Origin of the sequence: Hymenobacter gummosus (assembly GCF_003970915.1) — a bacterium.
GTDB classification, from domain to species: Bacteria; Bacteroidota; Bacteroidia; order Cytophagales; family Hymenobacteraceae; genus Solirubrum; species Solirubrum gummosum.
In genome coordinates, this window is record NZ_RXOF01000010.1 from 57,672 (window position 1) to 115,342 (window position 57,671).

Here is a 57,671-nt window from a genome sequence, read left to right on the forward strand (position 1 = left end):
CCGTAGCGCCTGAGGTGTTTGGGCGCGGGCGGCTCCTGGATGCCGTACTCGCGGATGGGCAGAAAGGCCACTTTGGGGTAGCTCCACTGCTTACCGTCCTTCGACTCCAGGTAGAGGCCGACTTCGTGGTTGTACACGCCCATGTCGCGGGCCAGCAGGTGGAAGCGGCCGTGCTGCTGCCACACGAAGGCGTCCTCAAACTGCTTGTTCTGCTGGTTGTCGCCGAGACGCGAGAAGTCGATGACGGGGTTGCCGGCGTACTTCACGTAGGGGCCTTCCAGCCGCTCGGCCACGGCCAGGCCGTACTTGCGGTTGCCGCGCACCACGGGGTCCTTGCTGGTCTGGTACTCCTGGGTGTTCCACGATTTGTAGTACAGCCAGTACTGCCCGCTGGGGTGCTTCACGAAGGCTGGGTTGGTGGTGCAGTGGTCGTCCCAGGCGCCTTCGGGGCCGGGTAGCAGCAGGGGCTGCTCGGGGCGGGTCCAGGGGCCTTCGAGCCGGTCGGCCAGGGCCAGGCCGATGCGCTTGGTGTCGGTTTTGCCATTCGAGGTGCCCATAAAGAACAGCGCGTACCGGCCGTCGACGAGCTGAATGTGCGGGTTGTGGCAGGTGGTAGCGTCCCAGTAGCCGGGGCCGCGGGGGGTCAGCACGGTTTCCTGGTACTCGTAGGGGCCTTCGGGGCGGTCGGCCACGGCCCGGCAGATTTCGCAGCCGTTGAGCCAGCCGCCCATACCCTTGCTCTTGGGCCAGCGCGAGAAGAACAGGTGCACGCGTCCGTCGGGCCCGTAGATGGGGCTGTTGCACCACACGTAGTAGTCCTCCAGCTCCAGCTGCCGCCCCAGGGGCCGCAGGTGCTTGCTGAACCGGGCCAGGCTGTCTTTGGGCAGCAGCAGGGAGGGTTTTTCGTCCCGGACGAAGCCGGCCCAGGCCCGCGCAAACGGTGCCAGGGCCAGGCCGGCGAGGAAAGTGCGGCGGTTCATGGAATCAATGAGTCTGATAGCACCCATGTCTGTCATCCTGAGCAACGCGAAGGACCTTCCTCCCACTCCGCACCGCCGTTAAGTCCAGGCGCGGGCGTTCTGATGGAGGGCGGCGGTGCTGTTGCCGTTCAGTTCGATTAGCGTCTGCACGTTGGCATCAGCGGCGGTGCGGGGTTCGAGGAAGGTCCTTCGGCTGCGCCTCAGGATGACGTTCTTTTTCGATGACGTTCTTTTTTGCTCGATTACCGGCCCTACTGCACCTTCTCCACCCGGGTGCTGGTGGGCGTCAGGGTCACCGGGCCGAGCAGGCCGGAGGGACGCGGCTCCCACTTGGCGGCGGTGAACAGGCCCTTTTCGTCGCGGTTTTCCTTGAGCTTGGCGGCTACGTTCACGTTGTAGAACCGCTTCCACTCCACCCCGCGCTTATCCATATCAATGATGCGGTTGGCCATGCCGTTGCTGACCTGCACGGTGAGCGTGTTCGAGGCTTTGAGCTGCTCCCGGGGAATGAACACCTGGTAGCTCGGCCCGATGAGCGTGCCCAGGTCCTGCCCGTTGAGCTGCACCCGGGCACTTTCGCCCACCCGGCCCAGATCGAGCAGCCAGCCATCGGCCGCGCCGCCGGGTGCGGCGAAGGTGGTGGTGTAGCGGGCCGTGCCGGAAAACTTGCGCGCCGCCTCGCCGAATGTGGTCCACGAAGCCAGCTCCCGGGTGTCGACTTTGGCCGGCAGTTCCGGCCCGCCCGTCAGAAACTGCACGCTCCAGCTGCCCTGGAGCGGCTGCGGGGCGCCGGCCGGGCGCTGGTAGGCGTAGGCTGGCCCGCTGATGGCCGCTTCGTTGGTTTCGAGGATGCAGGCCTCACCGGGGGCCAGCTGCAGGTACACCTCGGGCTGGCCGGCGGCGCCCGGGCGGGTGGCGGCCAGGCCCAGCTTTTCGGTCATGGGGTTGTACTGGGCCACCGATTTAGCGGCCGTGCGCAGCGGCACCCAGCCCATCAGCGGCTTGTCACCCCAGTTCGTCACGAAGTAGTAATGCCCCTTGGCGTGGCGCCGCCGCACAAACTCCAGGCCCTGATCCACCAGCGTCTCGCGCTGCACGCCGGCGGCCGTGAGCAGCCCGTCCACGTCGGCCCCGACGAGCACGCGCCCCTTCCCTACCGCCGCCTGCTGCCCGCCGCCGGGTCCGGCGCTGAGCTTGAGCTGGCCGATGAGCTTTTTAAAGGCCGCGCGGCGCGTATCGAGGGCGCCGAGGCCGGGCACGTCCTGGGGCAGCTGGCCCTGGAAGACGACGGTGGCCCCGCCCTTGGCCAGCTTCAGGAGCTGCTGCAGCGTGGGCAGGGGCATGAGGCGGGCAGCAGGCACCAGCACGGTCTGGTAGCTGGTGCCGGCGCTGGTTTGCAGGCCCCGGCCGGCGTTTTTCACGCCCAGCAGCTGCAGGTCACTGATGAAGTCGAAGCCGTAGCCGCGCTTGAGCAACGTCTCGCCCGTTTCGCCCACCGGCAGGCCCTTGAAGCCGTGCGTGATGCCGTCGTAGTGCTGCAGCAGGAGCTTGGCGCGGTCGGGCTCGGCGGTGGCGGGCAGCTTGGCCCGCTGGGCGTAGGAGTCGTAGATGGGCAGGTACAGCAGCACGTCGTGGGCGGGCTGGCCGGCCTGCAAAAAGCTCTGGCAGCGGGCGGCGTAGCGGTTCAGCTGCCCGAAATCGGGCCAGAAGGAGTTGTTGGGGTTGAAATGCACGGCGGCGTAAAACAGCCAGCCGGGCCAGGCGGCGCGCTGGGGCGAGTAGTTGGTGCCGTGGTAGAAGACGTGGTTGACCCCGCCGAGCAGCATGCGGTCGACGGCCTTTTTCACGTCGCCGAGGGAAGACAGGAAATGGTCGTTTTCCCAGGTGGCGGTTTCGGCCGAAGTCAGCGGCTTGCCCGTGACGTGGGCGGCCGAAGAGGCGAATTTCAGGCGCAGCAAATCCTCTCCTTCCGTCTCGGGAATGTCGGTGGCCGCGTAGAGGTCGAGGATGTTGGCCGGGGAGCCGTGGGCCTGGTTGCGGATGAGCGCGTCGTGCTTCTGGGCCCAGGCGTGCCAGGTGCGGGTGTAGTTTTCCAGCAGCAACTCCGAAATGGTTTCGCGGTAGTCGCTGAGCACGCGCTGATTCTCGTCGTCGGCGGCTTTGCCCAGCAGGGCCGGCAGGTGCTGGCGCAGGTCGTAGCCGCGGCGCCGCTGAAACTCCTGGAAGAGCTGCGGCGTCCAGTTGCCCTCGCCCTGGGCGTCGTCCACCTCGTAGGAGTCGTTGAAAAACGCCCGCAGCGGCTTGATGTCGCGCCCCTTAAAGGCCTCGTCGAAGTAGCGCAGGTAGTTGTCGGTGGCCCCGCGGGAGAAGTGGTCGATAACGTCGCCCTCCCCGCCGGGGCCGGCGCGCTCCACCTGCTTGCCGTGCCAGCCCTGGAAGATGGCGTAGAGCGTCCAGCCCGCGCCGGCCGGGGCCGTCCAGCTCAGCTTGCCATCGGGGCCCACCTTGCCGGTGAGGTCCAGCGTCTGGCCCTGGTCGGAATAGGCCATCAACGTCTGCAGCGGCAAGGGCACCTCGAAGCGCACCTGGTCGAAGGCGTGCAGCTGCAGGTCGGGGTTGCGGGCCACCGGCTGTTGCATCGTTTTCACGTCCATGGGCAGGCCCACGGCCCGCATCATCGGCTTCTGGGTGTAGCCGACGGGCTCGGTCAGCACTTCGCCGCCCTTCACGGCGTACGTGCGGTAGGCGAGGTACTTGCAGGCGTCTTCCGGCTTCACCCAGGGCCCGCCGAAGGGCCAGCCGGAAGCCTGCGCCATATCCACGCCCAAACCCAGGCGGCCGGCCTCGGTGAAGGTGTGGGTGAGCATGTCCAGCCACTGGGGCGAGAGGAAGTTGATAAATTCCTTTTCCGCCCCTTTCACCCCGTAAATCGTGGTGATTTCGACGCCGCCCAGCCCGGCCTGCTGGTACTCGGTGAGCAGGCGCGAGAGGTCCTGGCGGTTGACGGCGCTGCCTTGCCACCACCAGCGCGTCCAGGGCTTGTGCTGCTGGGTAATATCGGGCCACTTCGGTGCCTGGGCCTGGGCGGGCGCCTGGGCCAGGGCCGCCAGGAGTAACGGAAGGAGTCGTTTCATGTGGGAAGGCGGATAGGGCGGAAAGCTCCCCTCCTTGTTGAACCGAAGGTCGGTGTAGCCAAGGAGGGGATGCGGCAGCTTTAGCTGACGCCGGGGTGGCTGCGGCGGCCGCGCCGTTTGGGTTGTCTAGGGAGTTTTTTGACTACTGAGGGCACAGTGGATGCGCGGAGTCTTTCTGCTGCCGTCGTTCAATGTCAGCAACGCCGGTCAACCACCCCAGCGGCGAGTAAACTCGCCGCGTCCCCTCCTCATCTGAGGAGGGGAATTTCAGTTCTTGGCCGTCGTGGTGGCTTTTACCGGGGCGGCGTCCTGCAGCTTGTAGAGCTCGGTGCCAGCCAGTAGGAAGCAGCCCAGACCGTAGTCCTCGAAGTCGGGCTTGCTGGTGTAGCTGACGGGCTGCCCGTCCTTGGGCTCCTTGCCGGTGCCCTGCACGTAGCCCAGAAAGCCGTCCTTGTGCACGCACTCCTTGGCCATGGCGTTCCAGGCTTTGGCAATGATGGGGCGGTACTTCTGCGCGTCGAGCAGGCCGTGGTTGAGGCCCCAGGCCATACCGTACACGAACAAGGCGGTGCCGGTCAGCTCCTTGCCGCCGTAGTTGGTGGGGTCGTGCAGGCTCACGTTCCAGTAGCCGTCCTGCCGCTGCAGCGGCGGCAGGGCCTGCATCATGCGCAAATACATCTGCTCGTATTCCTCGCGGTGCGGGGCGCCGGGGGGCATGATTTCGAGGGTACGCACCATAGCCGCCACCACCCAGCCGTTGCCGCGGCTCCAGTAGCAGTCCTCGCCGTTGGGCTCCTTATAGGGCGGCACGAAGTCCTTGTCGCGCCACCACAGGCCGTCCTGGGGGTTATAGAGGCCGTTGCCGCCGTGCCGGGTCTTGGCGTAGTTGTAGAGGCGGTACATCTTGCCGTAGTAGGCCGTGTCCTGGGTCATGGCCCCCAGCCGGGCGTACACCGGCATGGCCATCTGCAGCGCGTCAATCCACCACCAGTCGTCCACCTGCGGGCTCTGCACCATCCTATCGATGCTGGCCTTGATGTCGCGCAGGCGCTCGGGCTGGGGGTCAATTTGGTAGAGGGCCAGGTAGGTCTGGCCGGCGCACTGGTTGTCGGCGTTGCGGGTTTCCACGCCGCGGTTCAGGCCCCACTGGTGCTTCTGGCCCCAGTCCACGGCGTAGTCGTAGTAGCGCGGCTGCTTATCGACGCTGTACAGCGCCAGCAGGCCTTCGTAGTACACGGCGCGCGTCCAGATGTGGCTGGGCCGGGTTTTGTTGGTGACGATTTCCTTACCCGTATCCGGCCACTTGCGCATGAAGTAGTCGTTGGCGCGGGTCATGGTTTTGAGCAGGGCCTTTTTCTTGGGCAGCTCCTGGGCCGTCAGCGGCAGCGTGAGCAGCGCGGCCAGGCCAGCAGTGAGAATGGGTCTGAGCATATGGGCGGGAATCGTGAGGTTCGGGTTGGGCAGTTGAGTAGGATGCGCGCTAGCCTATCAGGTCGTCATGTCGAGCTTGTCGAGACATCTCGCGTGCTGATGCCCGCAAACATTATCAGGTCAAGTAACGCGAGTCATTGGGGTCCGGCAAGAATGCGCTGAGCGAGAAGGTTACTTGTGGAAGTCAGCACGCGAGATGTCTCGACAAGCTCGACATGACGGGCTATCAGGCTTTGCACGACGTTCTTTTTCGGCGGCCTCAGGAAGCCGGCTTGGCAATTTCCACGGCGTACACCTGGCTTTCCCCATCGAAGTTGGCGCGGAAAATCAGCCACTTGCCGTCGGGGGAGTAGTGCACGTTGGGCTCCAGGTGGTAGTTGTGCCGGGCCAGGTTCACCAGCTTTTCGGCTTTGAACCGGTCGCCCTCGGGCCGGAACAGGTAAATCCACTGCCCGTTGGGCGAGTGGGCCACCGAGGTGGGGTAGCCCCCGTCGCCGGCGAAGGTCTTGGCATCGGGGGCCGAGGTGTAGTGCACCGACCACTCGTCGCGCGTCAGCTCGTACTTGCGCTCCTTGCCCGATTTCAGGTCGGTGCCCGTCACGAAGAAGGTGGCCCCGCGCGGCAGCTGGTGGTCAAACCAGATGGTACGGCCGTCGGCGGCAAACCACTCGTGGCCGGCAATTTCGCGCTCCATCGTGCGCTTGTGCACCAGCTGCACCTTTTTGGTTTTGGTATCGATGGTCCAGATGCGGTCCACCAGCTCCCAGGGCCCCTCGTGGCAGAACATGAGCAGGCGCGCATCGGTCGGCGAAAACTGCACGTGGTTCAGCCAGGCCGTGTCGGTGAAGAGCTTGGTGAGCTGCCCGCCCTCGGCGGCGACGGTAAACAGGGTGCGCGGCAGCCTGGCCTCGTAGATGCGGCGGAAGTAGTCCTTTTTCTCCGGGTACTGCCGCGAAATTTCCTTTTCCGCGTCGCTGCTCCAGGCCCCGCCCAGCTGGGTTTCGTCGGCGTTCAGCGTGGTGATATTGGCCCGAAAATCGGCCGGAAACACGAACACCAGCCGCGTGCGGCGCGAGTCCACGTGGGTGGCGTACACCGAGTCGCCGGTCTGGTAAAACACCTCCCGCCGCTTCGGAGCCACGATTTCGCCGCCCACCTTCTGGAAGTAGCGCGTGAGCGGCTGCACCTGCCGGGTCTGCAGGTTCAGCATGCGCAGCTGCTTGCCCCGGGCATCGGAGTGGTAGTACACCATCCAGTCGCCGTCCTGGCCCTTCACGAAGGGCCGGTTGTGGAAGTAGAAGCTCTGGTTCGAGCCGTCCAGGGGCGAGAGGCGGCGCACGCGGTGGCCGGTATCCGCGTCGAGCCACTCATCGGCGGGCATGGGCGACTGGCTGCCGGTGGCCAGCTTCGTCTGGGCCTGGGCGGCGCCGGGGCCGAGCAGCAGGCCGCCCAGCAGAGCGGGCAGCAGCCTTCGGATGCGGGGGTTGGGGTTCATGGCGGGTGGGATTAGGGAGGCGGAAAGGGCGGTGTGGTTGGCGGCAGGTCAGGGGGCGGCGGCCGATGCGGGCGGCAGGTAGCGGGCCAGCTCGCGCAGGGCCAGCACGCGGTAGCGGTGCCGGTGCAGGTAGCGCAGGTAGTCCTCGAACACGGCCGGCGGGGTACTCACCCAGTCGTGGGCCGTGTCGGGTACGCCGTGGAAGGTCAGCACCACCACGCGGCCGCCGGTGGCCTGGCGCAGGGCCTGGTACACGGCGGCTGTATCGGGGCCGGGCGTGAAGCTGGGCACCAGCAGCGGCTCGTCGGCGCTGGGGTCGTAGGCGCGGGCGTTGGGGCCCTTGCCGGTGCGGGCCAGGCGGTAGCCGCGCTGCCGCAGCACGGGCAGCGCGGCCGGGTGCGTGGCGTAGGCGGGGTAGGCGAAAGTGACGGGCCGCCGGATGCCGTACTGCCGGCAGCGGGCCTCGATGGAGTCCAGCTCGGCGGCCAGCTCCGCGGGCGTCATCCGGCTCACGTGCCGGTGCGTGAGCGTGTGGCTGCCAATTTCAAAGCCCTGCCGATCGAGCCCGCGCATCTGCGCCCAGCTCAGGTACTTCGACTTATCGGCGAAGGGCGGCTCCCGGAACTCGCACACGAAAAACGTGGCCCCGAAGCCGTACTGCTTCAGCCTCGGGGCCACGTAGGTGGCGTGGCTCACGGAGGCGTCGTCGAAGGTGAGGACCACCACCCGCTCGGGCACGGCGCGCCGCGGCCCGGGCGCCGGGGCCCCGGCGGTCAGCAGCCCCAGGAGCTGCCCGAGCAGAACGGTACGTAGTGCCACCATAAGCGCGTGCCGCGAAGTCAGACGGTTGCTCCAATAACGCGGGCGGCGCGACCCAAACCCTCCTGTACTGTTCCGGTTCTGGCCGCCGGTTCTGCCCTGCCTCTTCTCCGCCCGCACGCCCCGGCAGCCGCCCCGCCCACCGGCCCGGGGCACTTTGGCAGGTTTTTAGATAGCTTGGCCGCATGAAATATCCTCTGCTGCTGCTCAGCGCCGGCCTTTCGCTGGCCTTCTCCCCGGCCCAGGCCCAATCCTCGCCCCGCGCCCTCGACGCCCGCAACGGCTTCCTCGACGCCAAATTCGGTATGCCGGCCAGCGAGCTGGAAGGCGTGCGGCTGACGAGCACCGTGGGCGCCAAGCAGGTGTACGAGCGGGTGGGCAAGCTGCCCACGCTGGGCGGCAACAAGCTCAGCCGCGTGCACTACACGTTCTACAACAACCAGCTGTGCTCCATCATGCTGAACGTGGCCGGCAAGAGCAACAACGACGGCGTGCTGCGCACCCTGCAGCAGGCCTACGGCACCGGCACGGCCGAGGGCCGCACCCGCACCTGGGAAGGCCGCACCGTGAGCCTGGTGTTCGGCACGATGGGCCAGGACCAGGCCAACGGCGTGGTGTCGGTATCCAATAAAGCCCTGGTGAAGCAGATGCAGACGCGCGGCGCCGTGGGCCAGCCCCAGCGCAGCGTGCTCAGCTCCGAAGGTCAGTAACGGCCCCTTGCGCGGCCCCGTAAATCACCACAGCCCCGGTCTGCGCCTTGCAGGCCGGGGCTGTTTGCGTAAGCTCCTGTTGGCAGCACGTCATGCCGCGCCGCTTCTCCTCTCCCCCCGCTAATCCCGTGTTCATGAATCTTTCCCCCGCCACTCCTCCGGCCCCGGCCATGTCCGCGCTCAGTCAGTTTTCCCTCGACGGTAAAGTCATCGTCATTACCGGCGCCACCGGCGTGCTGGGTGAGGCCCTGTCGTTGGCCGTGGCCGAAGCCGGGGCCAAAGTGGCCATCCTCGGCCGCGACGCCGGGCGGGCCCGGGCCCGGGTGGCCGCCATCGAAGCCCTCGGTGGCGAGGCCCTGCCCCTGCTGGCCGACGTGCTCGACCAGGCGCAGGTGCAGGCCGCCTGCGACGAAATCATCCGCACCTGGGGTGCCATCGACGGGCTAGTGAACGGGGCGGGCGGCAACCTGCCCGGCGCCGTCGTCGGCCCCGACCAGGACTTGTTTGATTTCAACCTCGACCACACCCGGCAGGTGGTCGATTTGAACCTGTTCGGCACGGTCATCCCCACCAACATTTTCGGGCGCGTGATGGCCGAGCAGGGCAAGGGCAGCATCGTCAACATTTCGAGCCTGACGGCGCAGCGGCCCCTGACGCGGGTGCTGGGCTACACCATGGCCAAGAAAGCCGTGGAAGCCTACACCCAGTGGATGGCCGTGGAGCTGGGCCTGCGCTACGGCGGCGCCCTGCGCATGAACGCCATTGCCCCGGGCGTGTTCCTCACCGAGCAAAACCGCAGCCTGCTCGTGGACGCCGACGGCGCCCCCACGGCCCGGGCCCGGCAGTTTATTGCCGGCACGCCCTACCGGCGCTTCGGCCAGCCCGAGGAGCTGACCGGCACGCTTATCTACCTGCTCAGCGACGCCTCCCGCTTCGTCAGCGGCGAGACGATTCTGGTCGACGGCGGCTTCAACGCCTACAGCGGGGTGTAGGCGCTGTTCAGCCCCAACGGCAACCGGCTGCTCATTTCCGGCGAGGTTGGTCTGCCCATGCGGCATAAACGACGGGCCGCAACGGAAATAATTTCAGAGCACCAGCCAGAATTCTTTCCAAACGGCGGAAATAATTCTGGCTCACCATCCCAAATTATTTCCACTCAATGGTAATAATTCGGGTTCATTGGTCGGAATTGTTTCCAGATACCCTGTAGCACGGCACAGGAGAGTGGAACGCCCCTGACGACTACTTTCGGCCCGAAGACTTTTCTCCTACTCTAAACGCCGCCCCACCCTCCCCGCTACACGTCAGGCTCCCCTCCTTTCCGAAGGGGCGGCCGGGGGATGAGGCGCACCGCACACACAATGCCCATTATCCAAAGCTGGCGCTGGTACGGCCCCAATGACCCCGTCAGCCTCACCGACATCCGCCAGGCCGGCGCCACCGACGTAGTAACGGCCCTGCACCACGTCCCGAACGGCCAGGTCTGGACCGTAGCCGACATTCAGCAGCGCCAGCAGGAAGTGGCCGCCGCCGGCCTCACCTGGAGCGTGGTGGAGAGCGTGCCGGTGCACGAGCAGATCAAGACCCGCACCGGTGCTTTCCAGCAGCACATCGAGAATTACAAGGAGTCGTTGCGCAACCTGGCCGCCTGCGGCATCCGCACCGTCACCTACAACTTCATGCCCGTGCTCGACTGGACGCGCACCGACCTGGCCTATGAAGTGGAGGACGGCTCCAAGGCCCTGCGCTTCGAGCGGGCCGCCTTCGTGGCCTTTGATGCGCTGCTGCTCCGCCGCCCCGGCGCCTGCGAGGAGTATTCGGCCGAGGAGCTGGCCACCGCCGAAGCCCGCCTGGCCGGCATGAGCGAGGCGGAGCAACAGCTGCTGGTGCGCAACCTCATTGCCGGCCTGCCCGGCTCGGAGGAAAGCTTCACCCTGGAGCAGTTTCAGCAGGCCCTCGACACCTACCAGGGCATCGACGCCGAGCAGCTGCGCCGGCACCTCATCCTGTTCCTGCAGGAAATCGTGCCCGTGGCCGAAGAAGTGGGCGTGGTGCTGGCCATCCACCCCGACGACCCGCCCTACCCCATCCTGGGGCTGCCGCGCGTGGTGAGCACCGCCGCCGACGTGCAGGCCCTCTGCGACGCGGTACCCTCGCTCAGCAACGGCCTCTGCTTCTGCACCGGCTCCTTCGGCGTACGCGCCGACAATGACCTGCCCGCCATGGTGCGCCAGTTTGCCGACCGCATCCATTTCATCCATTTGCGCAGCACCCAGCGCAACGCGGCGGGCGACTTTTACGAGGCCAACCACCTGGAAGGCGACGTGGATATGTACGCGGTGATGCGCGAGCTGGTGCTGACCATGCAGCGCCGCCAGCAGAGCCTGCCCATGCGCCCCGACCACGGCCACCAGATGCTCGACGACCTCAAGAAAAAAACCAACCCCGGCTACTCCGCCATCGGCCGCCTGCGCGGGCTGGCCGAGCTGCGCGGGCTGGAGCTGGGCATCACCCGCAGCCTTTCCTAACCCTGGCCGCGCCGGCACCGGGTCCGGGCGGCTCCGCTCCCGTGCTTTTCCCGCTGATGCGCTGCTTCCCCTTCCTTTCGCCGCTCTGCTGCCTCGCGCCTCTGGCCCGGGTGGCGGGGCGGCGCTTTGTTGCCGGCCTGCTCGGTTTGCTGCTGCCGCTGCTGCCGGCGGCCGCCCAGCGCCTGAGCCAGACTCTCAACTCGGGCTGGCAGTTCAGCCGAGCAGATGCGGCCGCCGACTTCGCCACGGCCCGGCCGCCCGCCGGCGGCTGGACGCCGGTGAGCCTGCCCCACACCTGGAACGCCCACGACGTGCTCGACGACGCGCCGGGCTACTACCGCGGCCTGGGCTGGTACCGCCGCCCGCTGGTGCTGCCCGCCGAGTGGCAGCGGCGGCCGGTGTACCTGTACTTCGAGGGGGCCAACCAGCAGGCCGAAGTGTACGTGAACGGGCAGCTGGCCAGCCGCCACGCCGGCGGCTACAGGAAGTGTACTCCAACCGGCCCGCGGTGCGCCTGCTGCTGAACGGCCGCGCCCTGGGTACCCAGCCGGTGCAGCAGGGCGTAGCCCGCTTCCGGGTGCCCTTCGGCGCGGGCCTGAACCAGCTGCGCGCCGAAGCCCCGGGCCAGCCGTTGTCTGACCAAATCGACATTGATTTTCAGCTTGTGCCCACGCCGCTGGCCTCCGAGCGGCTGCCCTTCCGCGAGCTGAACGTGAGCCTGGGCGACGCGCGCACGTTTACCGATGAGCTGCTCCAGCAGGTGTGGTTGCCCGAGCAGCCCTACCAGCCCGGCGGCTGGGGCTACGTGGGCGGCGAGGCCTACAAGCTGCCCGGCACCGGCCGCCTGCCCTATGGCTCCGACCGCAACATCCTCGGCACCGATTACGACGCGCTCTACCAAACCCAGCGCGCGGGCCTGCAGCAGTTCCGCGCCGACGTGCCCGCCGGCGAGTACGAAGTCACGCTGCACTTCGCCGAGCTGGAAGCCGTGCCCGCGGGTGAGCAGCTGGTCTACAATCTGGGCGCCGCCACGTCCGCTCCCGCGGCCGCCACCGCAGCCGGCCGCTCGTTTGCGGTGCGGCTCAACGGCCAGCTGGTGCTGCCCCGGCTCAGCGCCGCCACCGGCCTGCAGCCCCTGCGCGGCAGCAGCTTCCGGTTTCCGGTGTCGGTGCGCGGGCCGCAGGGGCTGGTAGTCGATTTCGAGCCGCAGACGGGCCGGCCGGTGCTCAACGGCATCCAGATTCGCCGGGTGTGGTAAAGGGCGCGGCGGAAAGCCACGCGACCAGCCGGGTTGATTCACTTTGGCGCTGCAGACAGGCAACGAACAGAACGTCATGCAGCGCGCAGCAGCTTGCGTGCTGACGTCTGCAACGATTCACGCAAGCTGCTGTGCGCTGCATGACGTCCGATGAAGCCCAAAGCATTGCCGTCCATCCGGCCTGACGTTCTTTCCGGGCGCCAAGGCCGCTTCGGCGGCAAATGAAACCGGGGCCGGCCTGGGGTGCGCTGCCCCCAAGCCGGCCCCGGACCGGTTCGCGTACATCGGCGCTCGGCAGCGCGGCTAAGCGGCTAGTACACGGTTAGGTGCTTGGTGACCAGGCCACGAGCCGTCTGCACGACGAGCAGGTACAGGCCCTTGCGCTGCGCAGTCAGATCCAGCTGCAGCTGGGGCTGCGCGGCGGCGCGCAACGACGCGCCCAGCACCCGCTGGCCCAGCGTGTTATACACCGTCACCTGCTCCACATCGAAGTCGGCCCGCTGCCAGTCCAGGGTCAGGTGGCCGTTCGTGGGGTTGGGGTACACCCCAATGGCTTCTTCCGGCTGCAGCGCCAGCACCGTAAACACCTGCTGGCTCGTGCCGCGGCCGCCGCTGCCGGCTACCTCCAGCGGCCCGGTCACGGCGCCGCGCGGCACGCGCACTACCGCGCTGGTGGTGGTGGCCGAAAGCACCTCGGCGCGGGCCCCGGCAAAGGCAATGGTGTCGGGCAGGCCATCGGCGAGCAGGTGCTGGCCCGTCAGCGTCACCAACTCCCCAACGGCAGCCTGCGTGGGCGTGAAGGACGTCAGCACCGGCGCCGGCACAAACGTAAACGCTGTGGTCGAAACCACCGTGCCGCCGGGCGTTTCCAAGCGCAGCGGGCCGCTCTGCGCCGCGGCGGGCACGCGCACCTGCAGGCTCGTGGCGGAGGCCTGCAGCACCTGCCCGGGCGCGCCGCCGGTGAAGGCGACGGTGCTGCGGGCCGCCGGCGCGAAGGCGCTACCGGTCAGCGTGACCACGCTGCCCGCCTTACCCTTGGCCGGGCTCAGGCTGGCAATTACCGGCGCGTACCACACCATAAAGTTCTGGCTGCTGCGCACCTCGCCGCCGAGGGTGCGCAGCAGCACCGGCCCGAGCGTAGCGCCGGCGGGCACCTCCACTTCCAACTGCGTCGTCGACGCCTGGCGCACCCGCGCCGCCACCCCGTTGAAGAACACGGTGTCCTGCGCGGCCAGGGCCGAGAAATGGCTGCCGCTGAGGGTCACCACGTCGCCGGGCCGGCCTTCGGCGGGCGAAAGGGTCGTCAGCACCGGCGGCTGAAACACGGTAAAGGCCTGCGGGCTGCGGGTGCCGCCATCAGCGGTGCTGACCTGCAGCGGACCGGAGCTGGCGCCCGCGGGCACGCGCACGGTCAGGGTAGTAGCCGTGGCGCTGAGCACCGGGGCCGCCGTGCCGTTAAACCGCACCTGGTTGGCGGCCGGCGTCGTAGCAAAGCGCTGCCCCGTGATGGTCACGAGCGTGCCGAAGCGGCCCTGGGCGGGTGCCACCCCGGTAACCGCCGGCGACACCACCACCGGCCCGAGCGGCGCGCCGGGGCCGACCGTCGGGGGCACGTCGTAGATGCGGTTGGTGGTAGTGTTGGTGCGGACGGGCTCGTTGTAGTCGAAGAAGATGTCGGCGTAGTTGTCGACCTGCGTGCGCGGGGCCAGGCCGCTTTTCGGCTTCACGGTAAACTCCACGAAGCCGTGGCTGGCCGGCTCGTTGCGGGAGCTGGGCGGCAGCGTCAGGCCGGCGAAGGTGAAGGTGAGCACCGCCCGGCCCTTGCCGCCTACGCTCAGGCGGTACGGGTGCGACGCGGCCCCTACCTGCAGGGTGCTCATGTCCAGGTGCGCCGACAGCGTGTCCACCAGCACTACGCGGTAGGCGTCGTCGGTGCCGGTGTTCTGGAAGCGGATGCGGTAGCGCAGGGGCACGCCGGTGGGCGTGTAGTGCTGGGCCGTCACGCCGGCGGGCACCACCTGCTTGTCGTTCGGGTCGAAGGAGTCGACGATAGGCTCGCAGCTTTCCGCCACTTCCGGCTCGGCATCGTCGGGCGGCCAGGCGCTCATGGCCGGGCTGGGCACGCCGCCCGTCACCGCCCCCGGCAGCTCCACGTTGGCGCTGGCCGTCTTTTTGAGCGGGTGCTCGGCGGGCTGGTCGGCCTCCACGCGCACCACCCGGCCCGTGGCCGGCACGCGCAGCACCAGCGAGTCGCCGGCGGCCAGCATAAAGCGCTCCAGGCGGCCCAGCTGGGCATCCTGGTACACGCGCAGCTGCAGGCTGTCGGTGGTGGCCCCGCGGCCGACGTTGACCACGCTAAAGCGGGTTTCGTTGCCCGCCAGCGCGGCGCCGCGCACCCGGAGGGAGGCCTGGTTCCAGCGCGTGCTGGGCGGGTACGTGTTCGAGGGCGTAATCCAGGCCCGGGTGCACACCGTCAGCCCCCGGATGGCGGGGTTGCCGCAGGCCACCGAGTCCTGAATGACAATGGTGCCGCCCTGCTCCGGGGCCAGCGTGCCGACGCTGAACACGAAGTTGCCCTGGGCGTCCCGGGTGTGGGGCCGGTCGGCGCCGATAAACACCACGTGCTGGGGCAGGGCCACGACCACCTGCGCGTTGGCCGCCGCGGCAAAGCCGGTGTTGGCGTAGCGCACGGTCGTCACGTTGCGGGCGCAGCGGCGGCGCCGGTTGGAGCCCACCTCGACGCTCAGGTAGGGCGCGTTGGTGACCTGGTTGCCGAAATCGGGGCCGTAGACGGACTGGCCGGCGGCGGTCAAGGGCAGGATGGGCGGCCCCGGGGGGCACAGGGTCTGAATCGTGCGGCCCGGCTGCACGGGCAGCAGCTGCTGCACGGTGTAGCGGCCCGTATCGACGCGGATGACGTAGCCACCCGCCGCGTCGGTGCGGGCGTAGTAGTTGCCCGGCTGGGCCACCACGATGATGTCGGCCAGCCCCGGTTCACTGCTTTGGTTGAGGCAGTCCCCGTTCAAGTCCTGGTATACCCGGCCCACAATCTGGCAGGCGGGCTGCCCCCCGGCTGGTGCCCCGTACGCGCAAACCAGCGAGGCGTCCTGCCGCAGGGTGAGCAGCCGGCTGCCCGCCGCATCTACGCTCAGCGCGCTGACGGGCCCGAAATCCTTGGGCACGCAGCGGCGCTGCCGGCCCTGGCGGTCCAGCACCCGCACCGAGTCCCAGGCGGAGTTATTGATGAAGATGGTCCCGTTGCCGTCCACGTCCACGTCCACCGGGTTCTGGCCCAGCAGGTAGTTGCGGTTCGGAATGCGCACGTGGGTGCTGCGCAGCAGCTGGCCGGTGGGGCTGATTTGCTGAACCCGGGAGCCGGAGCTGTCGGCCACGTACAGCAGGCCCAGCTCGTTGACGCTCATGGCCTGGGGCTGGTAGAAGCGCAGGTTGCCGCTCGCGCCGAGCGTCTGCAGCAGCTGCCCTTGCTGGTTAAGCTTGACAACCCGGTGGTTGGTCAGGTCGGCCACGTAGATCTGGCCGGCCGGCGTTACGGTCAGGGCCGCAAACCGCGGCCACACCCGGGTCAGGGCGCTGCTCTGAATCACGCGCAGCCACCGCCCCTGCCCGTCGAAGACCTGCACCCGGGGCGAGCTGTTGTAGTTTTCCTCCAGCGTGTACACGTTGCCGGCCGCGTCCACATCCAGGCCGGCGAAGGCCGGCACCGAGCCCGCAATGTTGGGCTCGAACTGCCCGGTGCCGTAGCCCGGCCCGCCGAAGCGGAGCAGTTCCCGCCCGTCCGCCGCGCGCTTGATGATTTGCTGGCGGCCGGCGTCGTAGCTATAAAATTCGCCCGCGCCGTTCTGGGTGATGAACAGAGCCCGGTCGCGGCTGCTCCAGCGCGCCAGCTCGGTGCCGGTCGGCGCAAACTTGTAAATCGTGGGCGCCTCCCCGCGGTTGCTGGCGGCCGATACGTACAGCTGGTTCTGCCGGTCGAAAGCAAAGTTCAGGCCGCCGCCGAACACGTCGGTGGGCAACGACGACTGGTAGGTGCCGTCGGCCGCGAACTTGTAGATGGGCGAGCCGCCCTCAATGCCCAGGTAGAAGCTGCCGGCCGCGTCCATGTTCATCACCGGCATGAAAGAGCCCGTGCTGAAGATGTACTGCCCGGCGCGGGTCACGGGAATGGTTTGCTGCACCTGCCCCGCGGCGTTGAGCTTGGTGATGACGTAGTAGTCGGTAATAACGAAGACGTTGCCGGCCGCGTCGGCGGCCACGTCCGAGAGTCGAATGTCGGCCCGCCCGGGCTGGCTGGTGAGCGGGGGCGCGTACTCCCACTGCAGCGCGCCCTGGCTGTTGAACTTCAGCAGCCGGTTGTTGGAAAGGGCGTACACGTTGCCAGCCGCATCCACCGTGAGGGCCCGGGGGTTAACCGGGGAGCAAAAACCCCACCGGTTCGACCGGAAGGTTTGCAGCGGCTGCCCGGCCGGGCTGTACTTGCGAATCTCGCCTTGGCCGGCATCGGCCACGTAGAGGTTGTCGGCGGCGTCCATGGCCAGCGCGTAGCCGGTACAAATCGACGAGGGCCCCGTGTTGGCCCTCTTCACGTCGAGCCGCTCCACGTACCGGCCCTGCGGGTCGAGCTTGGTAATGGTGCCCGGGCGGTAGGAAAAGTACGGGTCGCCCTCCAGCACGTACATGTACCCGCGGCTGTCCACGGCTATGTCGGTGGGCGCAAACAAGGGGGTGCCGATGATGCTTTGCAGCTGCCAGCCGGCCGGGGCCTGGGCCCGGGCGGCCAGCGGGAGCAGCAGAACGAGAATCCGCAGTAGCAGTTTGGTCATAGATACCAGGAAAAGAGAATGATAAGGTAGAACGGGCGGCGGCGTCCACCGCCGCGCAGAAGTTGCCGGACCCGGCTCGCATGTCCGGGAGGGAAAAGTAGCAGTAAAGCTAGTCGTTACGGGCTATTCCCGGTGCACGAGCAGGATCGAAAAGCAGGAAGATTCCGGCCGCTGAAACGAGGCTGCCCGGAAGCTCCCCGGCCGCCGCGTTTCAGCGGCGCAAGCCATACCGCTTAGCTACCGGCAACTACCCGCCGGCGCCGGTAAAGTCGCCAGCGGCCGTGCGCGGGCAGCAATCGATACCGGAATCGATTGCGGTATTTTCATTTTCGCATTTAGGCCGGCGGGGCAAGAACGGCGCGGCCGCAACTGCTATTTTTCCGCTTCCCCGCAGCCAGGAAAGGGAAAAACGGCCAGCGTCCGGCAAAAATCAGTGCCCCGGCGCGGCCGTCGGCAGGCGACCGGGCACTACCCAGCCGCGGGCGCCGCTCCCCTTCCCCGCTGTCATTCTGTTCTAATCGCGCCTTCCCCTTGCCCCCACCCACCCGCTTATATTACCTCGCCCTGGCCGGCGTATCCCTGGGCCTGATGCCGAAGTCGGAGCCCGCGTTGAAAGACGTATACAAAAAGGATTTCTACGTCGGCGCGGCGCTTAACCAGCGGCAGAGCAGCGGCCAGGACGCCCAGGCTACCGCCCTGATCCGGCAGCAGTTCAACACCATCAGCCCCGAAAACCTGCTGAAGTGGGGGCCGGTGCACCCCCGGCCCGGGCAGTACAACTTCCAGCCCGCCGACGCCTACGTGGCGTTCGGGCAGCAGCACAAGATGTTCATCATTGGGCACACGCTGCTCTGGCACCAGCAGACGCCCAAGTGGGTATTTGAGGACGAGGCCGGACAGCCCGTGAGCCGCGAGGTGCTGCTTCAGCGCCTGCAGGAGCACATCCGCACCGTGGTGGGCCGCTACAAGGGCAAAATCCAGGGCTGGGACGTGGTCAACGAGGCCATCGACGACCAGCAGGGCGCGCTGCGCAAGACCAAATGGCTGGAAATTCTGGGCGAAGACTTCGCCGCCAAGGCTTTCGAGTTTGCCCACCAGGCCGACCCCAAGGCGGAGCTGTACTACAACGACTACAGCCTCTACCGCCCCGAAAAGCGCGAGGGCGTTATCCGGCTGGTAAAAGGCCTGCAGGCCAAGGGCATCAAGGTTACGGCCATCGGCATGCAGGGCCACTACGGCCTGCGGCAGCCGACCATCGAGCAGGTGGAAGCCAGCATTGTGGCCTTCGCCAAGCTGGGCGTGCGCGTCAACTTCACCGAGCTGGACATCGACGTGCTGCCCAACCCCAGCCGCCGCCAGGGCGCCGACGTTTCCGAAAACTACGCCGCCGACCCGCGCTACAACCCCTACCCGGCCGGCCTGCCCGACTCGGTGCAGCAGCAGCTGGCCCGGCGCTACGCCGACCTGTTTGCCCTGTTCCATAAGCACCGCGACGTAATTGACCGCGTCACGCTCTGGGGCGTGACCGACGCCGACTCCTGGCTGAACAACTGGCCCATCCGGGGCCGCACCAGCTACCCGTTACTGTTCGACCGCCGCTACCAGCCCAAACCGGCGTTGCCGGCGGTGCTGCAGGCCACCGGCAGCGCCCGGCCGGCGGGGCACTAATGTTGGTTTGGCCTCCGCGGGTGCTTTCCCGGCCGGGGTGCTCTGGTCCCCCGACCGCCGGCTCCAGAGCGGTAGGCCGCCTTTAACCTCACGCAACCTGCCATGCAACGCGCTCTTTTACTTTCCGCCGTGGGCCTGCTGCCCCTGCTGAGCCTGGGCCAGCCGGCACCGCTGCAGCGCTTCCCGGCCACGGCCGTGGAGCTGCTGCCCGGGCCGTTCCAGCAGGCGCAGCAGACCGACAAAGCCTACCTGCTGGCCCTCGACCCCGACCGGCTGCTGGCCCCGTACCGGCTGGAGGCGGGCCTGCCTTCGAAGGCGCCGCGCTACGGCAACTGGGAAAACACCGGCCTCGACGGCCACATCGGGGGGCACTACCTCTCGGCCCTGGCCCTGATGTACGCCGCCACCCACGACGCGCAGGTGCAGCAGCGCCTGACCTATATGGTGGAGGAGCTGGCGCGCTGTCAGCAGCAAAATGCCGACGGCTACCTGGGCGGCGTGCCCGGCGGCCGGGCCATGTGGCAGCAGGTGAAAGCCGGGCAGATCAACGCCAACAGCTTCGGATTGAACCAGAAGTGGGTGCCCTGGTACAACCTGCACAAAACCTACGCCGGCCTGCGCGACGCCTACCTCATCGGGGGTAACCAGCAGGCCCGCACCATGCTCATCCGCCTCACCGACTGGTGCCTGGATTTGACGGCGGGCCTCTCGGACACGCAGATTCAGGACATGCTGCGCAGTGAGCACGGCGGCCTGAACGAGGTGTTTGCCGACGTGGCCCAGCTCACCGGCGACAAGAAGTACCTGAAGCTGGCGCAGCGCTTCTCGCACCAGGCCGTGCTGACGCCCCTGCTGGCCCGGCAGGACGTGCTCAACGGCATGCACGCCAACACCCAGATTCCGAAGGTCATCGGCTTCGAGCGGGTGGCCGAGGCGGGCGGCGACCCGGCCTGGCGCGGCGCGGCGGAGTTTTTCTGGCAGACGGTGGTGGAGCGCCGCACGGTGTCCATCGGCGGCAACAGCGTGAGTGAGCATTTCAACCCGGCCGGCAACTTCGCCTCGATGATCGAAGGCGTGGAAGGCCCGGAAACCTGCAACACCTACAACATGCTGAAGCTCACGCAGCAGTTGTACCTCACCAGCGGCACCCCGCGCTACCTCGACTTCTACGAGCGGGCCATGTACAACCACATCCTCTCGTCGCAGCACCCGGGGCCGGCGGGCGGCTTCGTGTACTTCACGCCCATGCGCCCGCGCCACTACCGGGTGTATTCGCAGCCGCAGGAAGGCTTCTGGTGCTGCGTGGGCTCGGGCCTGGAAAACCACGCCAAGTACGGCGAGCTGGTGTACGCCCACCGCAACGAGCAGGAGCTGCTGGTAAACCTGTTCGTGCCCTCGCGCCTGAGCTGGCCCGAGCAGGGCCTGACGCTGACCCAGCAAACGACCTTTCCGCGGGAGGAACGCTCCGAGCTACAGCTGAAGCTCAAGAAGCCGCGCACCTTCGCCCTGAGCATCCGCCAACCCGGCTGGCTGCCGGCGGGCCAATTGGCGGTGCAGGTAAACGGCAAACCCGTCGCGCCCGCCGCATCTTCGCCCGGCTACCTGACGCTCACGCGCAAGTGGCGCAGCGGCGACGTGGTGACGCTGGCCTTGCCCATGCACACCACCGCCGAGCCGCTGCCCGACGGCTCGCCCTGGGTGTCGTTCGTGCACGGGCCGCTGGTGCTGGCCGCCGCCACCGATACCACCGACCTGCGCGGCCTGCGCGCCGACGGGCAGCGCATGGCCCACGTAGCCAGCGGCCCGCTCTACCCGCTGGAAGAAGCGCCGGTGCTCGTCACCCCCACGCCCAAGGACGTGGCCGCCAGCATCCGCCCCGTAGCCGGCCAGCCGCTCACGTTTACCGCCGCCGGCCTGAGCGGGGCCGAGCGGTACCAGAACCTGCGCCTGGTGCCCTTCTACCAGATTCACGACGCGCGCTACATGGTGTACTGGCCCGTGACCACGCCCGAGGGGCTGGTGGCCCGCACCGAGGAAATCCGCCGCCGCGACGCCGAGAAGCGCGCCCTCGAAGCCCGCACCATCGACCAGGTGACGCCCGGCGAGCAGCAGCCCGAATCGGACCACGGCTTCCGGGGCGAGCAGACGGAAACCGGCCTGCACCGCCACCGCCACTGGCGCCACGCCGCCGGCTGGTTTAGCTACCAGCTGCGCAACCCCGAGCGGGCCGCCCGCGCCCTGCGCGTCACCTACGCCGGCGGCGACCGAAACCGCCGCTTTACCATCCTGGTAAACGGTGCGCCGCTGACCCAGGTGACGTTGACCGGCAACCCCGAGGGCAACTTCTACGACGTGGAGTACCCGCTGCCCGAGGCCCTGCGCCGGGCGCCGGGCGCCACCTCGCTCACCGTAAAGTTCGAGGCTGCGCCCAGCTCCACGGCCGGCGGCGTCTACGACGTGCGCCTGCTCCGCTGAGTCCTGATAAGCATTAAACCCCCCAACTTCCTTTTTCGACCACCCATCCCCTCCGCCCCATGCTCCTCCCGCGACGAAGACTGCTGCTTACGGCCTTGTCGGCCCTGCTGCTCCAACATTCGGCTTCCATCGCACAATCGATTGTGCTGACCAACCCCATCCTGTCGGGCTTCTACCCCGACCCCAGCGTGATTCGCGTCGGGACGGATTATTACCTGGTCAACTCCACGTTTTCCTACTTTCCGGGCATTCCGGTTTTTCACAGCAAGGACCTCAAGAACTGGAAGCAGATCGGCAACGTCATCAGCCGGCCCTCGCAGATGAACTTCCTGGGCGACCGGATGACGCGCGGGCTGTTTGCACCGGCCATCGAGCACCACAACGGCACGTACTACGTCACCTGCACCCAAATCGACCACAAGGGCAACTTCGTGGTGACGGCTAAGAGCCCCGCCGGCCCCTGGAGCGACCCGGTGTTTCTGCCCGAGGTACGCGGCATCGACCCCTCGCTGTTTTTCGAGGGCGACAAGGCCTACGTCATCTACAACAGCGACCCGCCCGACCGCAAGCCGCTCTACGACGGGCACCGCTCCATTAAGATCATCGAGCTGGACCCGGTGAAGCTCACGACCGTGGGCGAACCGCAAATCCTGGTCAACGGCGGGGTGGATCTGAGCAAAAAGCCCGTGTGGATTGAAGGGCCGCACATTATGAAGCGCAACGGCTGGTACTACCTGTACGCGGCCGAGGGCGGCACCTCGGTGAACCACACCGAAGTGGTGTTCCGCAGCAAGGCGGTGCTGGGGCCGTACGTGCCCTACGAGAAAAACCCCATCCTCTCGCAGCGCGAGCTGCCGCGCGACCGGAAAGACCCGATTACCTCGGCCGGGCACGCGCAGTTTGTGGACGGGCCCGACGGGAAAACCTACGCCATTTTCCTGGCCGTGCGGCCCTACGAGGGCAACCACTACAACACCGGCCGCGAAACGTTTATCGTGCCCGTGGAGTGGAAAGACGAGTGGCCGGTGACGGTGCCGGGCCCGGGCGGCGTGCAGTACAGCTACCCGGTCAACTTCCCCGAGGTGAAGCAGAAAGATGCCCGGCCCCAGAGCGGCAACTTCGGCTACAGCCTCACCTTCGAAAAGCAGCTCGACCCGGCTTTGCTGTTCATGCGCACCGTGGATAGCAGCAACTTCTCCTTGAGCAAGGCCAACGGCCTTACGCTGAAGCTCAAGCCCGAAACCGTGGCTGAAACCGGCAACCCGGCCTTCGTGGGCAAGCGGCAGCAGCACATGTACGGCAGCACCAAAACCGAGCTGAACTTCACGGCCAAAGCCGCCAACGAGTCGGCCGGGCTGGTGGTGTTTCAGGACGAAAAGCACTTCTACTACCTCTGCAAATCGGTGGCGGACGGCAAGCCGGTGGTGCAGCTGCTGAAAAGCACCCCCGACGTGAAAAAGACCGAGCCGCTGGCCCAGATGCCGCTCAAATCGGCTGGCGGCAAGCTGTGGCTGCGCGTCAACGCGGCGGGCGACAATTACGGCTTCCAGTTTTCGGAGGACGGCAAAACCTGGCAGACGCTCCAGGACCAGGTGGACGCCCGTTTCCTGAGCACCCAGACGGCCGGCGGCTTTATCGGCTGCGTGATAGGCATGTACGGCACCTCGGCGGGCCAGCCCACGACCAGCACGGCCGCCTTCAAGTGGCTGAAGTATGAGGGCAACGACCCGATGTACCGCCAATAAGCATAGCCGTATGCGTTACTTCACCCTGTTTTGCCTGCTCGTGCTACCCCTCGGCGCCGCTCGGGCCGCCCAGCCCATCCAGATCAGCAGCCCCGACGGGGCCGTGCGCGTGACGGTGGACCTCACCGCCCAGGGCCAGCCCACCTACGCCGTGCGCTACGGCCAGACGGAGCTGCTGCAGCCCTCGCGCCTGGGCCTGCAGCTGGCCGGCGCCGACCTCAGCCAAGGCCTGCGCCTGACCCAGGCCGATAAGGCCACGACCGTCGCCGACGACTACCAAATCAGCACTGACAAGCGCGCCCGCTGCCGCTACCGGGCTACCCGCCGCGTGCTGCACTACGCGGGCCCGGCCGGCGGGCCGCAGCTCAGCGTCATCTTCCAAGTTTCCGACGACGGCGTGGCGTTTCAGTACCTGATTGAAGGCCAGTCGAAAGACGTGCAGCGTATCGAGCAGGAAGCCACCACGTTCCGGCTGCCGGCCAGCGCTAAGGGCTGGCTGCACCCGCACGCCAAGGCCCAGACGGGCTTTGCCAACACCCAGCCCTCGTACGAGGAAAACTACCAGCGCGGCATTGCGGTCGGCACGCCTTCCCCGATAGGCCAGGGCTGGTCGTTTCCGGCCTTGTTTCAGACTGGCGGGCACTGGCTGCTGCTGACTGAGGCCGGCATGGCCCGTAACTACTGCGGCAGTCATTTAGCCCACGAATCGGTGGGCGGTGAGTACCAGATTGCCTTTCCGCAGGCGCCGGAGAAAACCACGCCCGAAGCGGCCCTGCTGCCCGAAAGCCCGCTGCCCTGGCGCACGCCCTGGCGCGTGCTGGTCGTGGGCAAGTCCCTGGCCCCCATCGTGGAATCGACCTTGACCACCGACCTGAGCGCGCCGGCCCAGACGGCCGCGCTGCCCACGGCGCCGGGCAAGGCCTCGTGGTCGTGGGTGCTGATGGGCGACCAGAACACCACCTACGACGTGCAGCGCCGCTTTATCGACTACGCCGCCGATATGCGTTGGCAGTACTGCCTGGTGGATGCGCTCTGGGACAAGCAGATCGGCTACGACAAGACGCAGGAGCTGGCCCAGTACGCCCGCTCCAAGAACGTGGGGCTGCTGGTGTGGTACAACTCGAACGGTAGCTGGAACCAGGCCCCACAGACGCCCACCAACGTGCTGTTCGAGCCCGAAAGCCGGCGCCGGGAGTTTGCCCGCATCAAGCAGATGGGCGTGGTCGGCGTCAAAATCGACTTCTTCGGCGGCGACGGGCAGTCGTTCATGAACTACTACCAGGACTTGCTGGTCGATGCCGCCGCGGCCGGGCTGCTGGTGAACTTCCACGGCGCCACCCTGCCGCGCGGCTGGAACCGCACCTACCCCAACCTGATGACGATGGAGGCGGTGAAGGGCTTCGAGTTTCTGACCTTCGACCAGCGCAACACCGACCAAGAAGCCACCCACTGCGCCACTTTGCCCTTCACCCGCAACGCGGTGGGCCCGATGGATTTCACGCCGGTGGCGTTTTCGGAAATCCGGGGCAAGCAGCGCCGCACCTCCAACGCCTTCGAGCTGGCCCTGGCGGTGCTGTTTCAATCGGGCATTCAGCACTACGCCGAGGTGCCCGAGGGCATGACCGCCCAGCCCGCCTACGTGCAGGACTTCATGCGCAGCCTGCCGCCGCGCTGGGCCGACGTGAAGTACGTCGACGGTTTCCCCGGCGAGTACGCCGTGCTGGCCCGCCAGGCCCCCGACGGCCGCTGGTACCTGGCCGGCATCAACGGCACGGATGAGCCCAAAACTCTGCAAATCGACCTCGGTAAGCTGGGCCTCTCGGCCGGTACGCTCATCACCGACGGCGACACCAACCGCAGCTTCCGCACCCAGCCGGTATCGGGCAAAACCCTGAGCCTGATGCTGCCCGCGCGCGGCGGCTTCGTGGTGCGGCCGTAGGGGCCTCACCCCCCGGCCCCCTCTCCGAAAAGGAGAGGGGGAGCCTGACGATTTTTTGTCTGCTGACTTCTCTGCCGAAGCATTATAAGCGAATTGGCACGCAGGCTCAAGAAGGCCGCCTGAATGCTGCGAAGCCTCGCTCCTGCTTCGCCTGGCTCCCCCTCTCCTTTTCGGAGGGGGGGCCGGGGGGTGAGGCGCAACAACCGCACGCACAATGTCTCGGCCAGCTCAATGTGGTAAGCCGGAACGAACGCAGACGAAGCGGTAGAGATGCTTCGACAAGCGGACGTCAGATGAGGCATGACGCCCTGATAAGCAGAGCAATTCTACTTCTAACTGCCCATCCAGCCCAACGCCCACCAAGCATGAAAGCCACCCTCCTCACCGTCCTACTCGGCTTGCTGACTGCTGTTGGTCTGCGGGCCCAGAACCCCATCATCCGCGACGTATTCACGGCCGACCCGGCGCCGCTGGTGTACCACGACACGCTGTTTTTGTACACCGGTCACGACACGGCTTCGGTGCAGGAAACCAACTACAAGATGCCGGACTGGCGCGTGTACTCCACCACCGACATGGTGCACTGGAAGGATTACGGCACGCGCCTCTCGGTCCGAACTTTTGCCTGGGCCACCGGGGATGCCTACGCGGCCCAGTGCGTGTACCGCAACGGCAAGTTCTACTGGTTTGTGGCCACGTTTCAGCGCAACGCGGATCCGAACAACAAGGCCGGCAACCGGGGCGCGGCCATTGGCGTGGCCGTGTCGGCCCGCCCCACCGGGCCGTTCCGGGATGCCATTGGCAAGCCGTTGATTTCAAACGACATGACCCTGGACCAGAAGCACGGCTGGGACGACATCGACCCGACGGTATTCATCGACGACGACAAGCAGGCCTACCTGTACTGGGGCAACGGCAGCTGCCGCTGGATGAAGCTCAAGGACAACATGACCGAGCTGGCCGGGCCCATCACCGTCTTCAGGCCCAAAAACTACATCGAAGGCCCCTGGGTGTACAAGCGCAAAAAGCTCTACTACCTGGTGTACGCCAGCGCCGGCACCAAACCCGAGATGATTGGGTACTGCACGGCTCCCACCGCCACCGGGCCGTGGACCTACCAGGGCATCATCCAGGGCAACGTGCCCAACAGCGGCACCACCCACCCCGGCATCGTCGACTACAAGGGCAAAAGCTACTTCTTCTACCACAACGGCAGCCTGCCCAGCGGAGGCAATTTCCGCCGCTCCGTGTGCGTGGACTACATGTACTACAACCCGGACGGCACCATCAAGCCCATCGTGCAGACCACCCAGGGCGTAGCGCCGGTGAAGTAAGCCGCCGGATTATTTGAACGCGGCTTCTCCCTTCGCCTTCCACCTATGAAAACGCTTCTCATTCCCGTTCTTTTCCTGGGAACAACGCTGGGGCTGCGTGCCGAAGACGGCCACCAGCTCTGGCTACGGGCCCGGGCCACGGCCCCGGTTACGGTCGTACTGCCCGCCCGAAACTCCGCCTTGCTGACGACGGCCAGGCAGGAGCTGCAGCTAGGCTGGCAGGGTGCCGCTGGCGCCACCGTCACGCTGAGTCTGAAAAATGACAAGGCCATCAGATACGACGGGTTTCGCCTGAGCGCGCGGGGTGTACAGGCCAGCACCGAGCGGGGCCTGCTGTACGGCGTGTTCGAGCTACTGCGGCGCCAGCAAACCGGCCAGCCGGTATCCGCTGAACCATCCAACCCCTCGTATGAACTTCGTTTGCTGAACCACTGGGACAACCCCGATGGCTCGGTGGAGCGCGGCTACGCGGGCAAGTCCATCTTCTGGCGCAAGGACAGCGCCCTGGTCGTGACCCCGCGCGACAAAGCGCTGTGGCAGCAGTACGCCCGCGCCAACGCCTCGGTGGGCATCAACGGCGCGGTGCTCAACAACGTGAATGCCTCCCCCGTGATACTCTCGGCCGAGTACCTGGGCCGCGTAAAAGCCATTGCCGACGCGCTGCGGCCCTACGGGGTGAAAACCTACCTCTCGGTGAAGTTTTCCTCGCCGGTGCTGCTGGGCGGCCTCAAAACCGCCGACCCGCTGGCCCCGGCCGTCGTCAAATGGTGGCAGGGCAAGGCCCGGGAAATCTACCAGCAAGTGCCGGATTTCGGCGGCTTTCTGGTGAAGGCCAGCAGCGAAGGGCAGCCCGGCCCGCAGGACTACGGCCGCACCCACGCCGACGGCGCCAACATGCTGGCCGACGCCGTGCGGCCCTACGGCGGCCTGGTGATGTGGCGGGCCTTCGTGTACAGCCCTTCCGATAAGGACCGCGCCAAGCAGGCCTACAACGAGTTCGTGCCGCTCGACGGCGAATTCCGCGACAACGTCATCATCCAAGTCAAGAACGGGCCGGTGGATTTTCAGCCCCGGGAGCCGTTCAGCCCGCTGTTCGGAGCGCTGAAAAAGACGGCCGTCATGCCCGAGCTCCAGATTACCCAGGAGTACCTCGGCCACGCTATCGATCTGGCCTACCTGGCGCCGATGTGGGAAGAGTGCCTGCAGAGTGACACCTACCAGGCCGGCCCCGGCAGCACCGTGGCCCGCTGCACCAACGGCAGCGTGTACCGGCAGGCGCACTCAGCCATGGCCGGCGTGTCGAACGTGGGCCTGGACCGCAACTGGACCGGCCACGACTTCGCCCAGGCCAACTGGTACGCTTTCGGGCGACTGGCCTGGAACAGCGTCGCCCAAAGCGCCCAGATAGCCGAAGAATGGCTGAAGCTCACCTTCCAGAACGCCGCCGGCGGCGCCCCACCGCCCGCCGATTGGAATACCCAGTTCCTGACGCCCGTAGCGCAGCTGATGCTGGCCAGCCGCGAGGCCATCGTCGATTACTCCATGCCGCTGGGTTTGCACCACATCATGTCGGCCACGCACGACCATTACGGGCCCGGCCCCTGGTGGGCGCCCCCCAGAATGCGCGCCGACTGGACGCCGCCCTACTACCACCAGGCCGCCGCCAACGGCGTGGGCTTCGACCGCACCAAGACCGGCAGCGACGCGGTGAGCCAGTACCAAGAGCCGCTGGCCTCACAGCTCAACGACCCCGCCACCTGCCCCGACCAGTACCTGCTCTGGTTTCACCACCTGCCCTGGACTTTCCAGATGAAAAGCGGCCGCACGCTCTGGGACGAGCTGGCCCTGCACTACGACCGCGGCGTGCAGCAGGTGCGGCAGTTTCAGCGCACCTGGGACCAGGCCCAGCCCTACGTGGACGCCGAACGGTTTGCGGCGGTGCAAAACAAGCTGCGCACGCAGAGTGGTAATGCGGTGATGTGGAAAGATGCCTGCCTGCTCTACTTCCAGCAGTTCAGCCACCTGCCCATTCCGGCCGCCGTGGAGCCCCCCATGCACACGCTGGAAGCCCTCATTACCTACGACACGCCGCCCCGCCCCCCGCGTCCCGCCCGCCAGCCCTAATGCCCAGCCAGCAGAAGCAGCAGACCTAAAAAATCGTCTGGCTCCCCCTCTCCTTTTTCGGAGAGGGGGCTGGGGGGGGTGAGGCGCCCACCCGCGCCGCTTGCTTCCTCGGCCCCCGCAAGTCGTCCATCTAGCCCTATTCCACCCTCGCACTCATGCCCAGACTCCTCCCCTATGCGGCCCTGGCTGCGGCCATTGCGCTAGCCGCGCCGGCCCCGCGCAGCTATGGCCAGGCCAACCCCAAGCCGGGCGAAAACCCCATTCTGCGCGACGTATTCACCGCCGACCCGGCCCCGCTGGTCTACAAGGACCGGGTGTACCTGTACGTGGGCCACGACGAAGCCAAGGAGGGCCAGATGTTCAACATGAACGACTGGCGCTGCTACTCCTCGTCCGACCTGAAGAACTGGACCGCCCACGGCCCCATCATGCAGGTGCGCGACTTCAAGTGGGCCACCAAGGACGCCTGGGCCTCGCAGGTGGTGGCGCGCAACGGCAAGTTCTACTTCTACGCGGCAGTACAGGAAGGCTAACCGATGAAAAACTACTTGTTGCTGCTACTGACCGGGCTCAGCGTGCTAGGGCTGCGGCCGGCGGCCCGGGCCCAGGCCCGCAACCCCATAGTGCACGCCGATGTGCCGGACCTGGCCATGATTCGGGTGGGCAAGACCTACTACATGAGCAGCACCACCATGCACATGAGCCCCGGCGTGCCCATCATGAAATCGACCGACCTGGTGAACTGGCAGCTGGTGAGCTACGCCTACGACACGCTGACTAGCAACGACGCCATGACGCTGACGGGCGGCAAAAGCACCTACGGGCGCGGCTCCTGGGCCAGCAGCCTGCGCCTGCACAACGGCAAGTACTACGTCAGCACGTTTGCCCAAACCACGGGCAAGACGCACGTGTATTCCACCAAAAACATCGAGAAAGGGCCCTGGAAAGCCGTTTCCTTCCGGCCCAGCATGCACGACCACTCGCTGTTTTTCGACGACGACGGCCGCGTGTACATGCTCTACGGCGCGGGCAAAATCCAGCTGGCCGAACTCACCGCTGACGTTTCGGGCCTGAAGCCGGGCACCGCGCCGCAAAGCATCATCGACAATGCCAGTGCCCCGGCCGGCCCACCCAGCGCCATCAACCTGGTGGCCGAAGGCTCGCAGCTGTTCAAAATCAAGGGCAAGTACTACCTCTTCAACATCACCTGGCCCAAGGGCGGCATGCGCACCGTAGTGGTGCACCGGGCCGATAAAATAACCGGCCCCTACGAAGGCCGCGTGGCCCTGCAGGACCTGGGCGTGGCCCAGGGCGGACTCATCGACACGCCCGAGGGCCAGTGGCACGCCTACCTGTTCCGCGACTTTGGCGCCGTGGGCCGCATTCCGTACCTGGTGCCGGTGCAGTGGCAGGACGGCTGGCCGGTGCTGGGCAGCCCGGCGGGCAAGGTGCCCGAAACGCTGCCGCTGCCCACCAACAAGAGCCTGATTCCGGGCATCGTGGCTTCCGACGAATTCAGTCGGCGCAAGGGCGAGGCGGCCCTGCCCCTGGTGTGGCAGTGGAACCACAACCCCGACAACAAGCTGTGGTCGGTGAGCCAGCGCCCGGGCTACCTGCGCCTGACTACCGGCCGGGTCGATACATCGTTTGTGCTGGCCCGCAACACGCTCACGCAGCGCACCGTTGGGCCGGTGTGCGCCGGCACCACCGCCCTCGACGTGTCGCACCTGAAAGCGGGCGACTTTGCCGGGCTCGGGGTACTGCAGCGGCGCTACGGGCTGGTGGGCGTGCAGGCCAGTGCGGGTGGCAAGGCCATCGTGATGGTCAGCGCCGAGTCGGAGAAGCCGGTGGAGCTGCAGCGCCTGCCGCTCACGCAGGACAAGGTGTACTTCAAAATCGAGTGCGACTTCCAGGACCGCCGCGACGTGGCCACCTTCTTCTACAGCCTCGACGGCAAGACCTGGCAGCCCATCGGCGGCCCGCTCAAGATGGCCTACACGCTGCCGCACTTCATGGGCTACCGCTTCGGGCTGTTCAACTACGCCACCCAAAACCCCGGCGGCTACGCCGATTTCGACTATTTCCGCATCACGGATAAGCTGACCAAGTAGCCACGCAGGCGGGAAAGCTCCTCAAGCCATGATACAGAACCTAAAACCGTGGCTGCTGGCTACGCTGGCCGTGTTTGGCCTTCAGTCCGCCCGCGCCCAAAACCCCTTCATCACCAACCAGTTCACCGCCGACCCCACGGCGCGGGTGTTCGGCGAGCGGGTGTACGTGTACCCCTCGCACGATATTCCGGCCGCCCCCGGACGCGGGCGGGCCGGCTGGTTTGTGATGGAAGACTACCACGTCTTCTCCTCCGCCAACCTCACCGACTGGACCGACCACGGCGTCATCGTGACGCAGAACAAGGTGCCCTGGGTGAAGCCCGACAGCTACAGCATGTGGGCGCCCGACTGCATTGAGCGCAACGGCAAGTATTACTTCTACTTCCCCACCACGCCCAAAGACACGACGATAAACGGCCGGGGCTTCACCATTGGGGTGGCCGTGGCCGACAAGCCCACCGGCCCCTTCGTGCCGCAGCCCGCGCCCATCAAAGGCGTGCGCGGCATCGACCCGAACGTGCTGATCGACAAAGACGGGCAGGCTTATTTATACTGGTCGCAGGGCAACATCTACGGCGCCAAGCTCAAGGACAACATGCTGGAGCTGGCCGAAGAGCCCAAAACCCTCGGCGAGCTGCCCAGCAAAGGCCTGAAGGAAGGCCCGTACGTCTTTGAGCGCAAGGGCATTTACTACCTCCGTATCCGCGCGTCGAGCACAAAACCGAGCGGCTGGAGTACGCCACCAGTTCCTCGCCGCTGGGGCCATTCACGGTAAAGGGCGTCATCATGGACGAGTCGCCGACTGGCTGCTGGACCAACCACCACTCCCTGCTGCAAGTCAAAAACCAGTGGTACCTGTTCTACCACCACAACGACCTCTCGCCCCGCTTCGATAAAAACCGCTCCATCCGCCTCGATAGCCTGTTTTTCGAGCCCGACGGCCGCATCCGCCAAGTAGTACCCACCCTGCGCGGCGTGGGCCTCACCGACGCCCGGCAGAAAATCCAGCTCGACCGGTACAGCCGCCTCAGCCCACGTGGCGCGGCTATTGCGTTTCTGGATACCGCCCACTCGTTCCAGGGCTGGAAAACCGTATTGTCGGGCCCGCAGGCGTGGGTGCAGTACAACGGCGTAGCCTTCGGCAAGCAGCCGCTCCGCCGCCTCACCATGCGCGTAGCGGCACCCGCCGGCGCCACGGTGCAGGTGCGCACCGACGCGGCCGACGGACCGGTGCTGGCGCAAGTAAGCGTGCCGAAAGCTGCCGGCTGGCGGGAAGTGCAGGTGCCCCTGGCGGCATTCAAGCCCGGCACGCACCACCTGGTTGTGGCCTCCCAAACCGCCGCGCCGGTAGAAATCGACTGGATGCGGTTTGAGTAAAGCTGGTTAGCCGGCAACCGGCAGGCCAAGCGTCCGGTTTTGCCTGTTGCCGTTCCAATACCGGCCCGCTGCCTTGTTGGGCAAGACGGCGGCCGGCTTCTGCCTCCCCCAAGCGGCGGGTCGGCTAGCTGCGGCCCGCGTAGCTGGCCGACCCGCCTGATTATTCGTGGGGTGGCCCTTGCCCGGCGTACTCCTGCACGAAGCGCCGGGTACGCACCTGCCGGGTGGCCTCCAACGTCGGCACGTACACGCCTTTGGGCAGCGTGGTCACATCAAGCTGCGCGGCCGCCTCGGCCCCGGTCTGCCGACGCAGCTCCACCAAGCTCCGGCTCCGCAGCAACCGCATCGGCTTCGGCAAGCCGACCGTGTACGTGCAGTACGTCTACACCAAGCAAGGATTACTGTTTCTCTACCGGCGAGAAAATCGAACCCGAGCAGTAGCTGACCGTCCGGCAGAAAGTCGTGGGCAACTCGCCCGGGGTGCAGGCCTAAGCACCCCTGCGGCACCTGTCCACTATCAGCCGTCTGCTGGCCGACGCCTAACGGCACGGCGCCCAAGCCGGCATAACTGCGCGAGCAACGGGCGCTAGGGGCGGCGCAAGGCGGCCTGCCTACGATAACCGCCAACGGGCACCGGCCGACTTCCTCAACTTGATTGAGCAGTACATCCAAGCGACGCGGGCCCCGAAGGCGCACGGCGCGGTCAAGCATTAGCAGACCACGCTCAACTACCTCAGAGCCTTATTTGGGTAAACAAACATGTCAACCCCGGGGGTAATTGATTCTTCGGCTAACGGGAAGGTTCAACACCCGTTCCGGGTCCGCTTCCAGGGGGCGCAACGAACGGCGGATCCAACGCTAAAAGACAACTAAACACTTTCCCGGCCCCGGCTTATCCAGCCTGCTCCGAATAGCAGTAAGTTGGCACTCACTAACAATTTTTTGTTTATCTATTGTGTTTTCGTTAACCTTACCACGCGTTTGCTACACTGACAACCAACAAAGGGCCGCCAGGATAGCAGAAACGCGGTTTTTGTCTGAAGCCACGGCCGCTCAGACCCGGTTTTCCGGTTTTTTTTTGCTCCAAAACACAATCGTTTGTGTTGACTTTTTTCACAAACGATTGTGCAGAAATTACCACAATTCCCACATCTTCTCTCATGAAAAAGTCCATACCCAAAAAGCGCCTGCCCGCGCTACCGGTCCTACTGTGCTGCCTGCCCCTGCAGGCGGCTTTGGGTGGTGCTGCTCCCACTTCATTGCACGCGGAACCCGCGGCGACGCAGGCGGCGGACATTACGGTAACTGGTCGCGTGCTGGACGAAAAAGGCCAAGGCCTGCCCGGCGTCAACGTGGTGGTGAAAGGCTCCAGCAACGGCACGCAGACCGACACCGACGGCCGCTTCTCGCTCAATGCCCCCGACAACGCTACCCTGGTGTTTTCCTTCGTGGGCTACACGGCCCAGGAGGTAGCCGTGGGCGGCCGCACGGCGGTGGATGTGACCTTGGTGCCCGACAACCGGGCGCTGTCGGAAGTGGTGGTGGTGGGCTACCTGGCCGAAAACCGGCAGAACGTGACCAGCTCCGTCAGCAGCCTGGACGTGCGCGAGGCCAACAAAGCCCCGGTGGCTACGGCTACCCAGGCCCTGCAGGGCCGCCTGCCGGGCGTGCAGGTAACGGGCTCGGGCGGCCCGGGCGCCGTGCCCATCGTCAACATCCGCGGTATCGGCACGCTGGGCAACGCGGCCAGCGGCCCGCTGTACGTTATTGACGGGCTGTGGACGGACAACATCCGCGACCTGAACCCCAACGATATTGAGAGCCTGACCATTCTGAAGGACGCTTCCTCCACGGCCGTGTACGGCTCCCGGGGCGCCAACGGGGTGGTGCAGATTACCACCAAGAAAGGCAAGGCCGGCGTGCCCTCGATCAGCTTCAACGGCTACCGGGGCGTCGACCAGGTGTACAAGCGCTACAACCTGACCAACGCCAGCGAATGGGCCGACCGCGCCGTGGAGGCTTACCGCAATGCCGGCCTGGACCCGCTCAACAACGGGCAGAACAGCCTGGCTGGGGCCGTGAAAGGGCCCGGCGGCGCCTTCAACCCCAACATCGACACGGACTGGCAGGATGAGTTCTTCCAGACGGGCACGATTGAGGACTACAACGTGGCCTTCTCGGGGGGCTCGACCGGCGAGAAAAGCACGTCCAACTTCCTGATTTCCGGGGAGTTTTTCCACCAGGAGGGCGTCGTAAAGGGCCCCGACTTCAAGCGCTACAGCATGCGCCTGAACTCCGGGCTGAGCCGCGGCCGCTTCAAGTTTCAGGAAAACCTGCAGCTGACGCACCTGGACGTGACCCTGCTCAACGGCGCGCCCTTCATCGACGTGCTGATCATGCTGCCGAGCATTCCGGTGTACGACCCGGCCAACCGCGGCGGCTACGGCACCGGCTCCCCCATTCTGAACACGTTCGCCACCAACCCCATCGGGGCCCAGGAGCTGCTGCGCCGCACGCAGTCGGACAACCGCCTGGCCGGCAACGTGAGCACCGACTTTTCCATCTTCGATTTCCTGACGTACCGGCTGAACGTGGCCATCGACGGGCACACCTACAGCAACGCCGACGCCCAGAAAGCCGGCATTCTGCGCCAGAACACGGAAATCAACACCTCGTCGCTGAACGAGTTTCTGGGCTACGACGTGTTTTTGCTGGGCGAAAACACGCTGAACTTCTCCAAGCGCTTCGGCGACCATAGCATCAACGCCATCGGGGGCTACTCGGAGCAGAGCTTCCGCGCGCACAACGTGCAGGCCGGCAGCCAGGGCTTCACGTCTTCGCCCCAGTACTACTTCGAGCTGAGCGCCGGCTCGGAGAAGGGCGCCATTGGGGGCTCGTCGTTTAAGTACACCAAGCGTTCCTTTTTCGCCCAGGCCACCTACGACTTCAAAAACCGCTACCTGCTGTCGGTGAGCGGGCGCCGCGACGGGTCGTCGCGCTTCACCAAGGCCAACCGCTGGGGCAACTTCGGCGCGGCCTCGGTGGGCTGGCGCCTGAGCGAAGAGCCCTTCTTCAAGAACGCGCTGCCCAAGGTCGACAACCTGAAGCTGCGCGCCTCCTACGGCTCGAACGGCAACGACGCCCTGAACGGGCCCTACGGCGGCAGCTACCTGCCCTACCCGCTGGTGGGCCAGAACGTGAACTACGTCATCGGCACCGGCCAGACCATCGTCAACGGCTCGGCCCAGCTGGCGCTGCCCAGCCCGGACATCCGCTGGGAGGACCGCTACACCAAGAACATCGGCCTGGACCTGAACCTGCTCAGCAACCGCCTCTCGTTCTCGACGGACTACTACGTGTCGCAGACGCGCAACGCGCTGGCGCCGGTGCAGGTGGCTACCTACCTCGGCCACTTCGGCCAGGACCTGTACCAGAACGCGGGCGACATCGAAAACCGCGGCTTCGAGGTGGCGCTGGGCTACCAGGACACCCGCCACGCCTTCACCTACGGCGCGGACTTCACGCTGACCACCGTCAAGAACGAAATTACGGCCGTGCCGGTGGCCAACCAGACCTTCGGCGGCGGCGAGGGCGTGACCCGCTCGCAGCTGGGCACTTCGCTCGGCGAGTTTTTCCTGATTCCCTTCGACGGCATTTTCCAGAGCAACGACGAGGCCGCCAACTACCGCAGCTCCAACGGCACGGTAATTCAGCCCTACGCCTCGGCCGGCGACGTGCGCTACAAGGACGTCAACGACGACGGCAAGATTGACAACGCCGACCGCGTGTTTGCGGGCAAGTCCATCCCGAGCCTGCTCATGGGCCTGAACCTGAACGCGGCCTACAAGGGCTTCGACCTGTCGGTATTCCTGAACTCGGCCAGCGGCCACAAGATCTACAACCAGGCCCGCCGCGACCTGGAAAGCTACAACGGCCCGAACAACTACAACGCCGACGTGACGCCCTGGAGCCCGAGCAACCCCTCCACCACCACTCCGCGCCTGCTGCAGGGCGGGGGCCTGGGCAACCTGGGCCAGGCGGCGGCCTCGAACGCCATGTTCAACACCACGCGCTGGCTGGAAGACGGGTCCTATATCCGCCTGCGCAACATCCAGCTGGGCTACACCCTGCCCAAGTCGGTAACCGGCAAGGTGCCCAGCCTCGGGAGCGTGCGCTTCTACGTGACGGGGCGTAACGTATTCACCATCACCGACTATACGGGCTTCGATCCGGAAATCACCGGCACCGGCTTCTACAGCCGCGGCGTCGACGTGAGTTCCTACCCCAACGTGCGCACCTTCATCGGGGGCATGCAGGTCAACTTCTAGATCGAACCCGGGCGGCCGGCTGGCGTCGGCGGCCCGCCCTCACCCTTCTTCTTGCTACGGACATGAAAGTACATAAGCTTGCCACCCTGCTGCTCGCCGCCGGCCTGTTCACGGCCACCAGCTGCGACAAGGACCTGCTCGAACAGCCCAACCCCAACGCGCCCACCACCGACCAGTTCTGGAAAACCCAGGACGACGCCATCAAGGGCGTATTTGCCTGCTACTCCGGCCTGCAGCAGTTTGCCTGCTACTACCGCAGCTGGCACTTCATGGCCCACCGCTCCGACGAGTCGTACAGCCAGAGCCCCTTCGTGGAGCTGGCCAACTTCACGCGCTTCATCACCCCGGACAACAACTTCTTCATTTCCTCCTTCGCGTGGAATGACTACTACCGCACCATTTACCGCACCAACCAGGTAATTACCCGCGTGCCGGCCATTCAGATGGACGAGACGCTGCGCCGCCGGCTGGTGGCCGAGGCCCGGTTTGTGCGCGCCCTCTCCTACTTCGACCTGGTGTACTTCTTCGGCAACGTGCCGCTGATTACGGTGGAGCCGGTGGTAACCACCCGCGCCCCCCAGGCCACGCCGGCCCAGACCGAGGCCCAGATCATTGCCGACCTGCAGGCCGCCATTCCGGACCTGCCCGCCTCCTACCCCGACACCGACAAGGGCCGCGCCACCAAGGGCTCGGCGCAGGCTTTGCTGGCCAAGGTGTACATGCAGCAGCGCCGCTGGGCCGACGCCTCGGCCCTGTTCACCCAGATCATCAGCTCCGGGCAGTACGCGCTGGTGCCCAACTACCTGGACAACTTCACCGACACGAACGAAAACAACCGGGAGTCGGTGTTTGAGGTGCAGTTTACCGGCACGGTGCTGGAAGTGGGGCAGGGGCAGGACAACTCGGCCTCCGCGGAAAGCCACGACCGGCCCAACTTCTTCGGCCCGCCCGGCGCCACCTTCGCCGACGTGCAGCCCCGCCGCTGGCTGCTCGACGCCTACACCGACTCGACGGTGAGCTTTGCGCCCGGCAGCACCACCCGCCGCCGCATCGACCCGCGCCGCGACATCAGCATCATTCACGCCGGCAACCCCGGCGTGTTCTACGGCCGCACCTTCGCGCAGTGGGGCTGGAACCCCACCCAGCAATACTGGCGCAAGTACCTCAACGACCGCACCCGTACCAACGAGAACTTTTCCTCGGGCATCAACCACCGCGTGATTCGCTACGCCGACGTGCTGCTGATGCAGGCCGAGGCCCTGATCGAGCAAAACCAGCTCGGCGCCGCGCGGCCCCTCATCGACCAGGTGCGCGCCCGCGTGGATCTGGCTCCGCTGTCGACGAACACCACCCAGGAACAACTGCGCCAGCAGCTGCGCCTGGAGCGGGCCCGGGAGCTGTCGGGCGAAGGCACGCGCTGGTTTGACATCCTGCGCTGGGGCCTGATGGACAACCAGGCGGGCATCAGCGAGCTGACGGCGCGCGACCCGGACTTCACCAACTTCCGCCTGGGCGTCTCGAAGCTGCTGCCCATCCCGCAGCGCGACATCGACATCGACCCGAACATGCGCCAGAACCCGGGCTACTAAGCCGCCCCGGACGCCGGCGCGGCCTGGAGCTTTCCGGGGCCGCGCCGGCATCTGGCTGATTTCGCGTCAATTCGATGACCAGCCTACGCTCCTGGCGCCGGGTCCTGCTGCTGCTGGGCCTGCTGGGCTGCCAGCGCGGCACGCCCACGGTGGCCCCGCTGCCGCCGACCCCTGCGCCCTCGGCCGCCACCTTTACCAATCCGCTGCTGCCCTCGGGCCCCGACCCCTGGGTGGCGCAAAAGGACGGGTACTACTACATGCACACCACGGGGACGAACCTGCGCATCTGGAAAACCGCCAAGATGTCGGAGCTGGGGGCTACGTCCAGCGTGGTGGTGTGGACGCCCCCGCCCACCGGCCCAGCCTCGGGCAACCTGTGGGCCCCGGAGCTGCACTGGCTCGACGGCAAGTGGTACATCTACTACACGGCCGGCCCCGAGGGCCCCAACCTGGGCCAGCAGCGCACCTGGGTGCTCGAAAACGCCGCCGCCGACCCCACCACCGGCACCTGGACCGACAAAGGCCGCCTGTTCAGCCCCGCCGCCGATTTCTGGGCCTTCGACGGGACGGTGCTGGAGCAGAACGGGCGGCGCTACTTCGTGTGGTCGGGCCACAACGGGCAGGACGGCATTCAGCGCCTCTACATCTCGCAGATGAGCAACCCCTGGACGCTCACCGGCCCGCGGGTGGAACTCTCGCACCCGGAGTACAACTGGGAGCTGCAGGGCCCACCCTACGTGAATGAGGGCCCGGAAATTCTGCAGCACGGGGGTAAAACCTTCCTGGTGTACTCGGCCAGCTTCTGCGGCACCGATTTCTACGCCCTGGGGATGCTCACGGCCAGCAGCACGGCCGACCCCATGCGGCCCGCCTCCTGGACCAAGTCGGCCCGACCCGTGTTCAGCCCCAATCCGGCCGGCCGGGCCTACGCCACCGGGCACAACGGCTTTTTCCGCTCCAGGGACGGGCAGGAAAACTGGATTATCTACCACGCCAACTCCAACGCGGGCGAAGGCTGCGAAAACCGCCGCAACCCGCGCATGCAGAAGTTCAACTGGAACGCCGACGGCACGCCGAATTTCGGCACCCCGGCGCCCCTTGCTACTCCCCTGGCCCGGCCCGGCGGCGAATAAGCCCGCCGCGCCACCCCCCACTTCCCATTCCCACCGTCATGACTTTACGCTTACTTCTCCGCCGCCCCGCCGCGTACCGCCGGCGGCTCGGTTTGCTTCTGCTGTTTCTGCTGGGCTGGCTCGGCACGCCGGCCTACGCCCTGCAGGGCCTGATCGGGGTGCACGACCCCTCGACCATCGTCAAGGAAGGCAACAAATACTGGGTGTTTGCCACCGGGCAGGGCATCTACGGCCTGTACTCCACCGACCTGGTGAACTGGACGCCGGCCCCGCGCCCGGTGTTCGTCAACAACGCCTACCCGGGCTGGATCAACGGCAAGGTGCCGGGCTTTCAGGGCAATTTCTGGGCGCCCGAGTGCATTTACCAGAACGGCCGCTACTACCTCTACTACTCCTGCTCCACCTTCGGCTCCAAGGTGTCGGCCATCGGGCTGGTCACCAACGTGACGCTGGACCCGACCAGCCCCAACTACCAGTGGGTGGACCAGGGCGAAGTGGTGTCGAGCAACGCCAGCAGCGCCGCCAACGCCATCGACCCGGCCATTTTCCGCGACACCAACAACGACCTGTGGCTAACCTACGGCTCGTTTTTCGGCGGCCTGCGCATGATGCAGCTCAACGCCAGCACCGGTAAGCCCCTGGGTACCCAGGCCTACGCCGTAGCCAGCGGCGACGTGGAAGCGGCCTGCCTGTACCGCCGCGGCGGCTACTACTACCTGTTCATCAACCGCGGCGCCTGCTGCCAGGGCTCCAACAGCACCTACCGCATCCAGGTGGGCCGCTCCACTAGCGTTACCGGCCCCTTCCTCGACCAGAGCGGGATGGATTTGAACGCCGGCGGTGGCACGCCGCTCATCAGCGGCTCGGGCCGCTTTGCCGGGCCCGGCCACCCGGGCATTTTCGAGGAGGGCGGCGTGAGCTACTTCTCCCACCACTACTACGACACCTACGACAACGGCGCGCCCAAGCTCGGCCTGGCCAAGCTCACCTGGGACGCCGCCAGCTGGCCCATGGTGAGCCGCGACTGGGTAACGGGCGGCCGCTACGAAATCAAAAACCAGCTCAGCAACCTGATCTGGGACGCCTGGGGCTGCACCGGCGTGGCCGGCCAGGCCGTGGCGCAGGGCACGCCCGCCGGGCTTACCTGCCAGCGCTGGGACGTGGCCCCGCTCGGCGACGGGCTCTACAAAATCACCAATGCCCAGGGCGGCCTGGCCGTGTCGGTGGTGAACTGCGCCGCCAACGGGGGCGCCCTGCTGCACCTGGCCACCTACGCCCAGCAGCCCTGCCAGCAGTTTTACATCGACCGCGCCAACGACGGCACGCTGGTGCTGGCCTCGGCCAACGGCAACCGCGTGGTGGAAGTGCCTAACGCCTCCCAGACCCCGGGCCAGCAGCTGGGCCTGTGGGACTACAACGGCTGCCAGTGCCAGCGCTGGACGCTGCTGCCGACGGGCGTGACGGCCGCCCGCAACGCGGCCAATGCCCTGGCCGCTACGCTGTACCCCGTACCGGCCCCCTCTACGGGTTTCACCATCGACCTGGGCGCGGCGGGCCCGGCTACGCAGGTGGAGGTGTTCGACGCGCGGGGCCGCCGCGTGCACCAGCAGACCGCCGAAGCCGGCAAGCGGCAGCTGACCGTACGCGCGGCCCTGCAGCCGGGCATCTACCTGGTGCACCTCCGGCGGGGCGCCGCTACGCTCACGCAGAAGCTGGTCGTACAGTAGCGCCGCAACCCGGGCGGTTTGGCGAAAAATGGCAAGATCCTACACAATCGGATATGCCGTTTTTCGTAAGCCCAAAGCCAGCAACCGGGATAGGTAGGCTTTTTTACACAAATATTACACAAACGATTGTGTGAGCCGTAAACCTTTTCTACTTTACGCCCTGAATTTGCCGTAGCTGCCTTTTGAGCCCGGTGAAGCCGCTTTTGAAAGCGGCTGGCTCACGGCCCGAAGTGCTCCGGTTCCCTCGTTTCTGCCCGCTTATTCCAGCTCTTCCCATGAACCACACCCTCCGCGCCAGCCTGCTGACCAGCGGCGCCGTCGGACTGGCCGGCCTGCTCAGCCTCAGCGGCTGCGACCGGTCCTCCCCGACGACCACCGCCCCCGGGCAGTCCGCCGCCGACCGCCCCGCCGCGGCCGCCGATTCCGCCGCCCCGGCCCCGACGGCCGCCCCCTTCGGCCGCACCGCCGACGGGCAGCAGGCCCAGCTCTACACGCTCCGCAACGCCCACGGCGTGCAGGTCAGCATCACCAACTACGGCGGCACGGTGACCAAGCTGCTGGTGCCCGACAAGGACGGCAAGTTGGGTGACGTGGTGCTGGGCTTCGACAGCCTGAGCGGCTACCAAAGTCCGGCGTACGTGAAAGCCGGGCCCTACTTCGGGGCCCTGATCGGGCGCTACGGCAACCGCATCGGCAAGGGCAAATTCACGCTCGACAGCAAGGAGTACACCCTGGCCGCCAACAACGGCGCTAACCACCTGCACGGCGGTAAGCGCGGCTTCGACAAGGTGCTGTGGCAGGCCCAGCCCGGCTCCTCCGCCGACGGCCAGACGCTCACGCTCACTTACCGCAGCCAAGACGGCGAGGAAGGCTACCCCGGCAACCTGGACGTGACCGTGGTATACACGCTGACGGCCAATGACGAGCTGAAAATCGACTACGCGGCCACTACCGATAAGGCTACGCCCGTCAACCTGACCAACCACGCCTACTTCAACCTGCAGGGCCGTCAGGACGTCCTCGGCCACGAGGTGACCCTCCCGGCCGACCGCTACACCGTGGTTGACGCCGGGCTGATTCCGACCGGGGAGCTGCGCCCGGTGAAAGGCACGCCCTTCGACTTCACCACGCCCCACAAAATCGGGGAGCGGATAGCCCAGGTGCCCGGCGGCTACGACCACAACTGGGTGCTCAACCAGACCGACGGGATGCACGCGGCCGCCACGGTGTACGAGCCCACCTCTGGCCGCACCATGACGGTGACGACCACCGAGCCCGGCCTGCAGTTCTACACCGGCAACTTCCTCGACGGCAGCTTGAAAGGCAAAGGCGGCGAGGTGTACCGTAAGCACGCGGGCTTCTGCATGGAAACCCAGCACTTCCCCGACTCACCCAACCAGCCCAAATTCCCGAGCACCATCCTAAAGCCGGGCCAGACGCTGCACTCCACCACGGTGTACCGTTTCGGCGTGCGCAAATAGGTGAACTGGTGAGATGGTGAACTGGTGAGTGCCGTTCTGCCTGCGCGAAATGCGCAGCACCGGCCTCCCAAACAGCCAACTCACCATCTCACGATTTCACTATATCACCACATGGAAAAGACATACGTCATCGGCATCGACTACGGCACCGACTCCGTGCGGGCCGTGCTCGTGGATGCCCACAGCGGCGCCGAAGTAGCGCAGGCCGTGCATCCCTACGCCCGCTGGAAAGAGCAGCGCTACTGCAACGCCGCCCAGAACCAGTTTCGCCAGCACCCGCTCGACCACCTCGAAGGCCTGGAAGCTACCGTGCGCGCCGTGGCCGCCAAGGTGCCCGCCGAGCAGATCCGCGGGCTGGCCATCGACACCACCGGCTCCACGCCCGGCGCCGTGAACGAGCAGGGCCAGAGCCTGGCCTTGCTGCCCGAGTTTGCCGAGAATCCCAACGCCATGTTTGTGCTCTGGAAAGACCACACGGCGCTGGAAGAAGCGGCCGAAATCAACCAGAAAGCCAAAACCTGGGGCGGCGTGGACTACACCCAGTTCGAGGGCGGCATCTACTCCTCGGAGTGGTTCTGGGCCAAGATCATGCACGTGGTGCGCGAAGACGCGGCCGTGGCCCAAGCCGCCCACAGCTGGATGGAGCACTGCGACTGGCTTACGCTGCAGCTCACGGGCGCCGACCTGGCCACCTTCAAGCGCAGCCGCTGCGCCGCCGGCCACAAGGCCATGTGGCACGAGAGCTGGCAGGGCCTGCCCTCGGAAGAGTTTATCCAGCACCTGGAGCCCAAACTGGCCGGCCTGCGCGCCCGCCTGTTCGAGGACACCTTCACGGCCGACCAGGTAGCCGGCACCCTCTCCGCTGAGTGGGCCGAGCGCCTGGGCCTGCGCCCCGACACCGTAGTGGCCGTGGGCACCTTCGACGCCCACGCCGGCGCCGTGGCGGGCGAAATCGAAGCCTACTCCATGGTGAAAGTAATGGGCACCTCCACCTGCGACATCGTGGTGGCGCCCATGGACGAAGTCGGCCAGAAGCTGGTGCCGGGCATTTGCGGGCAGGTGGATGGCTCGGTGGTGCCCGGCATGCTGGGCCTGGAAGCCGGCCAGTCGGCCGTGGGCGACCTGCTGGCCTGGTTCCGCCAGGTCATTGAGTGGCCGCTGCGGGCCTTGCTGCCGCAATCCAAGGTCCTTTCGGCCGAGCAGCAGCAGGCTCTGCGCCAGGAGCTGAGCGACAACATCATGGCCGAGCTGAACAAGGCCGCCGCGGCCGTGGACCCCGAAGAATCCCACGTGCTGGCCCTGGACTGGGTGAACGGCCGCCGCACCCCCGACGCCAACCAGGCCCTGAAAGGCGCGCTGATGGGCCTGAGCATGGGCACCGACGCGCCGCACATCTTCCGGGCGTTGGTGGAAAGCATCTGCTACGGTTCGCGCCGCATTGTGGAGCGGTTTGAGGAGCAGGGCGTGCCCATCAAGCAGGTTATCGGCCTGGGGGGCGTGGCCAAGAAGTCGGCCTTCATGATGCAGACGCTGGCCGACGTGCTCAACCGCCCCATCCGGGTGGCCGAGTCGGACCAGGCGCCGGCGCTGGGTTCGGCCATGTACGCGGCCGTGGCCGCCGGCCTGCACCCCGACGTAACGACGGCCCAAAAAGCAATGGGCAACGGCTTCGCCGACACCTACGAGCCCAACCCCGCCCGCGTGGCCGACTACGAGGCGCGCTACCAGCAGTACCTCGCCTTCGGGCAGTTTGTGGAACAGAACACCCAGTCGATGACGGGCGAAGTGGCCGAGCCCGCGCTGGCCGAACAAGCATGAGTCAGTACCAAGACCTGAAGCAGGCCTGCTACGAGGCCAACATGCAGCTGCCAGCCCTGGGGCTGGTGCTCTTCACCTTCGGCAACGCTTCGGTGGTGGACCGCGAAAAGCGCGTCTTCGCCATCAAGCCCAGCGGCGTGCCCTACGAGACGCTGCGCCCCGAGGACATTGTCATCGTGGACTTCCAGAATAACATCGTGGAGGGCACGAAACGGCCGTCGTCGGATACCAAAACCCACGCGCTGCTCTACGCGCAGTGGGAGAATATCGGGGGCATCGTGCACACGCACAGCACCTACGCCACCGCCTGGGCGCAGACGCAGCTCGACATTCCCATCCTGGGCACCACCCACGCCGACCACCTCACCGTGGACGTGCCCTGCGCCCCGCCCATGGCCGACCAGCTCATCCAGGGCGACTACGAGCACCAGACCGGCTGGCAGATCATCAACGAGTTTCAGCAGCGCGGCCTCTCGCCCGAGGAAGTCGAGATGATTCTGGTGGGCAACCACGCACCCTTCACCTGGGGCAAGACCGTGGACAAGGCCGTCTACAACAGCGCCGTACTCGAAGAAGTGGCCCGCATGGCTTACCTGAGCTGCACCCTGCGCCCGGGCCTGCCGCGCCTGAAGGACGCCCTCATCCGCAAGCACTACGAGCGGAAGCACGGGGCCAATTCCTACTACGGGCAGTAAACCCCCCGGCCCCCTCCCCTCCTGGAGAGGGGGCCGGGGGGGGTTCGCACACAATCGATAATTCAACCACCCCACTTACCGCCGGCTGGCCTGGCCTGCCCGGCGCCTACACCCACTTTCCCCATGATTGACCTCGCGCAGTACGAAGTTTGGTTTATTACCGGTAGCCAGCACCTCTACGGCCCCGAAACCCTGGAACAGGTAGCCCGGCACTCCCAGCAGATTGCCGACGCCCTGGGCCAGGCCCTGCCCGTGCAGGTGGTGTACAAGCCGGTGCTGACCGGCCCGCAGGAAATCTACCAGCTGATTCAGGAGGCCAACACCACCGCCAAGTGCGTGGGCCTGGTGGCCTGGATGCACACCTTCTCGCCGGCCAAAATGTGGATCAACGGCCTGAAAATCCTGCAGAAGCCGCTGGCCCACCTGCACACGCAGTTCAACCGCGACATTCCCTGGCAGGACATCGACATGGACTTCATGAACCTGAACCAGTCGGCGCACGGCGACCGGGAGTTCGGCTTCATCGGGGCGCGCATGAGCATCAAGCGCAAGGTAGTGGTGGGCCACTGGCAGAGCGCCGACGTACACGAGCGGCTGAGCATCTGGGCCCGAGCCGCCTGCGCCTGGGCCGACTGGCAGGGCGCCCGCATCATCCGCTTCGGCGACAACATGCGCTACGTGGCCGTAACCGAGGGCGACAAAGTGGAGGCCGAAATCAAGTTTGGCTACTCGGTCAACACCTACGGCATCGGCGACCTGGTGGCCGTTATCAACGAGGGCACCGACGCGGAAATCGACGCGCTGCTGGCTACCTACGAGCAGGAGTATGAGCTGGCCGACACGCTGCTGGCCGGCGGCAGCCAGCGGGAAAGCCTGCGTGAAGCGGCCAAAATCGAAGTCGGGATGCGCAAGTTTCTGCAGGCCAACAAGGCCATCGGCTTCACCGATACCTTCGAGGATTTGCACGGCATGGCCCAGCTGCCCGGCATTGCCACCCAGCGCCTGATGGCGGAGGGCTACGGCTTCGGCGGCGAGGGTGACTGGAAAACCTCGGCCCTGGTGCGCGCCATGAAGGTGATGGGCGCCGGCCTGCCCGGCGGCAACTCCTTCATGGAGGACTACACCTACCACTTCCAGCCCGGCAACGAGCAGGTGCTCGGCTCGCACATGCTCGAAATCTGCCCGAGCATCGCCGAAGGCAAGGCCAAGGTGGAAGTGCACCCGCTGGGCATCGGCGGCAAGGCCGACCCGGCCCGCCTGGTGTTCAACTGCCCCGCCGGCCCGGCCCTGAACGCCACCATCGTCGATCTGGGCCACCGCTTCCGCATGGTGGTGAACGAGGTGGAGGCTGTGGCGCCCGAGCACGACCTGCCCAAGCTGCCCGTGGCCCGGGTGCTGTGGAAAGTGCAGCCCGACCTGGCCACCGGCGCGGCCGCCTGGATTTACGCCGGCGGCGCCCACCACACCGGCTACAGCCAGAACCTCACGACCGAGTACCTCGAAGACTTCGCCGACATGGCCGGCATCGAGTGCGTGGTTATCGACGAGGACACCAAGCTGCGCCGCTTCAAAAACGAGCTGCGCTACAACGAGGTAGCCTTCAGCGGCCGCTAATTAACTGCCCTGAACAGTTCGGCCGCGCCGGCAACCGGCCCCGCCCTGCGGCCAGCCCCAAGCCATTTAGTGAGTGAATGGGTTTCGGCTGACTTGGTCGCAGCACCTTCCCCGGCCCGGGTGGGCCGGGGAAGGCCGCCGGCTCGCCCGGCCCGACTTGTGTACTTCTGCTTTCCGCCGCTGGCCCCGGGCCGGCGGCGTCGCGGCAGCTTTTCCCTTTCGTCCCCCCCCCTCCTTCATGCGTAATAACCTTACGACGCTTGATCTGCTGGTCTTTTTCGTGTATCTGATCGGGGTGTCGGCCTACGGCTACTACATCTACCGTAGCAAGCAGAAAGACGAGCAGAGCACCAAAGACTACTTCCTGGCCGAAGGCTCCCTGACCTGGTGGGCCATCGGGGCGTCCATGATTGCCTCCAACATCTCGGCCGAGCAGTTTATCGGCATGTCGGGCTCGGGCTTCAAGGTGGGCGTGGCCGTGGCGGCCTACGAATGGGTGGCCGCGGTGGTGCTCATCATCGTGGCGGTGTTCTTTATGCCGGTGTATTTGAAGGAGAAAATCTTCACGATGCCGCAGTTTCTGGAGCAGCGCTACAACTCCACGCTGAGCCTGATTATGAGCATCTTCTGGCTGTTTCTCTACGTGCTGGTCAACCTCACGTCCATCCTGTACCTGGGGGCGCTGGCCTTGAGCAACCTGGTGGGCGGCGACTCTTTCCACATCATCATCGTGCTGCTGGCTTTGTTCTCGCTGCTCATCTCGGTGGGCGGCATGAAGGTGGTGGGCTACACCGACGTGGTGCAGGTGGTGGTGCTGGTGGTGGGCGGCCTGCTCACGACCTATATTGCCCTCACGCTGGTGAGCGAGCAGTTCGGGCTGGGCGGCGGCGCTTTGTCGGGCTTCAACGCCCTGATGGACCGCGCCCCGGACCACTTCCACATGATCTTCGCCAAGCCCACCGCGGCCACCCCGCAGGACGACGTGGACAAGTACCTGGCCCTGCCCGGCATTGCCATGTACCTGGCCGGGCAGTGGATTGTGAACCTGAACTACTGGGGCTGCAACCAGTACATCACGCAGCGGGCCCTGGGCGCCGACCTGCACACGGCCCGCACGGGCATCCTGTTCGCCGGCATTCTGAAGCTGATGATGCCCGTCATCGTGATGCTGCCCGGCATTGCCGCTTACGTGCTCTACAAGAACGGCGGGCTGCAGGCCGAAATGTCGTCGACGGGCGCCTTCAACTCCGACAACGCCTACTCGGCCATCCTCACCTTCCTGCCCAACGGCCTGAAAGGTTTGTCGATGGCGGCGCTGACGGCGGCCATCGTGGCGTCGCTGGCGGGCAAGGTCAACTCCATCTCGACCATCTTCACCCTGGACATCTACAAGCGCTACCTGAACAAGGAGGCCACCGAGCAGAAGCAGGTGTGGGTGGGCCGCCTGACCATTCTGGCGGCGGTGGTGCTGAGCGTGGCCATGACGTGGAAAGACTTGCTGGGCATCGGCGGGGAGGGCGGCTTCCAGTTTATTCAGAAGTACACCGGCTTTATCTCGCCCGGCATCCTGGCCGTGTTCCTACTGGGCATGTTCTGGAAGCGCACCACGGCCGCGGCCGGCATTGTGGGCATCCTGGCCGGCTTCGTGCTGTCGGTGTTCTTCAACAACTACGCCGTGGGCGTGCTCGGGCCCGAAACCCTGCTCTACACCGCTTTCCGCAACGCGGCCGGCGTGTACGAAATACCCTTCCTGATCTGCATGGGCCTGTCCTTTGCCATTACCATGGTGCTGATGGTGGCCGTGAGCCTGGCCGGACCGGCCGTCAACGCCAAGGCTATTCAGCTCAACCCGGCCATGTTCCGCGTCAGCCGGCAGACCATGACGCTCATTGTCATCACCCTGCTGCTGCTGACGGCCCTGTACGTGAAATTCTGGTAAGCGCCCGGGCCGGTTTCAGCGCCGCCACTTGCTTTTTCCAACGCCCCGGGGTGCGGCCGGCCTGCTGGCCCGCCCCCGGCTACTTGCTACCCCCTTGGCTACCAGGCTGGGCCTGACAGCAAAGGCATTTGGGAACGTCATGCGGCGACAAGCTCAGCGTGCCTGTTCTTGCTTTTCCAACCTGACACTACCTCCCATGTACCACAACCAACATTCCCACCATGACCCCAACCCTTACCACGCCGCGCCCCTCCCAGGCGGGCCACCCCTCTTTAGGCGCCGCTGAGCGCCTCCTCCGCGGCCTGCGCCTGCTCGTGCTGCTGCTCGGGCTCAGCGCCCTGCTAAGCCCCGCGGCCCACGCCCTGCAGGGCAACGACAACTGCCACGACCCGTCGAGCATCGTCAAGGACGGCGGCAAGTACTGGATTTTCACCACCGGCACGGGCATCTACGGCATGTACTCCACCGACCTGGTGAACTGGCAGTCCGGTTCGCGGCCGGTGTTTCTGGCCGGGCAGTACCCGAGCTGGATCAGCGGCAAGGTGCCCGGCTTCTCGGGTGACTTCTGGGCCCCGGAGTGCGTGTACCGCAACGGCAAGTTCTACCTGTACTACTCGGTGTCCACGTTCGGCTCCAGCGTGTCCACCATCGGGCTGGCCACGAACGTGACCCTGGACCCGGCCAGCCCCAACTACCAGTGGGTGGACCAGGGCGAGGTGGTGTCGAGCACCACGGGCAGCGCCTGCAACGCCATCGACCCGGCCGTGGTGACCGACGCCAGCGGCGGGCTGTGGATGAGCTACGGCTCGTTTTTCAAGGGCCTGGGGCTGATCAAGCTCGACGCCACCACCGGCAAACGCTCCGGCTCGGGCTTCTACTGGCTGGCCGGCAACGTGGCCGCCGACGGGGTGACGCGCAACAACAGCGGCAGCGAGGCGCCCTACATCGTGCGCAACGGCGGCTACTACTACTTATTCCTCAACAAGGGCGCCTGCTGCCAGGGCTCCAACAGCACCTACTACATTCAGGTGGGCCGCTCCACCAGCATCACCGGCCCCTACCTCGACCGCAACGGCGTGGATATGAACCGCAACGGCGGCACCACGCTCATTGCCACCCAGGGCAACTACGTCGGCCCCGGCCACGTGGGGCTGTTCATCGAAGGCGGAGCCAACTACCTCACGCACCACTACTACGACAGCAACCAGAACGGCCGCGCCCGCCTGAGCGTGGGCAACCTGGGCTGGGACGCGGCGGCCTGGCCCTTCATCACCCGCGACTGGGTAGCTGCGGGCCGCTACACCCTCACCAACCAGAACAGCGGCCTGCTCTGGGACGCCTGGGGCTGCACCGGCGCGCAGGGCCAGGCTATTGCCCAGGGCACCGCGGCCGGCCTCACCTGCCAGCAGTGGAACCTGACGCCCGTCGGCAACGGCGAGTACCGCATTACCTCGGCCGTGGGCGCCGGCCTGGCCGCCGACGTCATCGGCAACAGCCCCAACAACGGCGCCAAGCTGAACCTTTACCCCTACAGCGGGGCGGCCAACCAGCGCTTCAAAATCGAGCGGAGCAACAACGGCTACGTGCTGGCCTCCGTCAACGGCAACCGCGTGGTGGAAGTACCAGCCTGCGCCACTACGGCCGGCGTGCAACTGGCCCTCTACGACTACCTCGGCAACGCCTGCCAGAAGTGGACCATAGCGCCGGCCACCGCGCCGCGCCCCCTGGCCACGGCCGCGCCCAAAACCAGCTTGTTCAGCGTGTACCCCAATCCGCTGACCGGCCGCCGCTTCGTGGTGGCGCTGGGTCCGGAGCTGGCCGCCGCTCCCGTCAGCATCCGCCTGACTGACCTGCGCGGGCAGACGGTGTACGCCCGCCGCAGCGCCGGCGAAGTTGCCGTAGCGGTGGAAGCCGACCTGCCCGCTGGGCTCTACGTGCTGCATGTTGACGGCACGACGGGCAGCCAGACTCAGAAAGTCGTCGTGCCCTAAGCCTCCCTTCCGACCGGGCTGCGCCCCGCGGTAGCGGCAATACATGGGACCCGCTGACGGCGGGGCGCGGCCCGGTCAAAAGGCCTTTCTAGCCATTTGACGCACGGTGTGGCTGGCCTGTAGCGCGGGCTTGAGCCCGCGTCCGCGTGAACGAAATCGGCCGAACGGACGCGGGCTCAAGCCCGCGCTACATAGTTTGCGAAACCCCTATAAACGTTTGCTCCATGACCGTATCCTTGTCTCGTTGCTGCTGGAGCGCCGCGCTGTGGCTAAGCGCGGCCGCGCCGCTGCTGGCCCAGTCGGCTCCGGCCCAGTCGGACTTTCACCGGTGGGCGCCCGCGCCGCCGATGGGCTGGAACAGCTGGGACTGTTACGGCCCGACCGTGACCGAGACGGAGGTGCGCGCCAACGCCGACTACATGGCCCGCCACCTCAAGCCCTTCGGCTGGGAGTACGTGGTGGTCGACATTCGCTGGTACGTGGGCAACGACACGGCCCACGGCTACAACGAGCGGGACCCGGCCTGGAACATCGACGCCTACGGCCGCTTCGTGCCCGCGCCGAACCGCTTTCCGTCGGCCGCCGGCGGGCAGGGATTCAAACCCCTGGCCGATTACCTGCACAGCAAGGGCCTCAAGCTGGGCATCCACCTCATGCGCGGCGTGCCGGTGGTGGCCGTGCAGCGCCGGCTGCCCGTGCTCGGCACGCAGGTCACGGCCGCCGACATCTACTCCCCGGAAGGGCAGGCGGGCTGGCTGCGCGACATGTACACCGTGGTGGCCGGGCGCCCCGGCGCGCAGGCGTACTACAACTCCCTGTTTCAGCTCTACGCCGGCTGGGGCGTGGATTTCGTGAAAGTCGACGACCTGTCCTCGCCCTACCACCGGGCCGAGGTGGAAATGATCCGCCGGGCCATTGACAGCTGCGGGCGGCCCATCGTGCTCAGCACCTCGCCCGGCGAGACGCCCATCGGCGAGGCCCGGCACGTGCAGCAGCACGCCAACATGTGGCGCACCGTGGGCGACTTCTGGGACTCCTGGGAGCAGCTCAAGGAGCACTTCGCCGTGTGCCAGCGCTGGGCGCCCTACAGCCGCCCCGGCGCCTACCCCGACGCCGACATGCTCCCACTGGGCCGCATTGGCATCCGGGCCGAGCGCGGCGACGACCGCCGCACCCGCTTCAGCCGCGACGAACAGCTCACGCTGATGACGCTGTGGAGCATCTTCCGCTCCCCGCTGATGTTTGGCGGTGACTTGCCCAGCAACGACCCGTTTACCCTCGCCCTGCTCACCAACCGCGAAGTGCTGGCCGTGAATCAGCGCAGCACCCACAACCGCCAGCTGTTTCGCCGCGACGACCTGGTGGCCTGGACCGCCGACGACCCGCAGACCGGCGACAAGTTTCTGGCCGTCTTCAACGCCCAGGACCAGCAGCTGGCCCCGTCCGCCGAAGCCGCCTGGGCCAGCCCCGTCGTGACGCGCCAGACGCCCGGCCAGGCCGTGGCGGTAGACGTGGACCTGACCGGGGCCCGCAGGCTCTACCTGAACGTGCGCGACGGCGGCGACGACATTGCCTGGGACCACGCCGACTGGCTCAGTCCCACGCTGCTGCAGCACGGCCAGCCGGTGCCGCTCAGCAGCCTGACCTGGCAAAGCGCCGACGCCGGCTGGGGCAAGGTGACAGTCGATAAAAGCGTATCGGGCGCGGAGCTACGGGTGGGCGGGCAGGCTTACGCCCACGGCCTGGGCACCCACGCCAACTCCATGATTGTGTACGAGCTGCCGCCGGGCGTCACCCGCTTCCAGGCCACGGCCGGGCTCGACCAGGCCGGCGCTGCCCAGAATACCGGCGGCACGGTGCAGTTCCTAGTCTTCACCCAGAACCCCTACCGCCCCATGCCAGCCGACTCGATCCGCGTGCCGGTCCGGCTGGCCGAGCTGGGCCTCAGCGGCCCCTGCACCGTGCGCGACCTGTGGAGTGGCAAGTCCGTCGGCACCATGACGACGGGCGAATTTGCGCCCTACGTGCGCCGGCACGGGGCGCGGCTCTACCGCTTGTCGGCCGTCAAGAAAACCACCTCGAAACCCAAGCGCTAAGGCTCGTCTTTGCTCCGGCGCATTGCTGTTAGCTCACACCAGTTCGTCGTGTGGAGCTTGTCGAGACATCTCGCTTAGGTAACCCCAAGTTGCACATCGATTGGGCCGCTGAATGTAGCGCGGGCTTCAGCCCGCGTCCGCATGGGGGCGTCCAGCCAATTTCGGCCTGCCGGACGCGGGCTGAAGCCCGCGCTACAGCCGCGCTAGCGCCGGATTCATCAAGCCGCAACTTGGAGTAGGTAGTATTATTCCCTCTGAACGAGTAAGCTGTTACAGACGTCAGCACGCAAGATTGGCTAGCGCCTTCCCTCGGGCCCTCGACTGCGCTTAGCATGACGGCCGAAAGGCCCCAACGAAGCGGTAGAGATGCTTCGACTCCGCTCAGGGTGACGCATACCTTGGATGCAAACCAACTTAAAACAAAAGCGCGACGGCCTGAACTGGCCGCCGCGCTTTCGTTTTGAATCAGTTTGGTGCAACGTTATCCGGCCATCTGATTTTCCGGTTCGGCCAGAGCCTGCTGCCGCTGCGCTTCCAGCACCGCCAGCAGCTTGCCGAAGGGCTCGGTAAACTTCTGTTCTCCCTCGCGCTCCAGCTGCTGGGCCGCGGCTTCCAGGTCGATACCGAGTTGCCGCAGGCCGTCCAGCACGTCTAGGGGCAGGGGCTCGGCGAGGCGGGCGGCCGGCTGGCCCTTGGCGCGGTATAGGTCCAGCGTTTCCACCGGGATGGTGTTGACGGTATCGGGGCCGATGAGTGCCTCTACGTACTTCAAGTCGTCGTAGCGCGGGTTTTTGTTGCCGGTGCTGGCCCAAAGCAGGCGCTGGGGCCGGGCACCGTAGGCCTGCAGGGTCTGCCAGCGCGGGCCGGCCACGATTTCCCGGTACACCTGGTAGGCTTCCTTGGCGCTGGCAATGGCCACCTGACCGACCAGTTGCCCGGCCAGCTCCGCATTGGGGCCGCCGGCCGCGGCCAGCTGTTCCAGCTGCGGATCCAGCAGCACGTCGATGCGCGAGAGGAAAAAGCTGGCTACCGAGTCGAGGCGCTGCACGTGCTGGCCCATCTGCACCCGGTCCTCCAAGCCGGCCTGGTAGGCCTTGGCCACGGCCCGGTACCGCTCCACGCTGAAAATCAGCGTCACGTTCACGTTCACCCCGGCCGCAATGAGCTGGCGGATGGCGGGCAGCCCGGCGGCGGTGGCCGGCACCTTGATCATCAGGTTGGGCCGGTCAACGGTCCGCCAGTAGTGCAGGCCCTCGGCTACGGTGCCAGCCGTGTCGTGGATCAGCGCGGGCGACACTTCCAGGCTCACGTAGCCGTCGGCGCCGTAGTCGGGCTGGTCGTAGAGCGGGCGCAGCAGGTCGCAGGCCCGCTGCACGTCGGCCACGGCCAGCGCGGCGTAGATCTGCTCGGCCGAGTGGCCCTGCCGGGCCAGCGTGCGGATGTCGGCGGCGTAGTCCTGGCTGCCGGCAATGGCCTTTTCGAAGATGGCGGGGTTGGACGTCACGCCGCGCAGCCCGTCCTCGTCGACGAGGCGCTGCAGCTCGCCGTTGTGCAAAATGTTGCGGCGGATGTAATCCAGCCAGATGCTCTGCCCGAAGCCGTGTACGGCCCGGAGCGGGTTCATGGACGCAGTGGTCATCAAAGGGAAGAATGGGTAAGCAAATCAGGACAGCATTTCCTTGGGCGCGACGCCGGCCGGCTCGCCCCGCAGCACCTGCCGGGCCTGCTGCACCACGTTGTCGACGGTAAAGCCGAAGTACGCCAGCACCTCCTCGCCCGGACCGGAGGCGCCGAAGCTGTTTAAAGCCACCACGGTGCCCTCGTCACCGGCGTACTTGTGCCAGCCCATGGGCGAGCCGGCTTCGATGGCCACCCGCGCCCGCACGGCCGGCGGCAGCACCTGCTGGCGGTAGCTCCGGTCCTGCTGCTCAAACAGCTCCCAAGACGGCATGCTGACCACCCGCGTCGGGGTGCCCCCGGCTTCCAGCCGTTCTTGCGCCTGCAGGGCCAGCGCTACTTCCGAGCCCGTGCCCAGCAGCAGCAGTTGGGGCTGCCCGCCCGCCGCTTCCCGCAAAACGTAGGCGCCCCGGGCCACGCCTTCGCGGGCCGAGCCGAACTGGCTTTGGTCGAGCACGGGCAGCTTCTGGCGCGAGAGAATGAGTACCACCGGCGACTTGGGCGTGGTCAGGGCCACGCGCCAGGCTTCCACGGTTTCGTTGGCGTCGGCCGGGCGCAGCACCACGATGTTGGGAATGCTGCGCAGGGCGGCCACCTGCTCCACCGGCTGGTGGGTGGGGCCGTCTTCGCCCAGGGCAATGCTGTCGTGGGTAAACACGAAGGTGGCGGCCGACTCGGCCAGGGCCGTCAGGCGGATGGCGCCGCGCATGTAGTCGGAAAAGGTGAGGAAGGTGCCGCCGTAGGGATGCACGCCGCCGTGCTGGGCCAGGCCGTTCAGGGCCGCGCCCATGGCGTGCTCACGCACGCCCCACCACACGTTGCTGTGCTCGTAGCTCCCGGGCTGAAAGCTTAGGTCCCCGCCGGTGGGCATTTCGTTGGAGCTGGCCAGGTCGGCCGAGCCGCCGAACAGGTAGGGCACGGTTTGCTTGAGGGCGTTAAGGGCCTTGCCCGAGGCCTGGCGGGTGGCCAGGGCGCCGTCGGCGGCGGTAAAGACGGGCAACGAGGCGTCCCAGCCCGCAGGGAGTTCCCCCGCGAACGAAGCCCGGAACAGTTCCCACTCCGCTTGGAACTTCTGCCGGTACGCCTCTGATTGCCCTTGCCATTCGGCCTGCAAGGCGGCCCCGCGACGGCCGGCCTCGGCCAAGTGTTCCCGCACCTCGGCGGGCACCACGAAGGAGGCCTCGGGGTCGAAGCCGAAAAATGCCTTGGCCTGGCGCAGGTTGTCGGGGCCCAGCGGGGAGCCGTGCACCTTGCTGCTGCCCTGCTGCGGCGAACCGAAGCCGATGATGGTCTTGACGGAAATCAGCGAGGGCCGCGTGGTTTCGGCCTGCGCCGCCCGAATGGCCGCCTCAATGGCGTCCAGATCGTTGCCGTCGGCTACGCGCTGGGTATGCCAGCCGTAGGCCGCGAAGCGGGCCAGCGCGTCCTCGGTGTACGAGAGGCTGGTGGGCCCGTCGAGGCTGATGTCGTTGTCGTCGTAGAGGTAGATGAGCTTGCCCAGCTGCAGGTGCCCGGCCAGCGAAGCGGCCTCAGCCGCCACGCCCTCCATCAGGTCCCCGTCGCTGACGATGGCGTAGGTGTAGTGGTCCATGAGCGCGTGGCCGGGGCGGTTGTACACCGCGGCCAGGTGCGCCTCGGCCATGGCCATGCCCACGCCGTTGGCGAAGCCCTGGCCCAGCGGCCCGGTCGTCACTTCCACGCCCGGCGTCATATTGCTCTCGGGGTGGCCCGGGGTGCGGGAGTGCAGCTGCCGGAAAGCCTTCAGCTCGTCGAGCGAAAGGTCGTAGCCGTACAGGTGCAGCAGGCTGTAAAGCAGCGCCGAGCCGTGCCCGGCCGACAGCACGAACCGGTCCCGGTTGGGCCACTGGGGGCCCTGCGGGTTGAAGCGCAGAAAGCGCGAGAACAGCACGTAGGCCATGGGCGCCGCGCCCAAGGGCAGGCCCGGGTGGCCGGAGCCTGCCGCCTGCACCATGTCCACCGACAGCAGCCGGATGGTGTTGACGCTGCGCTCCGCCAGGGAAGTCGAGGTGTGAGTCATAGCATTAGGGGGAAGAAGGTCGGGAAAACGAGTAACGAGCTGGCTGCTTGTTGACCGTCATGCTGAGCTTGTCGAAGCATCTCTACCGCTTCGTTGGGCGCCTCACGTGCGCCTCACCCCCGGCCCCCTCTCCGAAAAAGGAGAGGGGGAGCCGGACGAAGCGGGAAAGAGTGGCTTCATTTGAAATGACGTTCTGGTCCTGATGCCCAACGAAGCGGTAGAGATGCTTCGACAAGCTCAGCATGACGGTCAACAGGCCACAAAGACTGACCAAAAGCAAACACAAACGATTGTGTTTACGAGGCAAAAAAAACGCGGCTAAGGCTGCACTACGGGCCAGCCGGCTGTATCCCAGCCGAGCTTTTCAATGCGCAGCTTGGAGCGGCCCTGGTCGGCCGCGTCGTAGCCGTGGAAGACCAGGTAGTCCGCGCCGTCGAAGGTGTAGACGGAGTTGTGGCCCAGGCCGTACCAGTTTTTGTCGCCGCCCAGCACGGCCGTGCCGCCGCCCTGCTCCAGGGGCACGCCGGCCTGGTCCACGTAGGGGCCGATTACGGCCTTGGAGCGGCCCACCACGATGCGGTAGGTGCTCTTTGGGCCGCGGCAGCAATAATCGAAAGAGGTGAAGAGGTAGTACCAGCCGTTTTTGCGGAAGATGAAGGGCGCTTCCACGGCCCCTTCGCCGGGCTGGGCGTCGGGCTGCTTCGGGTCGCGGGGGCGGCTGGCCAGGGTGCGCCACTGCTCGGGCTGGGCGGGGGCGCGTAGGTCGGGGCGCAGCTGCACCAGCTTGATGCCGCCCCAGAACGAGCCGAAGGTCAGCCAGGGCGTGCCAGTTTCGTCGCGGATAAGGTTCGGGTCGATGGCGTTCCAGTTGTCGCGCCCCGGCACCGACTGAATCACCTTGCCCTGGTCTTCCCAGCGAAAATCCGGGGAGCGAGGGTCCAGGGTTTTGTTCGTGACCAAGCCGATGCAGGAGGTGTTCTTGCCGAAGGCCGAGACGGAGTAGAACAAGTAGTAGCGCCCGTCGTGCAAGGAAATGTCGGGCGCCCAGATGTGGTCCTTGAAGCCCGGCACGGCCTGCTGGGCCCAGGCCGGCGGCGTGGCAAACACCGGCGCCTCGGCCTTCCAGGTTTTACGGTCCTTGGACGACCACACCGCAATGCCGCGGCCGGTGCAGAACATGTAGTACGTGCCGTTCTGCTGCGCCAGCACCGGGTCGTGGGCCCCAATCAGCGCCGGCGGCGTGGTTTGGGCCGAGGCCGGGCCCGGCGTCGTTTGGGCTGAGCCCGGCCGGCCGGCCAGGCCCAACAGCAGGGGCAGCGCCAGTAGACGGCCCCGCGCGGCGAGAGAAGGCGAAGAGTAACTCATACCGTTGTTATTGCACCGGCTTGACGCCCTCCGAGGTCATCTGCACCCGCTTCATCGTGTCGTCCTTGTTGTAGTACAGGTAGTCGATGCACACGGAGCGGCGGAACGAGCCCCCGTCGGTGGGAATGCTGCCGTTGTGGTAGATGAAGTAGCCCTGCCCCTTGAAGTCGATGATGGCCTGGTGGTTGGTGTTGGAATTGCCGGCCACCTC

37 protein-coding genes (2 of these 37 cut by a window edge) are annotated in these 57,671 nt (G+C 66.5%); 26 read left to right on the top strand and 11 right to left on the bottom strand.

From position 1 onward, the window contains the following. From EJV47_RS16965 to EJV47_RS16985, 5 genes are all read right to left on the bottom strand, one after another. A protein-coding gene (locus EJV47_RS16965; RefSeq protein ID WP_126694367.1) for a glycoside hydrolase family protein crosses the window boundary here: on the bottom strand, positions 1 to 980 show its 5' portion. Its footprint begins 115 nt before the window's first position; 980 of the gene's 1,095 nt are visible here — the first part of the coding sequence; it begins with the start codon at positions 978 to 980; the stop codon falls past the left edge of the window. 251 nt (positions 981 to 1,231) lie between these two features. Beyond that, positions 1,232 to 4,114 carry a glycosyl hydrolase gene (locus EJV47_RS16970; RefSeq protein ID WP_126694368.1) on the bottom strand — a complete coding sequence of 961 codons (2,883 nt, stop codon included), beginning with the start codon at positions 4,112 to 4,114 and terminating at the stop codon, positions 1,232 to 1,234. A 267-nt stretch (positions 4,115 to 4,381) separates the two neighbouring features. Beyond that, the gene (locus EJV47_RS16975; RefSeq protein WP_126694369.1) at positions 4,382 to 5,545 is read right to left on the bottom strand and encodes a glycoside hydrolase family 88/105 protein; all 1,164 of its coding nucleotides are present in this window, start codon (positions 5,543 to 5,545) and stop codon (positions 4,382 to 4,384) included. Positions 5,546 to 5,804: 259 nt separating this feature from the next. Further along, positions 5,805 to 7,040: an oligogalacturonate lyase family protein gene (locus tag EJV47_RS16980; RefSeq protein ID WP_126694370.1), complete on the bottom strand. Its 1,236-nt coding sequence runs from the start codon at positions 7,038 to 7,040 to the stop codon at positions 5,805 to 5,807. Between the two features lie 48 nt (positions 7,041 to 7,088). Continuing rightward, entirely contained in the window at positions 7,089 to 7,862 is a 774-nt protein-coding gene (locus EJV47_RS16985) for a polysaccharide deacetylase family protein (RefSeq protein WP_126694371.1), read from the bottom strand. A 182-nt stretch (positions 7,863 to 8,044) separates the two neighbouring features. Here EJV47_RS16985 and EJV47_RS16990 point away from each other — a divergent pair, with 182 nt between their 5' ends. The 5 genes from EJV47_RS16990 (at position 8,045) to EJV47_RS17010 (ending at position 12,355) form a co-directional block, all read left to right on the top strand. Then, the gene (locus tag EJV47_RS16990; RefSeq protein ID WP_126694372.1) at positions 8,045 to 8,569 is read left to right on the top strand and encodes a hypothetical protein; all 525 of its coding nucleotides are present in this window, start codon (positions 8,045 to 8,047) and stop codon (positions 8,567 to 8,569) included. A 134-nt stretch (positions 8,570 to 8,703) separates the two neighbouring features. After that, complete coding sequence (locus EJV47_RS16995) at positions 8,704 to 9,561, top strand: SDR family oxidoreductase (RefSeq protein WP_243651199.1); 858 nt, start codon at positions 8,704 to 8,706, stop codon at positions 9,559 to 9,561. A 369-nt stretch (positions 9,562 to 9,930) separates the two neighbouring features. Beyond that, positions 9,931 to 11,097 carry a mannonate dehydratase gene (gene uxuA, locus EJV47_RS17000; RefSeq protein ID WP_126694373.1) on the top strand — a complete coding sequence of 389 codons (1,167 nt, stop codon included), beginning with the start codon at positions 9,931 to 9,933 and terminating at the stop codon, positions 11,095 to 11,097. A 56-nt stretch (positions 11,098 to 11,153) separates the two neighbouring features. Next, positions 11,154 to 11,621, top strand: coding sequence for a sugar-binding domain-containing protein (locus EJV47_RS17005; RefSeq protein WP_126694374.1), 468 nt, complete (start codon positions 11,154 to 11,156; stop codon positions 11,619 to 11,621). After that, positions 11,606 to 12,355, top strand: a complete 750-nt coding sequence (locus EJV47_RS17010) for a malectin domain-containing carbohydrate-binding protein (RefSeq protein WP_165903801.1) — start codon at positions 11,606 to 11,608, stop codon at positions 12,353 to 12,355. The genes EJV47_RS17005 and EJV47_RS17010 overlap by 16 nt, the downstream gene beginning before the upstream one ends. Positions 12,356 to 12,666: 311 nt before the next feature. Here EJV47_RS17010 and EJV47_RS17015 read toward each other — a convergent pair whose 3' ends face one another. After that, the gene (locus tag EJV47_RS17015; protein WP_126694376.1) at positions 12,667 to 17,196 is read right to left on the bottom strand and encodes a DUF7619 domain-containing protein; all 4,530 of its coding nucleotides are present in this window, start codon (positions 17,194 to 17,196) and stop codon (positions 12,667 to 12,669) included. A 531-nt stretch (positions 17,197 to 17,727) separates the two neighbouring features. Between EJV47_RS17015 and EJV47_RS17020 the strand changes: the two genes are divergently transcribed. The 10 genes from EJV47_RS17020 to EJV47_RS28465 all read left to right on the top strand — a co-directional run bounded on the left by EJV47_RS17020 (position 17,728) and on the right by EJV47_RS28465 (position 31,969). Continuing rightward, on the top strand, positions 17,728 to 18,864 hold the full coding sequence (locus EJV47_RS17020) for an endo-1,4-beta-xylanase (protein ID WP_243651202.1): 1,137 nt from the start codon (positions 17,728 to 17,730) through the stop codon (positions 18,862 to 18,864). 102 nt (positions 18,865 to 18,966) lie between these two features. Next, on the top strand, positions 18,967 to 21,339 hold the full coding sequence (locus tag EJV47_RS17025; RefSeq protein ID WP_126694377.1) for a glycoside hydrolase family 127 protein: 2,373 nt from the start codon (positions 18,967 to 18,969) through the stop codon (positions 21,337 to 21,339). Between the two features lie 59 nt (positions 21,340 to 21,398). Then, complete coding sequence (locus tag EJV47_RS17030; protein WP_126694378.1) at positions 21,399 to 23,084, top strand: glycoside hydrolase family 43 protein; 1,686 nt, start codon at positions 21,399 to 21,401, stop codon at positions 23,082 to 23,084. A 10-nt stretch (positions 23,085 to 23,094) separates the two neighbouring features. Beyond that, positions 23,095 to 25,023 carry a glycoside hydrolase family 97 protein gene (locus tag EJV47_RS17035; RefSeq protein ID WP_126694379.1) on the top strand — a complete coding sequence of 643 codons (1,929 nt, stop codon included), beginning with the start codon at positions 23,095 to 23,097 and terminating at the stop codon, positions 25,021 to 25,023. 365 nt (positions 25,024 to 25,388) lie between these two features. Beyond that, positions 25,389 to 26,357 (top strand): glycoside hydrolase family 43 protein, encoded by a 969-nt coding sequence (locus tag EJV47_RS17040; protein ID WP_126694380.1) that lies wholly within the window; start codon positions 25,389 to 25,391, stop codon positions 26,355 to 26,357. Between the two features lie 45 nt (positions 26,358 to 26,402). Beyond that, positions 26,403 to 28,481, top strand: a complete 2,079-nt coding sequence (locus tag EJV47_RS17045) for an alpha-glucuronidase (protein ID WP_126694381.1) — start codon at positions 26,403 to 26,405, stop codon at positions 28,479 to 28,481. A 155-nt stretch (positions 28,482 to 28,636) separates the two neighbouring features. Beyond that, entirely contained in the window at positions 28,637 to 29,014 is a 378-nt protein-coding gene (locus tag EJV47_RS17050; protein ID WP_126694382.1) for a family 43 glycosylhydrolase, read from the top strand. Positions 29,015 to 29,017: 3 nt separating this feature from the next. Next, entirely contained in the window at positions 29,018 to 30,592 is a 1,575-nt protein-coding gene (locus EJV47_RS17055; RefSeq protein ID WP_126694383.1) for a glycoside hydrolase family 43 protein, read from the top strand. Positions 30,593 to 30,620: 28 nt separating this feature from the next. Further along, a complete protein-coding gene (locus EJV47_RS28460) occupies positions 30,621 to 31,367 on the top strand; it encodes a family 43 glycosylhydrolase (protein WP_207895920.1) in 747 nt (248 codons plus the stop codon). Positions 31,368 to 31,378: 11 nt separating this feature from the next. Then, positions 31,379 to 31,969 (top strand): carbohydrate-binding protein, encoded by a 591-nt coding sequence (locus EJV47_RS28465; RefSeq protein ID WP_207895921.1) that lies wholly within the window; start codon positions 31,379 to 31,381, stop codon positions 31,967 to 31,969. A gap of 160 nt (positions 31,970 to 32,129) precedes the next feature. Here the strand turns inward: EJV47_RS28465 and EJV47_RS17065 are convergent, their stop codons facing one another. Continuing rightward, entirely contained in the window at positions 32,130 to 32,315 is a 186-nt protein-coding gene (locus EJV47_RS17065) for a hypothetical protein (protein ID WP_126694384.1), read from the bottom strand. An 814-nt stretch (positions 32,316 to 33,129) separates the two neighbouring features. Between EJV47_RS17065 and EJV47_RS17070 the strand changes: the two genes are divergently transcribed. The 11 genes from EJV47_RS17070 (at position 33,130) to EJV47_RS17120 (ending at position 52,380) form a co-directional block, all read left to right on the top strand. Next, positions 33,130 to 36,297, top strand: coding sequence for a SusC/RagA family TonB-linked outer membrane protein (locus tag EJV47_RS17070; RefSeq protein ID WP_126694385.1), 3,168 nt, complete (start codon positions 33,130 to 33,132; stop codon positions 36,295 to 36,297). Between the two features lie 62 nt (positions 36,298 to 36,359). Further along, complete coding sequence (locus tag EJV47_RS17075; protein ID WP_126694386.1) at positions 36,360 to 37,886, top strand: RagB/SusD family nutrient uptake outer membrane protein; 1,527 nt, start codon at positions 36,360 to 36,362, stop codon at positions 37,884 to 37,886. Between the two features lie 74 nt (positions 37,887 to 37,960). Continuing rightward, positions 37,961 to 39,019 carry a glycoside hydrolase family 43 protein gene (locus tag EJV47_RS17080; RefSeq protein ID WP_126694387.1) on the top strand — a complete coding sequence of 353 codons (1,059 nt, stop codon included), beginning with the start codon at positions 37,961 to 37,963 and terminating at the stop codon, positions 39,017 to 39,019. A gap of 38 nt (positions 39,020 to 39,057) precedes the next feature. Further along, positions 39,058 to 40,746, top strand: coding sequence for a family 43 glycosylhydrolase (locus EJV47_RS17085; protein ID WP_126694388.1), 1,689 nt, complete (start codon positions 39,058 to 39,060; stop codon positions 40,744 to 40,746). A 275-nt stretch (positions 40,747 to 41,021) separates the two neighbouring features. Continuing rightward, the gene (locus EJV47_RS17090) at positions 41,022 to 42,227 is read left to right on the top strand and encodes an aldose epimerase family protein (RefSeq protein ID WP_126694389.1); all 1,206 of its coding nucleotides are present in this window, start codon (positions 41,022 to 41,024) and stop codon (positions 42,225 to 42,227) included. Positions 42,228 to 42,338: 111 nt separating this feature from the next. Beyond that, a complete protein-coding gene (locus tag EJV47_RS17095; RefSeq protein ID WP_126694390.1) occupies positions 42,339 to 44,045 on the top strand; it encodes a ribulokinase in 1,707 nt (568 codons plus the stop codon). Then, positions 44,042 to 44,740 carry an L-ribulose-5-phosphate 4-epimerase gene (locus EJV47_RS17100; protein ID WP_126694391.1) on the top strand — a complete coding sequence of 233 codons (699 nt, stop codon included), beginning with the start codon at positions 44,042 to 44,044 and terminating at the stop codon, positions 44,738 to 44,740. The genes EJV47_RS17095 and EJV47_RS17100 overlap by 4 nt, the downstream gene beginning before the upstream one ends. Before the next feature lie 123 nt (positions 44,741 to 44,863). Next, positions 44,864 to 46,354: an L-arabinose isomerase gene (araA, locus tag EJV47_RS17105; RefSeq protein ID WP_126694392.1), complete on the top strand. Its 1,491-nt coding sequence runs from the start codon at positions 44,864 to 44,866 to the stop codon at positions 46,352 to 46,354. 238 nt (positions 46,355 to 46,592) lie between these two features. Further along, on the top strand, positions 46,593 to 48,293 hold the full coding sequence (locus EJV47_RS17110) for a sodium:solute symporter family transporter (protein ID WP_126694393.1): 1,701 nt from the start codon (positions 46,593 to 46,595) through the stop codon (positions 48,291 to 48,293). A gap of 221 nt (positions 48,294 to 48,514) precedes the next feature. Beyond that, complete coding sequence (locus tag EJV47_RS17115) at positions 48,515 to 50,284, top strand: family 43 glycosylhydrolase (RefSeq protein WP_126694394.1); 1,770 nt, start codon at positions 48,515 to 48,517, stop codon at positions 50,282 to 50,284. 224 nt (positions 50,285 to 50,508) lie between these two features. Then, complete coding sequence (locus EJV47_RS17120) at positions 50,509 to 52,380, top strand: NPCBM/NEW2 domain-containing protein (protein ID WP_126694395.1); 1,872 nt, start codon at positions 50,509 to 50,511, stop codon at positions 52,378 to 52,380. 481 nt (positions 52,381 to 52,861) lie between these two features. Here the strand turns inward: EJV47_RS17120 and tal are convergent, their stop codons facing one another. From tal to EJV47_RS17140, 4 genes are all read right to left on the bottom strand, one after another. Continuing rightward, complete coding sequence (tal, locus tag EJV47_RS17125; protein ID WP_243651204.1) at positions 52,862 to 54,019, bottom strand: transaldolase; 1,158 nt, start codon at positions 54,017 to 54,019, stop codon at positions 52,862 to 52,864. A gap of 24 nt (positions 54,020 to 54,043) precedes the next feature. Then, a complete protein-coding gene (gene tkt / locus EJV47_RS17130; protein ID WP_126694396.1) occupies positions 54,044 to 56,095 on the bottom strand; it encodes a transketolase in 2,052 nt (683 codons plus the stop codon). A gap of 318 nt (positions 56,096 to 56,413) precedes the next feature. Continuing rightward, positions 56,414 to 57,460 carry an arabinan endo-1,5-alpha-L-arabinosidase gene (locus EJV47_RS17135; RefSeq protein ID WP_126694397.1) on the bottom strand — a complete coding sequence of 349 codons (1,047 nt, stop codon included), beginning with the start codon at positions 57,458 to 57,460 and terminating at the stop codon, positions 56,414 to 56,416. 7 nt (positions 57,461 to 57,467) lie between these two features. After that, positions 57,468 to 57,671 carry the 3' portion of a glycoside hydrolase family 43 protein gene (locus tag EJV47_RS17140; protein WP_126694398.1) on the bottom strand. The gene runs 801 nt beyond the window's last position, so 204 of the gene's 1,005 nt are visible here — the last part of the coding sequence; its start codon lies beyond the right edge, outside the window; the stop codon is at positions 57,468 to 57,470.

Coding starts and splice junctions, on each gene's coding strand:
- EJV47_RS17005 (WP_126694374.1), top strand. CDS start 11,154: ATGCGCTGCTTCCCCTTCCTTTCGCCGCTCTGCTGCCTCGCGCCTCTG.
- EJV47_RS17135 (WP_126694397.1), bottom strand. CDS start 57,460: ATGAGTTACTCTTCGCCTTCTCTCGCCGCGCGGGGCCGTCTACTGGCG.
- EJV47_RS17040 (WP_126694380.1), top strand. CDS start 25,389: ATGAAAGCCACCCTCCTCACCGTCCTACTCGGCTTGCTGACTGCTGTT.
- EJV47_RS17070 (WP_126694385.1), top strand. CDS start 33,130: ATGAAAAAGTCCATACCCAAAAAGCGCCTGCCCGCGCTACCGGTCCTA.
- tal (WP_243651204.1), bottom strand. CDS start 54,019: ATGACCACTGCGTCCATGAACCCGCTCCGGGCCGTACACGGCTTCGGG.
- EJV47_RS17090 (WP_126694389.1), top strand. CDS start 41,022: ATGAACCACACCCTCCGCGCCAGCCTGCTGACCAGCGGCGCCGTCGGA.
- EJV47_RS17110 (WP_126694393.1), top strand. CDS start 46,593: ATGCGTAATAACCTTACGACGCTTGATCTGCTGGTCTTTTTCGTGTAT.
- EJV47_RS17050 (WP_126694382.1), top strand. CDS start 28,637: ATGCCCAGACTCCTCCCCTATGCGGCCCTGGCTGCGGCCATTGCGCTA.
- EJV47_RS16985 (WP_126694371.1), bottom strand. CDS start 7,862: ATGGTGGCACTACGTACCGTTCTGCTCGGGCAGCTCCTGGGGCTGCTG.
- EJV47_RS17045 (WP_126694381.1), top strand. CDS start 26,403: ATGAAAACGCTTCTCATTCCCGTTCTTTTCCTGGGAACAACGCTGGGG.
- EJV47_RS17015 (WP_126694376.1), bottom strand. CDS start 17,196: ATGACCAAACTGCTACTGCGGATTCTCGTTCTGCTGCTCCCGCTGGCC.
- EJV47_RS16975 (WP_126694369.1), bottom strand. CDS start 5,545: ATGCTCAGACCCATTCTCACTGCTGGCCTGGCCGCGCTGCTCACGCTG.
- uxuA (WP_126694373.1), top strand. CDS start 9,931: ATGCCCATTATCCAAAGCTGGCGCTGGTACGGCCCCAATGACCCCGTC.
- EJV47_RS16995 (WP_243651199.1), top strand. CDS start 8,704: ATGAATCTTTCCCCCGCCACTCCTCCGGCCCCGGCCATGTCCGCGCTC.
- EJV47_RS17115 (WP_126694394.1), top strand. CDS start 48,515: ATGACCCCAACCCTTACCACGCCGCGCCCCTCCCAGGCGGGCCACCCC.
- EJV47_RS17085 (WP_126694388.1), top strand. CDS start 39,058: ATGACTTTACGCTTACTTCTCCGCCGCCCCGCCGCGTACCGCCGGCGG.
- araA (WP_126694392.1), top strand. CDS start 44,864: ATGATTGACCTCGCGCAGTACGAAGTTTGGTTTATTACCGGTAGCCAG.
- EJV47_RS17095 (WP_126694390.1), top strand. CDS start 42,339: ATGGAAAAGACATACGTCATCGGCATCGACTACGGCACCGACTCCGTG.
- EJV47_RS17055 (WP_126694383.1), top strand. CDS start 29,018: ATGAAAAACTACTTGTTGCTGCTACTGACCGGGCTCAGCGTGCTAGGG.
- EJV47_RS28460 (WP_207895920.1), top strand. CDS start 30,621: ATGATACAGAACCTAAAACCGTGGCTGCTGGCTACGCTGGCCGTGTTT.
- tkt (WP_126694396.1), bottom strand. CDS start 56,095: ATGACTCACACCTCGACTTCCCTGGCGGAGCGCAGCGTCAACACCATC.
- EJV47_RS17025 (WP_126694377.1), top strand. CDS start 18,967: ATGCAACGCGCTCTTTTACTTTCCGCCGTGGGCCTGCTGCCCCTGCTG.
- EJV47_RS16970 (WP_126694368.1), bottom strand. CDS start 4,114: ATGAAACGACTCCTTCCGTTACTCCTGGCGGCCCTGGCCCAGGCGCCC.
- EJV47_RS17030 (WP_126694378.1), top strand. CDS start 21,399: ATGCTCCTCCCGCGACGAAGACTGCTGCTTACGGCCTTGTCGGCCCTG.
- EJV47_RS28465 (WP_207895921.1), top strand. CDS start 31,379: ATGGACGAGTCGCCGACTGGCTGCTGGACCAACCACCACTCCCTGCTG.
- EJV47_RS17075 (WP_126694386.1), top strand. CDS start 36,360: ATGAAAGTACATAAGCTTGCCACCCTGCTGCTCGCCGCCGGCCTGTTC.
- EJV47_RS16980 (WP_126694370.1), bottom strand. CDS start 7,040: ATGAACCCCAACCCCCGCATCCGAAGGCTGCTGCCCGCTCTGCTGGGC.
- EJV47_RS17035 (WP_126694379.1), top strand. CDS start 23,095: ATGCGTTACTTCACCCTGTTTTGCCTGCTCGTGCTACCCCTCGGCGCC.
- EJV47_RS17080 (WP_126694387.1), top strand. CDS start 37,961: ATGACCAGCCTACGCTCCTGGCGCCGGGTCCTGCTGCTGCTGGGCCTG.
- EJV47_RS16990 (WP_126694372.1), top strand. CDS start 8,045: ATGAAATATCCTCTGCTGCTGCTCAGCGCCGGCCTTTCGCTGGCCTTC.
- EJV47_RS17120 (WP_126694395.1), top strand. CDS start 50,509: ATGACCGTATCCTTGTCTCGTTGCTGCTGGAGCGCCGCGCTGTGGCTA.
- EJV47_RS17100 (WP_126694391.1), top strand. CDS start 44,042: ATGAGTCAGTACCAAGACCTGAAGCAGGCCTGCTACGAGGCCAACATG.
- EJV47_RS17065 (WP_126694384.1), bottom strand. CDS start 32,315: ATGCGGTTGCTGCGGAGCCGGAGCTTGGTGGAGCTGCGTCGGCAGACC.